Genomic DNA, 45,225 nt, shown 5'->3' with positions numbered 1-45,225 from the left:
AGTGGCTACGGCGTGACAGGTCCGCCTTCGCCAGGATGAAAAGAGCGGTTCGTATATCGTGATAGGGTTTGGTAAAGAAGGCACCAAATAGAGGTAATAACATTTGAGAGTGGCTACGGCGTGACAGGTCCGCCTTCGCCAGGATGAAAAGAGCGGTTCGTATATCGTGATAGGGTTTGGTAAAGAGGAAGGGAAATAGTAGTAAAGCGTGAACAACAAAACAAAAGCATTGCGATAAAACAAGTCCGGAGCATTGCGCGCCGGACTTTGTATTTCCCCATCACTGATTACCAGAGCTTACCGCTCTGGTCGTATTATCTCCTGTGTGCTGCGTTCTGCGTGCTGCGTTCTAGAGCTTTAGCTCCGGCTTGCCGTCCTGATCCCATCCCCGCTTCTCATAATACATCCCCAGGATCTTCTCATAATCATCCCGGTCGATGACCTTACCCGCTGTGGGGCCTGAGGGTACCGGATCTTCGAAGGATCGCTGGGCAGGATAGTCATCTTTGCGGCTGATGCCCAGGCTTACATTGATGGCCCGAGTAAGATCGTAAATGTGTCTGGATCTTTCAAACAGTTCGTCCATAGACAGATCCTGGCCGGTAATGGCCTTGTAGAACCGCTGGTAATACTCCTCCGGGAACCCGAGTTCGATCCATGGAAGCCTGCACACTCCCAGCATGTCAAAGAGGGGCCTCACCGTCTGGTGGTAGATCAGGAAGTTGATCTTGTCCTCGAACTCCAGGTTGTTGCCCGTCTCCAGTTCGTTGAAGACAGTAAGGGCTCGGGTGTGATGAGCTCCAATATCTGAGGTTCCGTACCCCAGGGCCATGGAGATGGCTCCGCGGGCGTCATAGGCCGACTGCTCCAGGCCCTTGACGTGATTGATGACGCGGGCCATTTCAGGCCAGCGGCTGATTATGGCCCTGGCCCCGCCGGCAAGCGTATTTCCTACGCCATCCCTGAAGGCGATCTTGTTGATAAGTGCCAGGATGGAGTCCTCGTCCCCCCATTCGATCTCGATACCATCTATATCTTCAGAGGTGATAAAGCCTCTCTCCAGGCCTTCGATGACAGCACCGATGATGGAGCCGGTGGAAATAGTGTCCACTCCCAGTTCATCGCACAGGGCGTTGGCCTTGAGGATATAGGCAAAGTTGGAGGAACCAAGGTTGCTGCCGAGCATCGCCGCGGACTCGTACTCCGGGCCCTCGGTGACGGTACCCCGGTACTTGCCTTCCTTGACGAGACATACATTTCCGCAGGACATGGAACACCCGAAACAGGCCGAATCCCCGATTTTGTAACGGTCCTCCATCATGTAACCGTTCATCCGGTCGGCCTTGTCGTAGACCGTTTCCTGGAAATTCCTGGTGGGCAGGATCCCCATCTTGTTGGCGTAATCCACCACCGACATGAGACCCTGGTCCTGCCAGAACTTGAAGAATTCGTGACTCTTAAGCAGAGCGTACCCCTCGGCGGAGGCTTCCATCAACCCTGGAAGGTCGAAAATGGGAAGATCTCTGGAACCTCTGACAGCAACAGCTTTGAGGTTCTTGGACCCCATGACCGCGCCGATCCCGATCCGGCCCGCGTTACGGCTCCAGTCTGTGTTGACACAGGCGTAGACGACAGCGTTCTCTCCGGCCGGCCCAATGCAGGCGATCTTCATGTCCTCATCGCCGGTGGCTTCCCGGACCATGTGCTCGCCTTCCAGGGCGGTAGCCCCTGCGGCATGAGGTATGGGGATCACCTTGACCGTATCGTCCTGGATGCTCAGGGCAGACAGCACCGGGGCCTTGCCCTTGATCACCACAGCGTCATAACCGGCCTGGCGAAGTTCCACACCGAAGACCCCGCCGATGCTGGAATCACCGTAGATACCCGTCGCCGGCGAGATAGTAATGAATGAGTTCTTGCCCGAAGCCGGGAGGTAAGCGCCGGTGAGGGGACCGGGGGCGATGATAAGGATGTTGTCCGGCCCCAGGGGATCGATCCTCTTTTTCCTTCCCTTGAGGTGGTCGGCAAGGATCCTGGCGCCGAAACCGCGTCCGCCGATGTATTGGAGGGCAAAGTCCTCGTCGAAAGGGCGCACCTCGCTCGTCCCTGACGTGAGGTCCACTTCCAGGATCTTAAAAAAATAACCCCCCTTAACGGTCATCGCTGCCGCCCTTCGTGATCTTCGCGTATTTGAGGGTCTTCTTCTGGCCGTCGTCCATGTACTCCACCTTGCTCATTTTGGCGTAGCTGTGTGCCGCCGAAAGGCGATGGGCCTGACCCAGTATGTGCTTGGGGTGAAACTTGAGCGCTTCCTTGGGACAGGCCTGGACACATAGAGGTTCGCCGCCGTCACACAGGTCGCATTTGAAAGGATGCTCAATGTCCTCGTGAAGGAACATGGCGCCAAAGGGGCAACTGGTCAGGCACTGGTTGCAGGAGATGCACTTCTCCTGGTCAAGGTGCACGACCCCGTTTTCCTTGTAAATGGCGTTGGTGGGACATCCTTCCCCGCACTTGGGCACGCCGCACTGCTTGCAGACGATGGGCATGCGGATCACAGGGTGCGGATACAGCACCATGACCCGCATACGGCTCTTTTTGGGGTTGTTGGCCCCCTCACGTCCAACGCTGCAGGCAAGCTCGCAGATCTTGCACCCGGAGCATCTCTCCGGGATGACTGTTAGATGCATCGATTACCTCCATTGATTTGGAAAGGTTCATATAATTAGCAGAAAGAGCACTGGAATGCCAGAGAACCGTGGAGCGTAGAGCGTAGAGAAATATTTTTGCACTCCACTTGTCAAGCATCTATTTGTAGTGTTTATGGCTTTTTGAAATTATCCGCATAATTGCCTATAATGGAAAAACGAAATCTGGGGTTTTCAGGATTTCAACCATGACAGGGTCGCAAAAAGTCCGTGATCGGCTTTTTGCGAAGCCATCAACCTTTCACAGTTCACTATTCACGGAGGTTTTATGAGCAAAGTCATCATTTATGGAAAACTCAGCTGACCCTACACCGTGAAGGCCCGTGAGGCCTTTGAGGGAGAGGGACGAACGGTCGACTACAGGGATGTCCTTGCAGATCCAGGTTCACTGGACGAGATGCTAAAGGTCACTGGGGGCAAGCGGCAGGTCCCGGTCATCGTCGACGGCGAAAAGATCAAGGTCGGCTATGGCGGGACGTGAGGGGTGTAATTTTCCCCCGCGTTGCGGGGAAAAATCAATCTCACATCTCAGATTTCAGATCTCAGATCAGACATAACCACTACCTGGTGGTTGATGTTTAACTCAATTTGAGATCTGAGATTTGAGATCATCCATCCAGCCTATCCTACCTTGCCGGATGGCTGGATCAACTTTTCAATTGATTCATCACCCATTTCCCTGACAAGGGAAAACTTCTTAATCATGTTCCTGTTTACAGCGAAGAAGGACTGGCTCAGGTTGGCCTCGTCCAGTTCCTTCTGGATGCGGGGATCTATCATGTTGTCCAGCTTTTCCGTCGTATTCCAGTCTGTCAGTACACCGATGAACCGACCTGGGTCACATGGCGCCAGAGCCCTTTCCATACAGGCTTCCACAGTGCTCGCTATCTTCTGCACTGATATGATCCCGGAAACTTCCTCCATGGTGGACAGGTCCATGGAAACGTAGAGGTTTATCTGGTTCCTCCTCTCATATTTGGCCTGGCTGGAACGCCTGTTAGCAGGGATATCGTAGTCTCGGACCCCCACAATGAAAGACTTGTTGACGTAGTGCCCATTGACGGTCTTCATTATCGGAGAGTGGTTATTAAGCATCCTGACGATAGAAGAAACGGTCACCTGGTCATTGATGACCTTCTGGCGATACCTTTTGAGTTCCTCCATTTTGAGGATACTGACGGGATATTGCGGGAATATGCTTATGTATCTCATAGCGCTTCGCCTAGTGCAGAGTGTAATGTGTAGAGTGTAGAGTTAAGGGCATTCAATAATATCCCGATAATCAAGAGCAGTTCCTCTGCACTCTACACTCTCCTATACCCACGACAGAATCGCTGTACCCGTGACTACCAGGATCAGCCCCCAAAGTCTCAGGCCGCTGTTTGACATCGAACTCCATGTTCGGAGGAGTGGCTGAACTTTTTCCTTCTCACCGAGGAACAAGAATATGCCAATTCCCGTGAACATCAACCCGAGGAGGAAGAGGAACCAGACCACACCGCTCCAGAATGACGCAACACAGAGCAGGACTCCAAAAGTTGCACCCGCGATGCCCCAGATCCTGTGGCTGCCTTTTTCAATCAACATTCCGGTTATTTCTAAAGCCCTCTCCGTGTGCAGAACAAGAAAGCTGCCTTTGGCGATAAATAATATAGCTACCACATACAGGAACCAGACCATTGCTATCCTCCTCCCGGTACTTCAGTATTTCTCGATGTCATCCACATCGATCCAGGGCGCCCCCCCCAGGGTATCGAATACAACACCATAGACAAGGATATGATCACCCTTCCCGGACTTTTGGACCACCTTCACAACGTATTCATCCTCTCTGTTGGCAAAAAGTCTCCAGAGGACAATGTCGTTCTGCGTTACCTGGAAATTGAGATACTCGGAGGAGTTCCTGGGACTTTTAAATTGGGCCGTTTTTCTTCCAATTCCCGGACCTTCGACATAGATCGGCAGGGCACTGTGCAGGGTGCCGGGAAACTTGACCTTTTTCCCCTGGTGGCTACGAGGGTATCTTGCGACCTCTTCCAGTTTGGTGTCCTCGTATGTTGAAAGGATCGCCCCAATCTTTGCTCTGGCTTCTTCAGCGTTGCGGTTGTCGGGATACGTGGAAATGAACCACCGGTATTGGCTTATCTTGTTGGCCTCCTTTACCGGTATGTAGCGGAGATCATCTCTCCTTTTCATGGCACTTCCCGCATAGTAGTTGTCAGGGTGTTTTTTAAGAAAATCCTCAAGGGCCTGGTGCGTGCCTTTCACCTTGAAAGGACGATACACAAGGCCGTCATAGATACGCTGAGCCTCTTCACGGAATTCGCTGTCAGGGTTCCGGGTGATAAAGTCACCGAAAGATTCCAGGGTACCGTTACGAAAGGCAATAATGAAGTCACCGTACTCCCTGAGGTTGCTGAATATCAGGATGGTCCTGGTTTCCCGGATCTGCCGGGCAACAGCATCGGGCAAAGGTTCACTGTGGATCACATCGGAAAAAACATCCTTTACGAAGATCTGGGATACAGGCTCGCCGGAATCCGTGAAGACATAAAGGATCTCCCCCGGCACCAGCGAGTCAAGACCGTTACCCTCACGGCTGATCTTGACCACCGAGGACACGGAACTCAAGGTTGCTCCGCCCCGCACCAACTCTCCGTAAGCAGCTGGCGTTACGCAAATTATCAATAGCAGGCATACGCTAAAGATCTCGGCTGATCTTGTCATTAAAGTGCCACCTTTAAGGTAACTATAGTTGCTCCCCAACCACCAGCTGTTTCCTCTGCTCCCTTGAAGGAAGAGACAAAATCCAACCGGTTAAGCAGGGAGTGCACTATCTTCCGCTGAATCCCTTTTCCCTTACCGTGAATGATCCGCACCTGGCTGATCTTTTTTCCCAGGCAGACACGCAGGTATTCCTCCACCACATCCGCTGTCTCATTGGGACGAAAGGTGTGAAGATCCAGGACACCATCTACCGGTATCCAAACCTGTTCATCCGACACGATACTCTTCCACATCCATGAGGCTCATGGGCTGAACCTCCATAACAGCTTCATCTACTTCAGATCTTATCACCAGAATAGACACCTTGTCTCCGGAAGTACCGGCTTTCGTGTAGCGCGCCGTCAGGGCAGCGGCTGCCAGAATATCCTGTTCGGAGGCATTGGGATCAAGGATGGTGAGTGGGCCTGGAGCGTCGCTTTGCTTCAGCTGAATGTCCCCTGCACGGATCAACGGTTTAAGGTCCTCATTGTCCTTGTGATGCCTGCCCACCACAGCCTTACTACCTCCTGGAAGGCGAAAATGGCGTCCCAGTTTCAGCTTCTCCACATCAATTGGGTCTGCTGAAGGGTTTGTATCGAACAGTTCATCAAGGCGCACCGAGAACCCGGGGTCGGTGAGAAGGCAGCCTCCCCCCGGAGCAGGGTACTCTGAAAGTCCCCAGTCCTGAGCCATTTGCATCTGTCTTTTCCGCGAGCGGCCCTGAATATCCAGCATCTGCTTTCTGTCCACCAGCCCATCCCTTTCGGGGTCGGTTTCAAGCAGGAGCTTTGCTGATAACGGACGCAGAATAAGGCCCTGGTAGCCTGAAGCCTCTTCCACCAGCTTCAGAGCCTTGAGGTTCTGGGACATTGGCCGCTGCCCCAGAACCTCACCCGAGAAAAGAAAGTGAGCCCCAAGCTCCTCCATGAGCTCTCCCGCTTTTGCAAACATCATGGCGTGGCAATCGATACACGGGTTCATATTCTTGCCGTAACCGTAATGCGGAGACTTGACCATGACCAGATGGTCCACCGTTATATCCTCGATCCTGTAGGGGATATCGAGCTGGGTGGCCGCGGCAACCCCTTTGGTGCTCCCGAAGAAGGGGGTCTGGAAAATGATCGCCGTGACCTTGATCCCCTGCCTGCGAAGCAGCTCTGCCGCCAGCATGCTGTCGAGACCGCCAGAGAGGAGACCAAGGGCGTGGGTGCCAGTAGAAGTAGAAGTAGAAGTAGAAGTCATACTTATAGGATTAGACTAACTTCATCATTTCGTCCAGTACGCACGCAAAATTACTAATAAAAAGCCCGGGCGGTTCCCCGCCCGGGCTTTTTGACGATCAAACGCTCGCAGGATCTATTTCACAAAACCCTTGACGAACTGGGTCGTCACTGACTTGGGCCTCTCAATGGGTGCACCCAGAGCCCTGTTGTAGATCAGCTGGGCCCCGACGCCGAGGGCGCGGGAAACGCTGAACAGGACCGTATAGAAGGGGAACTCCTTGATACCGAAATGATAGACCAGGGAACCGGAGGCCGCATCGACGTTGGGCCAGGGGTTCTTTGCTTTTCCCTGTTCCTTGAGGATCCCGGGCACCAGGTCGAACATTTTGGCCACCGTTTTGAACACTGGATCCTCCGGTATTCTCTCCTTGCCCCACGCAACCTGAGCAGTGAAACGGGGATCGGTTACCCTGAGAACGGCATGCCCGTAACCGGGGATGACCTTGCCGCTGTTAAGGGTGTCCCAGCAGTACTCGGTGAGCTGTTCGTCGGTGGGGGCTCCACCGTACTTCTCGATCATCTCGAGAACAAAGGACAGACACTCCTGGTTAGCCAGACCGTGGAGCGGTCCGGCCAATCCGTTCAGGCCGCCGGAAAGAGAATAGTAAAAATCAGAAAGTGCGGAACCGATGGTGTGACACGCATGGGCGCTGACGTTGCCGCTCTCGTGGTCAGAGTGCAGAGTCAGGTAGAGCCTCATGAGATCAGCCAGCTTGCCTTCCGGATCGGGCAGGCCAAGCATTTTGGCCATGTTGCCTCCCCAGTCATCCTTGGGGTCGTGGGGGATCAATTTGCCATCGTGGAACCTGATCCTGTAGATACCGGCCGCCAGCTCCGGGAGTTTGGCGATCAGGTTAAGGACATCCTCCATGGTGGATTCCCAGTACTCCGTCTTTTTAACCCCCGCCGCGTAAGCCTTGGCATACTCGGACAGGTTCTGCATCGCCAGGATACCCACACTGATCATGGCCATGGGGTGGGCATCCTTGGGCATGGCCCTCATCACATCCCAGACATACGCGGGAACACCCGCTCTCGCGGTAAGGTCTGCCTGCAGGCCCTTGAGTTCATCTGCATTGGGCAGTTCTCCTGTCACCAGAAGCCAGAATATCTCCTCGGGAAGCTTGTCGGTTATCTCAAGGAGGGGGATGCCGCGGATAATGAGACCCTTATCGGGACTGACTTCCGAGGTATCGCATATCATACTCTTGATACCCCTCATCCCACCGTAGGCCTGAGCGACCGTAGCTTCGGAAAGAACAACGTCACCGTGGCTCTTCACAAGGTTTCGGATGTCATCCCTGATAGCTGGGAGACTTCCCCCGAATTTTTCCTTTAAGCTAGCCATAACACAACTCCTTCCCTGATTTTAGAAAGCTTCGCTTCCCAGTTTGAGATTTGACTGAAATAATGGTATCCCCATAAAAGACAACCCGAATCGGATAAGTTTTAAGCTGAAGACAGGGTCCCAGAAACGATAATCAGAAGCATGGGAACATTGCTAAGACAGGCACCCTGAAAATTGTATACAAAATACAGTATAAACTATGCTGTATGCAAGCAGTTTTTCACTTTCACCTCGGATTACCTTGGCGCACAGGGCGACCTGTGGTTTGTTTCACACTTTGGATCTGGTCTAAAATCATGCCAGACTCAAAGTTATCTATTGCAGAGAGCGGGCTGAAATGAATCGTCTGGAACCAGGAGCAACAGGACAATTCACTGTTACTGTGGGGGAAAAACACCTTGCAAGCTCCATGGGGAACACCGGTGTCGATGTGCTGGCTACACCCATGGTGGCAATGATGTTCGAAGCCGCAGCCACCGATGCACTGAAAACAGTCATGAGACCCGATGAGATCTCCGTAGGCACCTGGATCTCCGTCTACCATCTGAAACCCACACCACCAGGCATGTCTATTACAGCCAGGGTTACCTTGATAGAATCCAGGGGTGTAAAATATCTGTTCGATGTCGAGGTACACGACGAAGTGGAAAAGGTGGCGGAGGGGAAGATAGAGCGGGCGATAATTGATAAAGACAGATTTTATCGCTCGCTCAGGGAAAAGGAAAGAGGTACAAGGAATAAGTAGGAAAAACATTGAGAATTGAGCATTCCTGATTGAGAACTGGAGGATCATACGCCGGATGGTTGTTTTAATCCTCAATCCTCAATTCGGAATTCGGAATTAAATACTTTATGGACCACTTATTAATCTCCTCCGAGATCCAGTTCCTCACCCTGCTTACCGTAGCGGCCGCCATCGCTGTGGCCGTCAAGTACATTCGGCTCCCCTACACCATCGCCCTGGTGTTCGGCGGCCTCCTCGTCAGCCTGGCAGCAGTAAAGCCCTATCGCCTCACCGAGGAGCTTATCCTCTTCATTTTTCTTCCACCCCTCCTTTTTGAAGGGGCGATCCACTTTGAACTGACTGACCTGAAACGCAACATGAAGACCATCGGGGCTCTTGCCTTCCCCGGACTCATGGTCTCCGGGTTCCTGGCGGGCTACCTTATTCAGCGCATGACAGGGCTTCCCATGACGGTGGCCCTACTGGTGGGGGTTATGATCACCCCGACCGACCCCATATCGGTCCTGGCCCTTTTTAAAAAGCTGGGTGTTTCCAAGCGCCTGTCCATGATCGTGGAAGGTGAGTCGGTTTTCAACGACGGCACCGGCATTGTCCTTTACAGCGTTATCATCGGCATTGTCACCTCCGGATCTCTAAACGTCACCGCATCCGTCTTTCTCTTCCTGAAGGTTGTGGTAGGTGGACTCCTTACCGGAGTGGTTTTCGGTTACCTGGCGTTTCTCCTCCTCAAACGCCTCGACGATCATGTCCTGGAGGTGCTCATCACACTGCTCCTGGCCTTTGGAGCGTTTATCGTAGCGGAACACACTCTCCACGTTTCCGGTGTCATGGCAGTGGTCGCGGCCGGAGTCCTCATAGGCAACCAGGGGGCAAGGCTTGCCATGAGCCCCACCACGCGACTCGCGATCAAGAATTTCTGGGAGATCGCGGCTTTCATCATCAACTCCCTCATATTCCTGATGATAGGTACCCAGATCCACGTATTCGAGCTCTGGTCGATCTGGCCTTTCATTTTGGGTGGTTTTGCCATTGTCACAATTGCCAGAGCCGCAGCCTGCTATCCTACCCTTCTCCTTCTCAACCTTTCGGGAGAACGGCTGCCAATGAGGTGGCTGCACGTGATCAATTGGGGCGGCATCCACGGATCGATCCCTGTTGCCCTGGCTCTCGGCCTGCCGGAAATGCCTGAAAGAACCTTCATAATCAATCTGGTTTTCGGCATCGTGTTCCTGTCCCTGACTGTCCAGGGCCTTACGGTATCACCCCTGGTCAGAGCGTTGGGACTTGGAGGACGGATGGTGGAAGAAGAACAGTATGAGCGTGCTGTAGCACGGTCGGTAGCGATCAGGCGAGCACTGGATGAAATGAAGAACAAGCTCACCTCCGGGAGAGTGACTAAAATGATCTTCGACCGTGTGGCCGGTGAACTGGAGGAGGAGTTGAGGATTATCCAGTTTCGGATCGAGGAGTTGGGGGCACACCCGGATGTACAGCGCTCCTGGGAAAACAGGACGCGACAGGCGACCCTCACCCTTCAAAAGAGCACCCTCTACGAAATGATGATCCAGGGCGACCTCTCTCACGAAGCGGCTGATGAACTTATGAGGGGGATTGACGACCGCCTTGAAAAGCTGGAGAGCGAGGAAGAAATAGGATAAGCGATCTCAGATCTCAGATCTCAGATCTCAGACTGAGGCTTTATATCTTAATATATTTTATGAATATTAACAGCAAACCATATTTTGAGATTTGAGATATGAGATTTGAGATTGGTATTTAACCATGATCCCCAACCTCTCCATACCTTCCATAAAGATCTTCGGCCCGTTGCAGATCCATCCCTTCGGGGCTATCGTGGCCCTGGCACTGATAGTTGGCTATCATCTCACCCTGCGGCGGGCCCAAAAAACCGGGCTAGGTACCGAGATCATGGGCACCGCGGGCATCTGGGCGGCTGTTATCGGGTTCGCCATATCACACTTTTTCTGGGCATTTTTTTACAACTACCATCTTGTCAAAGAAAACCCCCTCATGCTGCTCATGATCTGGAGAGGTATCTCCTCGTACGGCGGTTTTTTCGGAGGTGCGCTGGGTGCATGGATCTGCCTCAGGAGAAAAAAAACTGCTCCATACCCCTATCTCGAAGCCCTCCTTTACGGCCTGGTCCCTGCCTGGGCCATCGCCAGGCTCGGCTGCACTATCGCCTTTGACCACCCCGGCCGCGTTACAAACTTTGTCCTGGGCATGGCGGACATGAAGGGGGTCGTACGGCACAACCTTGGTTTTTATGAAATGCTATGGACGGTCATTCTAACAATAATATTATACGGCCTGAGGAACTATAAACCTTTTCGGGGGTTCCCCATCGCGCTGATTTTCCTCCTCTACTCATCAGTAAGGTTCTACCTTGACAGTCTTCGGGTAGAGGACCGCCTGTATTGGGGACTTACGCCAGGACAGTACTTTTCGATGATCGTGTTCGGGATCGGGGTGTGGATCGCATGGAAAGGGATGAGGGGAAGATCCAGGACGCAGCACGCAGAACGCAGTGAAAAATAGAATGCAGAATGTGGAATGTAGAACGTAGAAGAAGATCAAAAACAGGGATCGCCTTGATCAGATTATGGCATACGATGACCCGTCTTTGTTCTTCGAACTTCCGTCGTCGCCTTCGGCTCTGCCGTGACAAGTCGCCGTGGCAGGCAAGTGCAACTGGATTCCGGTCATCGCTTTCGCTCTGCCCGGAATGACAGAGCCCGAGGATTTTTCGTGTCCCCGCGTCCCCGGGTCTCTGCGTCTTTACGTCAAACGGTCCTTTTTTACCGTTTCTTCCTCAACTTGCCTCCGTCCAGAGCGATAGTGCCATCGATATCGGTAAGGCTCACCTGGTGTAAGTCGGGATGATCCGTCGACTCCTCCCTGAATACCAGCGTGTGTTTCCCGATGGTTATCCTGTCGCCGTCCTTGATGCCGCTTTTCCAGTTAATAAGCACATCGTTGACATGAACCCCGTTGGTGCTTTTTTTGTCCTCCACAAAGAAGGGGAAGCCCTGTCGGTAGATCTCTGCGTGGAACCGGGATACAGCCGGGTTTTCCAGATGGATGTGATTCGATGAATCCCGTCCGATCTTGATGGTCTCGTTGCCCACATGAACTTCCCGCAGGGTCTGATCCTTGAACATGACGATAAGTTTGGCCATTTATTAGTCCTCTGTCCTCTAGTAGTTAACCCTTCGACAAAGCTCAGGGTCCCGATCCTGTCGAGGGGTGGTCAGCAGTCAGATGGAACGATAGCAAAACATTGAATTAAAAGGAATCCAGAATTCATGAGCAGAGAGTTGGGAACCAAAACCGGGATGCGGAGAGTATAAGAACCAATGGCGATGCAGGATTCCCTTCGTCACACCTGCGGTGTTCCTCAGGACAAACTCACTCTTGACCTGCGGTCATCAGGTTCTCATCCTGCATCGATAGAATCAGAGAAATAAAAAACAGCCCGCCGATTGGCGGGCTGTTTTTATATCTGGTACGCGATGCAGGATTCGAACCTGCGGCCTCTGCCTCCGGAGGGCAGCGCTCTATCCAACTGAGCTAATCGCGCTGGTTTTTAGTCCAATTTTCTGATTCTTCCTACCCCTTGAGGGTAGAGGATAAGAGGAGAGGATAAAAAACAGTCCCCTCAAAAACTCAAGGCCCACCAGGGCCTGAAATGGAAATCCGGGTATCACCGGGGTTGGTCCAGGTAAAGGATTGAAGAAGCAGATCTATTCCACCTTCCTCCTCCCCTATTCACCATTCTTCAGTCGTTTCTCCACCGATGCCACTTTCCCCGCAGCAGTCGCATCTTTATCTCTCCGCTCATCAATGACCAAGCGGGTTGACACCCGTCCAACCCCCTGGTTAAACGGCAGCCGGTGCAGCATGCGTACTGCCTCGAGGACCTCCTCCAGCGTTCCCTCCAAAACAGTACCCATGGGGGTAAGAGTGTAACGGATGCCTGTATCCTTGAGAGCCTTGACGGCATCTGCCACAAAACGACTGAGGCTGGGAGTGCCCGTACCCAAAGGGACGACTGTAATTTCAGCGATTACCATGACCGGATTTTACCTCATTGATTGTGATGTTAAAAGGTAAAATCCGGAAGGATGAATGGGAATGGGGAATAATCGATGTCCTGGTCCTGGTCCTGGTAAAACGGCCAGTCCGTATCTAAACCCAGGTCAAGGTCAAGGTCCAGGTCCAGACGTTATTTCCCCTTCTCCATAAGAAGCTTCATTCGCTCCATGGGGGTCAGTTTCTTTGCTTCAGGTGTGGCAGCCTGTGCAGACACCTGACCCGATTGGGCAGTTGCTTCAGGTGCGGACATCTGCTCAACTTCCATCCCCTCCGGTTCCTCCTGGATGCTCCCGATAACAGCTTCGAGTCCACTGTCTGTGAGAAGGGTTTTTAAACGATCCTCGGCCTCCGGCGTTCTGCCTTTATCAAAAAAGAGTCTCTCCAGCGAGCGCAGCGGATCAGCATATTCCGAATCTTTTTGAAGCGCTTCGATGTACTTGTCCCTGGCCTTCTCTGGATAGCCTTTTTCGTGGTACCGCTTCCCCAGACCGAAGAACAGGAGCGCATTGTTTTTAGGCTGATAGGTCAGCTTGCCGCGGGTGGTCTCTTCCTCGGCAGTAGGTTCGTCGGCAATGCCAAGCTTCGCTTCCAGGTCTTCCTTGAGATCCAACTCCGCGCTTGATGGAAAGCTGGCATATTTATAATCCAGGGTCCCGTCTGGTTTGAAAAACAGCACTGTGGGAAGAACAATGACCCCTATCTCGTTGAAAAACTCCAACTGCGAATCCACAACCACCGGAAGATCGATCTCCCTCTGGGCGATATATTCCCTAACTTTCTGAACATCCTCGGGCTGCATGTCCTGGTGATCTGCGTTGATAGTGAACACGTTAACCCCGTAGTCCCTGTATTCGTCCCCGTACTTTTTCCACAACTGCAGCGCAGGCTCCGATCGAGGGCTCCAGGTGGACCAGAACAACAGAACAGTCAACCCTTCCTCAACCGGCAGGATTATTTTCTCCCGTTCGATAGTCCTGAACTGCCTGGGTTTTATTTTCTGACCAACCTCGATCCCTCTTTCCGGCTGGCCTACGGCGGGGACAGCCAGGGTGGCAACGAGGATCACTACCGCAAGTATTGCTGTTTTGTTTTGAAAGTTCATTGACATACCTCTTGAGTAAGACAGTCTCAAATGACCACATAACGCTTAATATTATCAGTCGAGTACAAAAAGAGGAACGGGGAAGTTACGATTGTGTAACCTTTCACTAATGCACGATTTGCGTAAACAAGCCATGAGTGTGCTTAATTTCCATTAACCCTTGTGAACACAAGAGCTCAATTACCCAAAATGTAATATTCGGTAATTTGACTGTTTTGGACTCAAAACTACCGGGAAGAGCCTGGAGAGGGAGCATTTTTTTCCATGAGCTGACGCATTCGCTCCGTGGCATCGATCTTTTTAGGCACCTCGATCAATAGGGGCTTCCCCTCCCCGATCCGGTCCACCTGGCCATCAAGGCCGTTCTCCATCAGGAAGGTCTTAAGCCTGGCCTCATCTTCTGGTGTCCTGCCGTCGCCGAAAAAAATCCCTTCCATGGCGCGCAGGGGATCCTGGTATTCAGGATCCCTTTGAAGAGCAATGATGATCCGTTGAAGCGCTTTTTCCCTGAACCCTTTTTTGTAAAGCCGGACACCCAGATTGTAGTACAGGAGCGCGTTGTTTTTCGGCTGATACTCCAGCTTGCCTCTTGAGGCCTCTTCCTCTTGCGTCTGCCTTTTCCTGAGGCCGAGGGTGACCTCAAGCTCCTCCTGAAGGTCAAGGGCCGCGCTGGCTGGGAAACTGGGGTACCGGTAGAGTACTTTCCCCGAGCTTTCCAGGAAAAAAGCTGTCGGCAATGCAATGACAGCATAGGTATTGAAAAGGTTCAATCCTCCATCCAGGACGACAGGAAGGTTTGGGATATTTTCCACGATGTATTGGTCGATGCTCTGAAGTTCCTGGCTGGAAAGTTCATCCCGCTCAGCGTTGACCGTTATAATGGTCAGGGATTGATCAGCATAGTCATCCTTGAACTTATTCCAGAGCTCAAGGGCCTGCTTCGACCTCGAACTCCAGGTCGCCCAGAACAGAACCACTGTGATCCCTTCATTCGCCGGGATCATGATCGCATTGCCCTGGATAGTTTTTTCAGGCATCCAGGGGACAATATCCCCTTCAACGATCTCTCTGTTGCTCTGCTCGTGGATGGCCAGGGCGGAAACAGGCCATCCCAGGCTGAACAAAATAACCAGGGAACCCAGGCGCATTAAGATATTATAAACCGGATTTATTCTGGATGATCCCGGGATCATATCTTTATCCTTTGTGAAGAAAAGGGCTCGGCAGAGTAAATCTCCGCCAGGCCCTGAAAAATTATGGTTCGGGATGCTTTACGCGTCAGTGTCAGTATCTGTGTACTCAGCGTCAACGACATCATCGTCGTCTCCGCCAGGGCCACCATCCGGAGCCGGATCACCTTCGGCGGCACCAGAGTCACTCTGCGCGGCCTGGTAGAGAACCTCGGCAAGTTTGTGAGAGGCTTTGCTGATCTCCTCAATTGCGCTCTCCATCTCGCCCTTGTCAGAGCCCTTGATGGCCTCACGCCCCTTTTCGAGTGCATCCTCTATATTTTTTGCATTCTCCTCATCGATCTTGTCGCGATTCTCCTTGAGGTTCTTGTCAACCTCGTAGACCAGGTTATCGAGTCTGTTGCGAACCTCGACAGTCTCCTTCTTGAGGCGATCATCCTCACCATGGGACTCGGCATCGGACACCATGCGTTGGACCTCATCGTCAGACAGGCCGGTGGACGCCTCGATCTTGATAGACTGCTCCTTGCCGGTGGCGGTGTCTTTAGCGGACACGTTCACGATACCGTCAGCGTCGATGTTGAAGGTCACCTCGACCTTCGGCATTCCACGAGGCGCGGGAGGAAGTCCTATGAGGTGAAACTTTCCGAGGGTCCGGTTATCAACAGCCATCTGCCTTTCACCCTGGAGCACATGTATCTCCACCTGGGTCTGGTTATCATCCGCAGTGGTAAAGGTCTCCGACTTGCGATGGGGTATGGTGGTGTTTCTCTCGATGAGGACGGTCATGACACCGCCCAGGGTCTCGATACCCATGGAGAGAGGAGTCACGTCGAGCAGAAGAACATCCTTGACCTCTCCTGACAGCACGCCCGCCTGGACCGCCGCGCCCAGGGCAACGACTTCGTCCGGGTTGACCCCCCTGTGGGGTTCCTTCCCAAACAGGTCCTGAACAGCCTTCTGAACCATGGGGATTCTTGTGGAACCACCAACCAGGATCACCTCATCAATATCGGCCGGTTTGAGTCCGGCATCTTTTAAGGCCTGTTTGCACGGACCGATGGTCCTCTTAACAAGGTCACCTATCATCTGCTCGAACTTGGCCAGGGTCAGCTTGATGTTGAGATGTTTTGGGCCACTCTGATCGGCTGTGACGAAGGGCAGGTTGATGTCGGTTTCCTGGGTAGTGGAAAGCTCAATTTTGGCTTTTTCCGCAGCCTCCTTGAGCCTCTGCATGGCCATGGGATCACCCGACAAGTCTATCCCCTGGTCCTTCTTGAACTCCACTACCAGATAGTCGATGATGACCTGGTCGATATTGTCGCCGCCCAGATGGGTATCGCCGTTGGTGCTCTTTACCTCGACCACGTTGTCACCGACTTCAAGGATGGAGATGTCGAAGGTGCCTCCGCCGAAGTCGTAGACTGCGATCTTCTCATCAGCCTTCTTGTCCAGACCGTAGGCCAGCGCCGCAGCTGTGGGTTCGTTAACGATACGAAGCACCTCAAGACCGGCTATCTTGCCAGCGTCCTTGGTGGCCTGTCTCTGACTGTCGTTGAAATAAGCCGGAACAGTGATGACAGCCTGTGTAACCTTTTCGCCCAGATAATCCTCAGCCGCCTTCTTCAGCTTCTGAAGGATCATGGCGGAAATCTCAGGGGGAGTGTAGGTTTTGTCGTCGATCTTGACCACCACGCCACCGGAACTGTCCTTATCCACCTTGTAAGGTACAATCTTGATCTCCTCGGGAACCTCTTTTAGACGCCTTCCCATGAACCGCTTGATGGAGTAGATCGTTCTCTCCGGATTGGTTACGGCCTGCCGCTTGGCTACCTGGCCAACAAGACGACCGTTGTCCTTGGTGAAAGCCGCAACAGAAGGTGTGGTTCGTCCGCCCTCTTCGTTGGGAATGATCTTGGGGCTCCCTCCCTCCATAACAGCAACGGCCGAGTAGGTCGTTCCAAGGTCGATCCCTATTACTTTTGCCATGGTTCTGTACCTCCTTAAATGCTCTTTATATTAAAAGAAACGGTTAATTGACCTTCTAATGAGTGTAAAAATAACCACGCTATGACCCATGTCAATGAAGAACGAATGTGGAATGTGTTCATCATCTCAATAAGGCTGTCAAGATCATTTCGCCTGTTTTTCCTGTGTTCTACATTCTACATTCAACATTCTGAGGTATTTCGGTTCTACATTCTTAACTTTATCAAACAGGCAGGCACCGTAAGCTCTCATTAATGCCAACTTGCTTGACAAAATTGACATATGGGCCTAATTAAAGGGGTAATGCACAGCAGATCCGATAATTCGACCCTACATCCAGAACCTGTCATCGTTCCTCGCTCGGAACATACACTTTCCCGTTCCAGTATCGACCCCGACGCCCTTAAGGTGCTCTACCGGCTCAATCGTCACGGGCATATCGCCTATTTGGTCGGTGGGGGTGTCAGGGATCTGCTGTTGGGAAAAAAACCCAAAGACTTTGACATCAGCACCTCAGCACACCCTCATGAGATCAAAAAGATCTTCGGCAACTGCCGCCTTATCGGCCGCCGATTCCGTCTCGCTCACCTCTATTTCAGGGGTGGAAAGATCATTGAAGTCTCAACCTTTCGGACCATTTCCGAGATCAACGCGGAGGGCGGACCGGTCACCTCAGACAACACTTTCGGCACACCGTGGGAGGATGCATTTCGAAGGGATTTCACCGTAAACGCCCTCTTTTACAACATTTCCGATTTTTCGGTGATCGACTATGTCAACGGCTTGAAGGACCTGGAAAACCGGCTGATCCGCTGCATTGGTGACCCTGAAGTCCGTTTCCGCGAGGACCCTATCCGCATGCTGCGCGGAGTCAGGTTCGCCGCATTGCTCGATTGTGATCTTGACTCTGAGAGTGAGCGGCTCATCCGGGAATCAAAAGATGACATATGGGAAGGCGCCACACCCAGGATTCTGGAGGAGATCATCCGCATGATGGGTCGGGGCACGGCGGCCAGCGCATTTGGCCGTCTTCAGGAACTCGGGCTGCTCTCGACCCTTTTCCCCGAGATAGACCAGCACATCAGGATAGAAGGTGGCAATTTTTACCACGACCTTTTTTCAAAACTGGACAAACGGTTGCGCTCCGGCGAAACCCCGCATCCATGGCTTATCTTCGCCTGCCTTTTCTACCCCTATTATGATTTCCTCTATCGAGGGAGTTCCGGTGACGATCTTTTAAAGCTGGCTCGAGACGCCATTTTACCGATCTGTCGGCGTATGCAGGTACCCAAGCGGATGCAGGATATCATCAGGCAGATCCTGGCGGCACAAGTCCGTCTTTTCGAACTTCGCGGAAGCAGATTCAAACCTCGTACGGTCCTGCGGAAATCCTATTTCAGGGACGCCTTTACCCTATTTGAGATCGTGGCCTCTACCACCCCGGAAGGCAGGGAACTCATCAGTGAGTGGCAGAAACTTGAGGGTCCTTCACCTTCTCAAAAACCCGATCCAAAGCGGACCCGTCGAAGGAGAAAACGTGGCCCCAAGCCCCCTTCCGTCGCGCCCGCAGGATAACATCACGGTCATCCTCCACCGACCTGCCATTCCCGAGAACATAGGATCAGTCGCCCGGGCCATGGGGAACACCGGATTTTCCAGGCTTATCATCTCCTGCCCTGAAACTGAGGACTGGCCTACCGCCGGTAAACTGGCCGTTTCGGCCGCCCACATTCTTGACAGGGCTCCCCGATGCGGTTCCCTGGAAGAAGCCATCGCCCTTTCTGAAGCCAGGTACCTCGTGGGAACCACCGGCAGGAGCAGAAAATATTGGCAGTCCACCGAGATCGGGACTGCAGCCCCCCAGATCCTCAGCCGTTCAATTTCAGGGGGAACCGCCCTACTTTTTGGTCCCGAAAGTACCGGATTAAACAATGAGGAGCTGACACTCTGCCATACGACAGTGACCCTACCCTTCGATGGGGAACTGGCCAGCTACAACCTGGCCCAGGCGGTCCTGCTCGTTCTATTCACTCTCATGACCCATGCCAAGCCTGAATCTCCACCGGCTTCTCCTGACTCTGCCTCCTTCGAGGAGGTTGAAGGGATGTATACCCACATTCAGGAACTTCTCACGGAGGTGGGGTTCCTGTGGGAGGACAACCCGGATCACATGATGAAAGCGGTGAGGGAGTTTGTGAACCGCGCGGGGCCGGGGGAGAGTGAAGTGAAGATGATCAGAGGTGTTTGCCGTAAGTTGCTGTATCATCTAAGGAACAAGTAATGGCAAACACGCCCGATCATCTGAAGGAGGAACAGGGAAGCCCTTCGACAAGCTCAGGGTCCCGAGCCTGGTCGAGGGAGAGGGAGGAGGAATTTTATGAATTCCTTCATCCTTCACCCTTCTTTCTTCCCCCTTCCGAGAAACACCTAAATCAAAATCTGAATTATTTCCCCCTACTCAAAACCTCAAACCTCAAACTTCAAACCTTCATTTTGGTCTGACCAATTCCCTTCCATGCTTGTGAAAGTTCGCATTAGTGCTATGTTTGAGCCATAAAATTGGCCCTTGTGCTTTTTTTCTCAAAAAAATGCTTGACATGCCAAGCGGAGCTTGTTATAAATTACACAAGCTCAGAAAACGAAACCACACAACTTGAGGTTGGGGAGGAAAACAAAATGACAGAATTCATGATGACAATGGCTGTAATCGCTCTGGTTTTTATAACCGCGACTATCCTGGTAGTTCTGCTGTCCGGTGGGCTTCTTCGGATGAAAAAGGGAATATTCAATCGCGAAGCGAAAGATGTAAATTCTAAATAACCCTTTAATTTAAGTAGATAAACGTATCCCAAGGAGGAAAATAAAATGTTAGAGTTCATCACAATGTTGTCCGTAGTCGCCATGGTATTTTGCGCCGCAACCGTGTTCATAGCTCTCTTCGCTGGTGGTGTTCTGAAAGCCAGCCGGGCCCTGCGGTCACGCGCAACCCAGGAAATCAGCTAAAATATCAGCAACATCTCGAATGAAAGGAGCCATACGGCTCCTTTTTTCGTTTCAGCAAAAAGCGGTAAGAGCTGTTTAACCTGGCGCACCAGAGGACGCAGAGAGAAGATCTCGTACGTGCGTGGAGGGTGCGTGCGTGTGTGCGTGTGTGTGAAAAACACGGTATCGGCGTATCGTCGTGTCGGGGAAAAGCACAAAAAGTTGGACAATGCTACGATGGGTAGTTGTTAGATTTTACGCATTGGAATATTTCTTTCTCTGCACGCTGCACTCTGCACTTTGCACTTTGCACTTTGCACTGATTATCCCCATCCCTTTCAACCCTTCATCCCTGAAAAATATTGCCGTTTTTTGAGGGTCTGAGTTTTGAGCTTTGTCACCAAACACTGATTTTCCCCTGTACTCCCGCCCGTTTCGTGCTTTAATAGACTCATGCGCATTGAACACATTGCCGTCTGGACACAGAATCTGCAGGCCATGGTGGAGTTTTACTGCCAATGGTTCCAGGCTGAGGCGGGGCCCAAGTACGCCAACGATTTAAAGGGGTTTGAATCGTACTTCATTACCTTCCCGTCGGGGGCGCGCCTGGAGGTGATGAGGTCTGCCGCGGCACCCGAACCGTCCCCGGAGCATGCAGAATCTTCCTCCGGATATGCCCACATCGCTTTCTCGGTGGGATCGGAATTTAAGGTCGACATCCTTACGCAGCAGCTTCGGGAAGCGGGACACACTGTACTGGACGGACCGCGGCGCACAGGGGACGGATACTACGAGAGCGTTGTCCTGGACCCGGATGGTAATAAGGTGGAGATCACGGTTTGAGCGTTGCGAATTGCGGATTGAGAATTGAGGATTTTTCATTTGCGATCCTGAATCCGGAATCCGGAATCCGGAATTCATAATGAAAATTCTATTCATCGGCGGCACAGGCATCATCTCCTCCTCCTGCTCACGGGAAGCTGTCAGGCAGGGGCATGAACTGTTTCATCTCAATCGGGGAAGCCACCCGGACCTGGCACCCCCCGGCGTCACTACTTTAAAAGCGGATATTCGGAATTCGCAGCAAGTGGGAAAAGCCTTAGCCGGTCACCGTTTTGACTGCATCGTCAACTGGGTTGCCTTCGAACCTGAACATGTGCGCCAGGATATCAAGCTCCTAGGACCGTTGACGCAACACTACATCTTCATCAGTTCCGCCTCTGTCTATCTCAAACCTCCGCCCCACTGGTTTATCACCGAAGAAACCCCCGTCGGAAACCCTTACTGGCCTTACGCTCAAGGCAAGATCGCCTGCGAAGAATTGCTCCTTGATAACCACAGGAAGAACGGTTTCCCTGTGACGATCGTGAGGCCGTCACACACCTATACTGACGGCTGGGTCCCCACTCCCATTGGGTCAAGGGATTTTACCATTGCCCGGAGGCTGCTGGACGGCAAAAAGGTCATCTCTCCGGGCAACGGCCAATCTCTCTGGACCATTACCCACAGCGACGATTTTGCCAGAGGTTTTACGGGCCTCCTCGTTACCCCTGAAGCTGTCGGAGAGATCTTTCACATCACCTCTGACGAAGCCCGGACGTGGGACGCCTTTTACAGAATCATCGGAAAGACTCTGGGCCTGGATGTGAACATCGTCCACATCCCATCTGATGTAGTCAACGAGATCAGTTCGACCCTGGGCCAGGGCTTGATGGGAGACAAGGGCTACAGCATGGTCTTCGACAACTCCAAGATAAAACGGTTTGTCCCGGGTTTTTCCGCACTGATCCCATTCCAGGAGGGGATCCACAGGTCCCTGAATTGGTTTGAGGAAGACCCGGTCCGGAAGGTCGTGGACCCGGCAAGGGACGCCGAGATCGACAGGGTTTTGAAGGTATGGGCTCAACAGAATGCAGAACGCAGGACGCAGAACGCAGAATAAGATCAACTGCTGACTAAACGCGGAGTTCGCGGAGGAACGCGGAGGGGAACCTTAACTCTTGGGGGAGCCACCGATACTATAAAGGCGATGCTTTTCACCAATCACGATTCACGAATCACGGCCTTTCCCTCTACACCCTACACTCTACACCCTGCACTCTGCACTGATTTATATTCTCTCCCCCGTTTCCGGATCAAAGAAAAAGACCTTGTTCATGTCGGTGACCAATTTCATGGTCTCACCCGGCTTCCCGGCACTGTCCGGGTGAACGCGGCAGGTGACCTTCACGCCGTTGATCTTGACGAAAATGATGGTATCGGCGCCTGTCGGCTCCACCACCGTCACCCGGCACTCCAGCTCATGGACCTGGGGCTCTTCATCCTGGTCGGGTAGGGAATCGGACAGGTACTCGGGTCTGAGACCCAGAAGGACCTCCCGGCCCACCCACTTGGCCAGCGCACCGTTCCCTGGGGAGGCAGGAAGGGTATAGCTTTGGCCTCCATCCACATCCAGAACGACCCCTTGCCCGTCCCCGACCTGAACCACCTGGCTGGGCAGGAAATTCATGGCCGGCGATCCGATGAACCCGCCCACGAAAAGATTTGCGGGGTTTTTGTAGACGTTCCTGGGTGTATCGAGCTGCTGGATAGTCCCATCCTTTATAATGGCGATGCGGTCAGCCAGTGTCATGGCCTCGATCTGATCGTGGGTGACGTATACGGTAGTCACGCCAAGACGATGGTGGAGCAGCTTAATCTCCGTGCGCATCTCCACCCTGAGCTTGGCGTCCAGGTTGCTGAGGGGTTCGTCGAAAAGGAATATGGACGGGTTGCGCGCCAGGGCCCTGCCCATGGCAACCCGCTGCCGCTGTCCCCCGGAAAGCTGTGCCGGTTTCCTGTTCAGCAGTTCCTCGATCTGCAGGATGCCCGACACCTTCTTCACTATTTTTTTGATCTCATCTTTGGGGACCTTCCTCATCTCCAGCCCGAAGGAGATGTTCTTTCGCACGCTCATGCTGGGATACAGGGCATAGGTCTGGAACACCATGGCGATATCCCGATCCTTGGGGCTGACACCGTTTACCATCTGGTCACTGATAAAGATCTCCCCCCGGGTGACAATTTCCAGGCCGGCGATGAGGTTGAGCAGTGTGGATTTTCCGCACCCTGAGGGCCCCACCAGGACCAAAAACTCTCCTGACTGGATGTCCAGAGAAATATCCTTCAGGACCTCCACGTGCCCGAAGGATTTGTACACACCTTTGATCGTCAATGATGACACATAGCCTCCCCGTTCTATCTACTGGAAAGTAAACTAGCCCTTGATCGACCCTGCTGTCAGCCCTCGCAGAAAGTATTTCCCCGCAAGGATATACACGAGGAGTGTCGGCGAGGCGGCGATGATGGCCGCTGCCATATCCACATTGTATTTTTTCACGCCGGTGGATGTGTTCACCAGGTTGTTCAGTGCCACCGTAACGGGCTGGGAATCGCCACCGCTGAAAACAACTCCAAAGAGGAAATCGTTCCATATCTGTGTGGTCTGCCAGATCACGGTGACCACTATAATGGGCGCCGACACCGGCAGGATGATCCTCCAGAAGATACGGAAAAAACCGGCACCGTCGATGCGAGCCGCCCTGACTAGATCGTCGGGTATGGAAACGTAGAAATTTCTAAAAAAGAGGGTGGTGAAGGCAAGGCCGTAAACGACGTGGACCAGGATAAGCCCGTTAATGCTCTGCGCGATCCCTAAAGCGCCCAGGGTCAGGGCCATGGGAAGCAGGATCACCTGGAAGGGTATAAAACAGCCGATGAGGAGCAAAGAGAAGATCAATTCACTCCCTTTAAAGCGCCACTTGGAAAAAACATAGCCGTTAATGGCCCCGAAGGCAGTAGAAATTAAAACGGCCGGGATAACCATCTTGACGGAGTTGAAAAAATAGCCCCTGATACCCTGGCAGTTGACCCCGATGCACGCCGAACTCCAGGCTTCACCCCAGGCATCGAAGTTGATCTCCCGGGGCAGTGAGATCAGGGTACCCATCCTGATGTCCTCCATCGTTTTGACAGAGGTCATGACCATAACGAGGAAAGGCAGCAGAAAATAAACGGCGGCAATGCCAAGCAGGGTGTAGATAAATATCCTGCCTGCGACAACGCCAGGGGTCCTGGTGACCACTGCAAGAGATTTTTCAGCCATTGCGCTTCATCCTCAGCTCCGAATAAAGGTAAGGCACAATGATGGACATGACCGCCATGAACATGATGATAGCGCTGGCGGCCCCGAACGCCAGACGGTTGCGGGTAAAAGCAAAGGTATACATGAAAGTTGCCGGCAGGTCCGAAGAGTAGCCGGGGCCGCCCCTGGTCAGCACCATAACGAGGTCGAAACTCTTGATGGCGATGTGAGACATAATGATCACCGCAGAAAAGAAAACGGGGCGCATGCTGGGGATAATAATACGCCAGTAGACCTTCGGCAGGGAGGCACCATCCACCTGAGCCGCCTTTATGATGGAATCATCGATCCCCCGGAGCCCGGCCAGGAACAGGGCCATGACAAACCCCGTGGACTGCCAAACCCCGGCTATCACAATGGTGTATATGGACATCTTGGAATTGACCAGCCAATCGAAGGTAAAAGAGGTAAACCCCATCTCCCTGACAAGGCGCTCCAAACCGAGACCCGGGTTGAGCATCCACCGCCAGGCGGTGCCAGTGACAATGAAGGAAAGGGCCATGGGATAAAGGTAAATGGTCCGCAAAGCCCCCTCGACACGGATCCGCTGATCCAGCAGGATCGCCAGGATGAGGCCGAATACGACACAGAAAAAGATGAAAAGGGTTCCAAAGATCGCCAGGTTCCTGCTCGCCACCCACCACCGATCGTTTTGAAAAAGCTTCACATACTGAAGGAACCCGGCCAATTTATAACGAGGAAGCAGCCCGGACTCCGTCAGGGAGATCCACGCCGTCCACATTATGAAACCGTAGATGAAAACTACGGCGGCGAGGATGGTGGGGGAAAGGACAATTCCGGGCAAATAGCGCTGGAGACTCCCCGCGAACCCCCTGCCGGTTTGTCGACCCTCATTGGACATCGTCACTCCCTGGTCAGACGCCTGCCTCCCCGGCTGCTATCGGAGAAAGCCCCGCCTCTCCCCCGGGCAAGGTAAGTCCATACCCGGCCCTGGTGAGGGCCGGGTATGGATGATGGGATGTGAGCTGAATTGCAACCTGTTTTACTTGGCTGCCGCAACCTCAGAGGCAAGCCGCTTTGCCGCATCAGCAGCGGACATGTCCGAGTTGTAGAAGTTGGTGACAACGTCGAAGATGGCTCCCCTGACCTCCGGGTAGACCGCCATCTCGTGGGCCATACTCGGAACCAGCCCCCCGGATGCCGCCGTGGCAACAAAATCGTCCATGGACATCTGTGCAGGTGCGTCAAAGTTTTTCTTCGGCATCCCGAGCCTGACCGGGATGGAGCCCTTGTTGATATTGAAAACCTCCTGAAATTTGGGCTGGAGGATCAACCGGGCCATGGCTTCGGCAGCCTGACCTGCAGGAACGGACCTCTGTTTGAAGAAGATGAAGCTGTCGACGTTAAAAAGAAAATATTTATCGGTATCCGGCATGGGCAAGGCCAGATAGTCAACTCCCGGCTTCTTACCCGCGGCGGTAAACTCGCCCTTGGCCCAGTCGCCCATGAACTGCATGCCGGCCTCGCCCTTGATAACCATGGCGGTGGCCAGGTTCCAGTCGCGGCCGGGAGCGTTCTTGTCAGTATACTGCTTGAGGCTCTTGAAACGTTCGAAAGCCTTGACCATAGTTGGGCTGTTCAGAGCGGCAGGGTCAGCCTTCATCAGCGCTTTGCGGTAAAAATCAGCGCCGCCCAGCCCTATAACGATGGACTCGAAAACTGTTGCTTCCTGCCAGTCCTGTCCTCCAAAGGCTATGGGTACCATGCCGGCAGCCTGGATCTTCTTGGCAGCCTCTTCAAGCTCAGCCCAGGTCTTGGGGATGGTCGCCCCGGCTTTCTTGAAAACCGCGGGGTTGACCCACATCCAGTTTATACGGTGAACGTTCACCGGTACGGCAACGTATTGGCCCTTGTATTTCATGACCTGGGCCACAACGCCGGGAATGATATCGTCCCATTTTTCCGCCCTGGCCACCCTGCCGAGGTCTGCCAGTACCCCCTCGTCGCCCCACTGCTGGATCTGGGGCCCTTTGACCTGGGCGGCTGTGGGTGGGTTCCCCGCAACAGCACGGGACCTTAAAACGGTCATGGCAGTATCACCCCCGCCTCCTGCAACCGCGAAGTCCTTCCATGTGTGGCCTTCCTTTTCAAGGAGATCCTTGAGCACCGCCACCGACTTGGCTTCCCCTCCGGAGGTCCACCAGTGAAGGACCTCCACCTCTCCGGCCATTGCACCGGGAACTGACATAAAGACCACCATCGCCAATGCCATAACCCACACAAATACGCAACGTTTCATCTCCCACTCCTTTCAAAACGGGCAAATACATACCGAACCGCCCGGGGACTTGCACATTAAGGGTGAGTGACAGGCCACTTCCCACCACCACATCCTCGTATGGCCCCTGGGATATTTCAAGAGCGATCATTACAAGGATCACATCAATCAGAAAAAACCCTCTCTGCAAGGTTATCTCCATATATGCCCGTTTGCAAGTAAGGCAAGTAACTGATGACTTTTTATTCGTGATTCCGTTGTTCCGTCAGTCCGTAATTTGGTGGTTCCATGGTGGATTGATCGCGTGTGTGGGTAAATGAGTTTGTGCGTTAAGGCGAAGTTTGATGTCTAAAAATCTTTCGCATTAACTCCTTCGTGCACTTAGTGACACACTCTCTTCGCCCAGCCTTTCCTTTGGGCTTTGAGCGCTCTGCGCTGATTTACCCCTTCGGGCTTCCCGGGTATTATTTTACAGACCCCACACCCTTTCGCCAAGTCGAATTTCTCCCCGTGTCGAAAGCCTGTCACGCCAGTGGCGTGACGTCACCGCGTCCAATACTCCGCCCTGTTTTTCTCCCGGCTCCTGGGTACTGGGTACTCAGCCTTAGGTCTTCCCCTTCGCGCCCTCTCCGGTTATAAAGTATAAGCATGAAAGTAGCGGTTCTTGCGGACATACACGCCAACCTCCCTGCCCTGGAAGCTGTCCAGAGAGATTTCAGTGCAGAAGGAATACAGACCATCTGGAGCCTTGGCGACACAGTCGGTTATGGTGCCGAACCTTTTGCATGCCTGCAGATGCTGGCTGATCTCCATGCTATCCTCATAACCGGGAACCATGAGCAGGCAGCCTGCGACCTGGCTGAGGCAAGCGGGTTCAACTCAACCGCTGCCCAGGCTATTCGATGGACAAGAGACACACTGACTCCCGACATCAGGAAAAACCTGTATGAACTGCCCGTCAACCTCTCTCCCCAACCCGGGGTGTTTCTCTTTCACGGGTTACCCGGCAATGCCACCGGTTACCTTCGAACAGATGAGACCGCCCAGATGGTTTTTGACTACCTTACCGACAGGGACCCGAGGATCCGTATCGCCTTTTTCGGGCACACCCACCGTCCCATGATCTTTACCCACCTCCCAGGCAGGCCCGTTCACAAGTTTGAACCCGGAGAGGAACTTGTTCTGGCGCCCGGGCGGCGATACCTGATCAACCCGGGAAGTGTCGGTCAGCCCCGCAACGGTGATCCAAAAGCCCAGTACACCATCTTCGACACCGAACAAGGAATCATCTTTTTTAAAAGAGTCCCTTACAATATCAGCGCTGCCCAGGAGCGCATCCTTCAGGCCGGGCTTTCCCCATCTCTTGCCGCCCGCCTGAGCCAGGGGATCTGATGGATCCCGGACGCCGCTCCAGAGTTGTTTTTTTTGAACCAGGAAATGGAACGGGGAAAGCCCTGGCCGAGCAGCTGCGCAGGGGCGGGCTGGATGTCGTCATTGCGCCAAACCTGAAAACCGCCCACAAGGCAGCTGCGAATGCTGATGTCATCGTCGCCAACATCACCCACACTTCTGACGGTCCAGCTCTGTGCCGAGCTCTTCGAACTGAGAGCGGCACAGGCAGTCTGCCTTTGCTGGCCCTTTCTGAGGTCGAACTGAGCGACAATCGCCTCGGGGAACTCCTTTCCGCCGGAGCTATGGATGTTTTTTCACCACCTATCAGCCCCCCCCTCCTTTTAGCCAGGGTCGGGAACCTGGTGCGCATACACCATGAAGAGGCATATCTGCAGGAGACTGAGCGCCGATATCGAAAAATATTTTCCTCATCACATCAGGGCTACTTCCTGTCCACAAGGGAGGGTCGCTTCCTGGAGGTCAACGACGCGCTTCTGAATATCCTGGGCTACACCAGCAAACAGGAGATGCTTAAGCTGAGGCTCCCCGACGACCTTTATGTTAACCCCAGGGACAGGGATGTGCTGCAGCTCCTCATCGAAAAGAAGGGGTTTATCAAGGACTTCAAGGTCGACTTCAAACGCAAGGATGGTTCAAGGATCACCATCCTGCTCACCGCCAACACCTACAAAAACATGGAAGGTGAGACTCTCGGTTACGAGGGGTTCAATATCCCTTTGATGGATACGGCCATCCCGATCCGGCACAGGATGTTGAACCTGATGTTAAGACCTTTCCGCCGGGTGATGGCCCACAGAAAAAACTTCATATCGGTGGCGCGGATAAGTGAGATGGTGGCCGACCAGTACGAGAAGGTCGAGGAATTGTCTGAGGGTTTTTACACATCCGTGTGGAAAGGCAGAGACGTTCTGGGGTTTGAACAAGGGACTCTGGTCATCAAGATCTCCAAATCCGAGGCGATCAACTCCCGCCTCATCCTGGAGGCCAAGGCCATGAGAGACCTGGCAGGACATCCAGGGATACCGGAACTGGTGGACGTGGCCAGTCACAGGGGGCGGACGGTCATCATTACCCGATATGTGGAGGGGCACCCTCTTACCGACATCCTGCCTCTGGAAGATGACCGTGCCCGGGACCGGATCGCCTATCAGCTCATGGATGTAGTTTCTCACCTTCACGATAATGATATCGTTCACAGGGATATCAAACCGGACAACATTATCGTCCGACCCGATGGGACAATCGTCCTGCTGGACTACGGTATTGTACGACGCATGAAGGAAATGGAAACATCCGCCACAGTTATCGGAACGCGGCCATACATGAGCCCGGAACAGATCAACGGCAGAAGTGAGCGGCGAAGTGATATCTGGGCCCTGGGTGTCGTCATGTACCAGTTATACACAGGCAGTCTCCCGTTTTCAGGAAACACCGAGATAGAGCTTATGCAAAACATCCTGAACGTGGAACCAGCCAGCCCGAGGTCCTTCAACCCCGGGCTTTCGGCCCAGATGGAAAGTGCTCTGATCAGAGCCCTCAGGAAAAGACCCCAGGGCCGGTTTAACAACGGCAGGGAAATGAGGGATCACATCCTCACGACTGTTCCCGGTTTCCAGCGCAGCGTCCAGGAACTGATAAGGGAACCGGAAATGCCCCCGACGTTGGTGCCGTAGGGTAAATGATCGTATGTGCGTACTTGCGTAGTGCGTTAATGCGAAAGATCTGGCCCACCTACGCACCCACACTCCACGCACACACGGGAGATGGTCATGTCCTCCGATTTTCACGAGAAGAGCTACGAAAGCCACAGCAGGCTTTATGAAGAGCACGCACGGGGCAGCGACAAGCACGGGAAGGCTCAAAAGTGGCTTCTCCAAAACACGGTCGACGCATGGCGGCACAACCGAAAACTCGCGCTTTTAAAGCCCCTGCTCGAAGCCTGGCAGGATCACCGCTGGATCACGGTGGGAGACGGCCGGTACGGCCAGGAGGCCCACTATATCCAACAGAACGGCGGCAGGGCTGTCGCTACCGACATCTCTGACACCCTGCTTGAGGAAAGCGCCGGAGCCGGCTATATATCCGAATACAGCCGGCAGAACGCGGAGTCCCTGAGTTACCCGGACAACGAGTTCGACCTTGCGGTGTGCAAGGAATCCCTGCACCACTTCCCGCGGCCTATGGTCGCCCTCTACGAGATGATCAGAGTGTCGAAAAAGGCGGTGGTTCTCATCGAACCCACGGACCTTAAGATCGGCGCCACATTGCGATGGAAGCTGTTCCGGGCCCTGGTCGACACAGCCAGGAAGATCACAGGTCGGTCCGGCGGACACCAGATCTTCGAAGAAGCGGGGAACTATGTCTACGCCATCTCCAGGCTCGAAATGGAGAAGGTAGCCCTGGGCATGAACATGCCGGCGATAGCCGTCAAGGGAATCAACGATTACTACGTGAAGGGACTCGAGGAGGTGAAGGCGGACAGATCATCCAGGGCATTCAAAAAGGTCCGCCGCCGTATCGTCATGAATGATCTTTTCTGCCGACTCGGGTTCAAACCGCATTCCACCACCTGCGTGATCCTGCTTCACCAACCAATCGAATCGGACATTCAGGACCGGCTGTCGGAGGCCGGCTTCGAGATCGTGGATCTGCCGGAGAATCCGTATATAGATAAGGGCCGTGATTCGTGATTCGTGACTGGTGATTCGGCAGGCGCAGGGTGTCCTCTTTGGGATTATATACAAATAACGAATTATAAATTACGAGTTACGGGTTTTAAAGTAGTCCCCTAATATTTTCCGATGGTCAAAAACAATTCTCTCAGGCAGCGACTTTTCCGTGAACACACCTGCGTCGGCGGCGTCGTCATCAGCGACAGGATTTCCCTGGGCCACCGCAATAAAAACGGTGGAGATCGTATGGCTTCTGGGGTCCCGGGATGGGTCGGAGTAGACGCCGAGGAGTCCTGTAAGGTGGGCCACAAGACCAGTCTCCTCCTTCGCCTCCCGCACTGCGGCCGCCTCCACCGTTTCACCGTAATCCACGAACCCGCCCGGAATGGCCCAGCCGTGGGGCGGGTTCTTCCGTTCGATGAGAACAATGCCGCCCTCGACCTCGATGATGATGTCCACGGTTGGAAAAGGATTTTTGTGTTCACTCATAATTCGATCATCCGATGCAAAGACATAAGATCAAAAGCCTTAACGCAGGGTTACACAGGGGTGCCAGCTATGGCACCATCGCAGGGGACGCAGGGGAAAAGCAGTCCAATGTCCAAAGTCCAAAATAAGCACTCCAACAATCTGAGGGTTTATAGCAAAAAAACTCCTGATATTAAACTCAGCCTGGTATCGAAAGAAGTTAAGGGAAGTAGAACGGATTTCCTCATGTTCTTCAGCCGATCGGCCGCGAAACCTACCATAGATAAAGCTCCGAAAATTCCCCCCAACAAAAACCATATGTTTGTCTGCATTCCCGTTTTCCCTGCCCTCTGCGTAAATATTCTGGTCTTTTCAACCCGAGGTTGCCACGTCCCCTTCGATCTGGCTCAGGGTCCTCGCAATGACATAACGGTTTTTCCCCGAGTCTCCGTGTCCCCGTGTCTCCGCGTCAAGTTGGCGTTATCGAAGTTTGTCCGGCAATAGCCACTGATGCACCGCCGCAGCGCCCAGGAAAATGACGAAGCTCACGACGAGTATCGTGATAAAAGAGACTCCTTTTTTAAACAGGTACAGGGCTGTAATGAAGAAAAATATGGTGGGAACGATGGCGAAAAGGACCGATCGTGTGAAATCGTATGCCAACTGGTAATCGCCTGTCTCGGCGTACAACCAGATAAGCACCAGCAGCGTTGTGAGGGGCATGGCAGCGATAAGCCCGCCCAGGGACGGCATCCTTTTGGCGAGTTCACTCACCCCCGCTATGATAAAAGCTGAAACGGCGACCTTTATAAAAAAGAAGGCTGCGGAAGACAATTTTTCGGATCCTGTTACTTTGTAAGGCGGTCAATTGCATCCGAGATCAGTTTCAGTGGCTCCGGCTCAAGGCTCTGGATCGCCACGACCACAGTCCCGTCCCTGTCCACCAGAACAGCGAACGGTATGATTTCCACACCATAGCTGTCAAACACCTCCAACTCCGGATCAAGGATGACATCGTAGTGCATCTTGGCCGCATATTTCTTTACCTGGGACAGCATCCGATCCGTCGGCGGGTCCCCCGCGATCCCCACAATCTCAAAGTCTCTTTGGGAAAAAAGATCGTTCATCTTGTTAAGCGCTTCTATCCGACTGATACAGTCGCGGCAGAATACAGACCAGAAGTTGAGGAGCACGACTTTTTTCCCGAGATGCTCCTTGAGGACAAATTTATCCCCATCCAGGGTCTGGGCCTCAAAGAGAGGCGCCCTGTCCCCTGGCTCTACGGTCACCGCATAACACGATGTCACAGGTACGGACTGGATGAACAGTAACAGGGCCACAGCGAACCAAAAAGCAGCAAAACGGCGAATCTTCATTGTCATTCTCCCGGACCTATATTATCGGCGCCTTCATCTCGTTCAAGCGCCCAGACTATCCTCCTGAAGATGCCCCTGACGATCCTGGCATCCTGGGAGGTGGAAACACCGTTGGTAAATATCTCCTTCAGGTGAAGGAGAACCCTCTCCCTGGGGTTGCGGATAAAAAACCCGCTTTTTTCAAGAACTGCCGATACCTGTTCCATCATCTGTCCAAACTCTGATCCGGATGCATCACCAAAAGACCGCACCGATGGAAGCCCGTCTACTCCCATCCTCATTTCATAAGCAATGACCATGATGGCCTGGGCCAGGTTCAGGGACGGCTGTTTTTCATCCGCGGGTATGGATATAACCCCATGACACCGTTTCAGTTCCTCCGATGTAAGCCCATTGTCTTCCGGCCCGAAGAGGATCGCAGCCCTACCTTCTCCCAGGTTCGTGACGATGTGCCCCGCAGACTCCCGGGGAGTCATTATGCGGATTCGATGGCTTTTTATCCTTCGAGAGGCACCCAGGACTACTTCACAATTGTTTACCGCCTCCTCAATGGTATCAAATGTTGAAGCCGCTTCCAACACATCAGACGCATTGGAGGCCAACATTCTTGCTTCGTCTTTATGGTACTGCTCCGGTGCAACCAGAACCAGTCCTCCTAACCCCATATTTTTCACGGCACGGGCTGCCGCCCCTATATTTCCGCCATACCTGGGGCGGCACAGGACAACTGAAATGCGATTCAAAATCCCTGTTGTTGGCATTATTGGTTCCGATCAACGTTATAAAGGATCAAAGCGGCTTTTTACGAGGCTGTATATATATATAGAAATTTGGTTCGAATCAACCAGCGGAAAAATGAGCACAAAAAGGCTGCCCTTTTAACCCGTCACAGTCGGTGGCCGCTTGGTAAGGAGGGGAACTGTGCCGGGCCGGAAAACCGGATCTCGATTCAACGCTCCTACATGCCAAGCGTTTCCGGATCTCCCAGGCAGCCTATAACAAGTATACCTCTACCTCGCCATATCGCAACAACCCATCATTCTAAGAATGGGTCATTTTTCAGGCTTTATGGACTTTTTACGAGCCTATCAAACTCATATTTGTGGTCGTGGATACTGGGCCGCCCCAGATTATCCTTTAGAGGAGCGTGACAGGAGCGGCAATCCACATCACCTCCGGACCTGAGCTTATGTTCCGGGTCTTCATGGAGTTCCTGGTGGCAGGTCAAACAGTACTGTGCCAGGGTCAGGTCCACCTTCCCGGAGACCTCATCTTCAGCATAGAGTATGTGAAGGCTCTTGCACTGTTTGCACAGGATCCTGGAAGGCCGGAAAAGCTGTTCGAGCCAGAAAGCAAAGGATCGGAGCCTGTCCTCCAGGGTTCCGTCACCTTTGAAGGTATCCTCTCCCTGGCCAACATGGGGCAACAGGCCGCGATAATACAGATCGAGATCCTGTCCGGGAAGATAACCCACCGGGTAACGGAACTGTCCTGTAGGGTCATGGCCGTTGGTGTGGCAGGAGGCGCAGATGGAGCTGGCAAGACGCCAATCGATACGGGCCGGGTTGACAATATCTCCCACTTTTCCGGAGCGGGCATGCTTACCACCCGGACCATGGCACATCTCACAACCCACGCCTTTCTCGACATAGGAGTCCCTGTATGGGTCATAGCCTGTCAGGTGGCAGCCGGCACAGTACTCTTCCCAGGATTGTTCCCGCCAGGAGGACCTGGTCCAGATCGATTCACCAAGGGACCAGACTCCCTGGGCAACCTTAAGTTCGCCGCCCCGGTCGACCACATACCTTTGTACCCAGTGAACACCGACCACGATCTCCACATCCTCGGGCTTGAAGCTCTCACTCCCCGAAAATACGGCCGCAATAGATTGCGGGTTCTCTCTGGGGTCCTGGAGGGTCCTTGCGTGGGAAGTCTTGCTCCACTCCCTGAAAAAAACTTCATGGCATCTTTCGCAGGCCCTGGAGCCGGTGTAATCCCCTTCTAATATGGTGGGAACATCAAGGTGATCCTGATCGACCTCTTCTCCTTTATGACACGAGAGACACAACTGGCCTTCCGTATTGGGCATGCGGAGAAAGTAGGTGGGATAACCCTCCGATGAGAACATCCCCTTCAGACGCTCCACGATCCCCCGGCTTACATAGGGTGTAGCGGAGGATGAGGCCGAGTGCGGGTCGTGACAGGTTGCACAGGTGATCGTTCCCTCGTGATCCAGAGGAAGATCAGGATGGACACCCTCCTGCGGGCGGATATCCACCGGGTGGGACATACGATGGGCCATGGAATGGCAGTCCCTGCAGAGACTCACGATGTCCTTGATGAATAAACCGCCGGGACCGACAGGTTTGGTGTCGTGGCATTGAAGACACCGCGACGGACCTTCCATGAAAGCGTGGGGGTTTTGAGCTCCTTCAGTTATTTCAGGTGCCAGGATGATCAGGAGGACAAGGCCGCCTATGCAGACCCGCTCAATTCCTCTTGAAAAACCCCAGGGCTTCCTCAAAGTCATTAGCGCACTTCCTGATCCTGCTGATTTGTTCTGTAGAAAGAGTCTCCGATTCCCTGAGGCCTGTGATCTCCTTCTTAAGGCTGTCAACTGCGGCCCTGAGACGACCATCCAGCCTCGCCAGGTTCTCGGAAAGGGTATTTATGTCATCGTCAAGGCCTTTGAGGAGGTCATCCTTCCTGAGCATTCCCACAAAGCTTATCCTGCCCTGGGCCAGATCACTCACCGCGCCCGTAAGCCGAACCACGGGACCAACGATCCTGTGGCTCTCCCGCAGGGCAATAAGGGAACTGATGGCAGACACGAGCAGAAAGGTCACCAGGCTCGTACCGGTAATAACCGGAAGCAGAAGTTCCTTAAGATCCCATGTGTCCCTGTGCGCCAGATAGAAAGCAGTGCTGACTTCCTTGTTGGCAAGGAGGAAGGTAGCCACAGCCGACACGCTGGTGGCCACAACGACAAGTACCACGATCTGGAGGATCAGCCGCATCTGGTATTTACGATCAACAAGGTATCTCTTGCGAAGGTATCTATCGGACATTTTATCTCCCCCGGTTTAAACCATATTATTCAGGCGAAGCGGCGCCGAGCAGCGCCTGCCAGAAGGTCCTTTTACCGGGAAGGTTAACCTCGATCCTGACCTTCCGGTGGTCAGTTACGGGCCTCGAACTGGTGTCGATCCCGAACTGGTTCATGGACTCGATCATGAAATCAGATGCCCCCAGCAGGTTCTGGAGCGGAACCCGTCGAAGTTCTGAGGTAAATTTGACGGTTTCCATGGATGGCCCCTTGCTCTCAAAAGTCTCCAGGAGGGTGCCCTCCCTGAAAAGAGCATAGCTGTATTCCCCTGCGCCGGGCCGGTAGATACTGGACAAGACCTCACTGACCGGTTCATGCCGTACAACACTCTTCACAACCAGCGCCGCTAACTCCTCGGGGCCGGTTATTTCTATGAGACACCATTCATCCGACCATTGGCAAAGTTCCAGAAAAAAAACTGTTTCTAAACCAGTAGCTTCCGGTGACTTTTCTACTGTAAGTCGGGATGGACCACAAGCGATCAGCCTGCCAGGCAAGCTGGAACTCAGGTCGTCCAGATCAGTTCTGACGAGTATACCCGTTGGCAGCATGAACGAGTTAGCAACCCCTATTGGAGGAGGCCGACTCCAACAGGGACGCTCCAGCCCGGCACCATGAGCAGCACCGAATCGAAGCCGCCGATATCCAATGCCGGGATATCGAAGAACATATCACCTCGTTTGTCCGCGGCAACATCACCCACCTTGAAAGCCCTGGATGGATCGAATGATCGGGTCACGAAGATCTCAAGAGGCTTATCGTAAACGGTTTTCAAACCGATAAGCGCCACCGAGTCACCCGCGGAGTTTACGCTGACCATGCCCGTCAGGTAATCTGCCTTCTCATAACCCACAAGGTTGGCAAGCTTGCCCTGGGCGCAAACAGACAAAGGCTGCAGCACAAACATGGAGATGGCAACCAGCACCAGAAGTATAGTGGCTCTATTCATGACCTTCCCCTTTCCAAACGGGAACACATCCCTACCTGCTGGATTAAACTGTCAAACCGATACGACAAAGGTAATTTAACATATTTATGCTTCACTGAAAAAGCTGAATCGAATGTTTGGGCTGATCTGTGATAGTCGTTCCACATTCCGGGTTTTACTGATCACGGTTTACAGTTCACAGCACTTCCACAATGCGTATTCTTAACAGGGATGAAGGGGATTAAGGGGATTAAGGGGATAATTACAAATTGAGAATCATTGTTAAGGTACAGTTGCTTCGAGAGTAGAACACAGAACGCAGAACGCAGAATAAAATCCCAACCCCTAAATCCGTCATTCCGGGCAGATCGTTTATTTCACCCTCCGCTCAGTCCCTTCCCGTCAAGGGATGGGAAGATTGCGGAAGCGGGTTCCTGAGAGGAGGATTGAGGTGGGGGTGTTTGGAAATTACCAGTGTGAAGCGATCCCGATCTTTGAGATTGCTTCGGCTCGAACCACTGCCTCGCAATGACAGAGTGGGGTGATTGTCTCCCGCTGATCCTTATTTCCCTGCGTCCCTGCGAGAGACAGCCTTTGCCGCTTTTAGCCGGATGGCGCTTTTCTTCTACGCTCTACATTCTCGATTCTACATTCAATTAATTACTGCGTTCTGTGTTCTGTGTTCTCTTTTTCTTCCTTCCCCCTTCCCCCTTCCTCCTGGCACCTGGCTCCTGGCTCCTGGCTCCCACATCTTCCCCCATGTAACCTTCTCTTCTGTATGATAAAATAAACGGTGGATAAGTTGCCTGGAGGTTTTGGGATGGTCCTGGCCGGAGACATAGGAGGCACAAAAACAGCTCTGGGGCTTTTCAGTCAGGAGTTGGGGCCCGTCCGCCCTGTGACGGAAAAGGTCTTCTCCAGTGCGTCCCACGGCAGCCTTGAGGAAATAGTGACCGAATTCCTCAACCAGGCGCGTCAAGGTCCTATCCAGGCTGCCTGTTTCGCTGTCGCGGGACCCATCCTGTCCGGCAGAACGATAGTCACAAACCTTCCCTGGACCGTGGACAGCACAACACTCTCCACTACCATGGATATCGGCAAGGTCAAGCTCATCAACGACGTTCAAGCGGTGGCGTGCTCTATTCCCTTACTCGAAAAAAACAACATACGGACCTTAAACCATGGCTTACCAGCGGCAACTGGAACGGCGGCGGTCATCGCTGTGGGAACAGGTCTGGGCGAAGCCTTCCTCACCTGGGACGGTTCCAAATACCTGGGCCACGCCACCGAAGGCGGCCATACCGACTTCGCACCCGGCGATGAGCAGCAGGCAGGCCTCCTGGCTTACCTCAGGAACAAGCGGAACCATGTGAGCTGGGAAATTGTCTGTTCGGGAATCGGGATTCCCAATGTCTACGACTACCTGGCAAGCACCGACAATTACGACAGATACAAAGACACAGGACTCCTGATGGAAATACCTGTATCTCCCGGGGACCGCACCCCCGCTATCATCAGCGCGGCCCTCGACAAGGACCCACCCTGCCCCCTGTGCGCTGACACCGTGAAGACATTCGTTTCCATCCTGGGAGCAGAGTCGGGGAATCTTGTTCTCAAAACCATGGCAACCGGTGGTCTTTACCTGGGTGGAGGCATTGCCCCAAGGATCCTGAAGGCCCTTGAGGGCAACTCCTTTATGGAGGCGTTCACTTCCAAAGGACGGCTGGCTCCCATGATGGAGGAAATACCGGTCCACGTAATCCTGAACCCCAAGGCGGCGCTAATGGGCGCCGCCCTGGAAGCGATCAAAATGAAACAGGAACCCCAGGATCTCGATTGAATTTTATTTTTGATCCTGGGGATTAAAAACCTTGATGCCAACTGGCCTCTCCGGATACAGGTTGCCATTGCCATCAGTTCCGGACGGTTAGCGGATTACACCGAACGACTAACTTAAGGAAGATCCGGCCCCAGAGGAAAAACGATCTGCGGACACCCCGGCCAGGGGCTGAACGAAACCCATTTCGTATTTTGGCCGAAGTCCCGGGGTGGTTATCCACGCCCATTTATGTTACAGGAAAAAGACATATATTGAATATGACGATACCGCTGGAACGGTACACCGCCGACACAACAGGAAGGATCCCTCAATGCCCAAGGCAGTTTTTAACAACACCATCATTGCGGACTATGATGACACCATCCTCCTGGAAGGGACCCACTATTTTCCTCCAGAGTCGGTCGACATGAAGTACCTGCAGTTCAGTGACACTTCAACATTGTGTACCTGGAAGGGAACAGCGATCTACTACAATATCGTTGTGGGCGACCTTGTAGGCCATGACGCTGCCTGGTCCTATCGTGAGCCTTCAAGGGCGGGCAAAGACATCAAGGATCATGTAGCCTTTGGGGAGGATGTTGAGATCGTCCCGTGAATAGACGGGAAAGCCTATATAACGCGGAGGCGCGGCGAGGGAGGGACACGGCGTGGTCATTCCCCGTGTCTTCAAGTCTCCGTGTCCAGTCCATAGCGAGGAGTTCGCCATGAACGTCTACGACGCAATAATTATAGGCTCCGGGCAGGCAGGCAACCCCCTGGCGGTCAAGTTTGCAGTGGCAGGGAAAAAGGTGGCGCTGGTTGAAAAGGAACATATCGGCGGCTCTTGTGTCAACGTAGGGTGTTCACCCACCAAGACCATGGAGGCAAGCGGCCGTGTCGCTCATCTGGTGAACCGGGCAGCCGACTACGGTGTAACTTTCAAGGGACCGGTTTCCGTGAAAATGGAGACCGTTCGTCGCAGAAAACGTGACATCGTGTCCAGCTTCAGTTCCGGCGACGAGGCTAAACTCCTGCGCAGGGGCGTTGAGATCCTGTGGGGCGAAGCCCGGTTTACTTCCCGGCAAGAGATCGAGGTCGCTCTTAACGACGGTGGTACACGCCTTCTGAAAGCAGACAAAATATTCATTGATGCCGGTACACGCCCTGCAGTCCCGGATATAGACGGCCTGCCTGAATGCAGCATACTCAACAACGGGACGATCATGGAACTGGATCGGGTCCCAGAACACCTCATGATCATCGGAGGCGGATACGTGGGCATGGAATTCGCCCGCATGTTCAAAAGATTCGGATCCCAGGTCACCGTCATCCACCGGGGCGCCCATGTACTGAGCCAGGAGGACGAGGACCTGGCACAGGCTATACAGGAGATCTTTACCCGCGACGGCATCAGGATCATTCTCCAGGCCGACACCCACAGCGCCACGCAAGACCCTGACGGTACCATCCATCTCAAATTGACCTGCCTTGAAGGAGAGGAGACGATCTCTGGCACCCACCTCCTTTTGGCCGCGGGCCGTACACCCAACACAGACATGCTCAACCTTGCGGCCGCCGGCGTGGAGGTGGATGACAGGGGTTACATACGCACCGACGACCATCTCAGAACCTCGGCACCGGGCATTTATGCTCTGGGTGACGTCAAGGGAGGTCCGGCCTTTACGCATATCGCCTACGATGATTACCGGGTAGTCAGGTCCAACCTGTTTGAAAAGGGCGATGTCAGCATTGAAAACAGAGCTGTTCCCTATGTCGTCTTTATCGATCCCCAACTGGGCAGGATCGGGTTGTCAGAGAAGGACGCGGCGGAGCGGGGATTACCCTACAAAATGGTACAGATGCCCATGACTCACGTGGCAAGAGCCCTTGAAGTGGACGAAACGGATGGCTTCATGAAAGCTCTGGTTGATACAGATTCAGGTCAAATTCTGGGTTTCGCCTGCCTGGGCATGGAAGGGGGCGAGCTCATGGCCGTTGTCCAGGTTGCCATGGCTGGCGGTCTTACCTGGCGGGACCTGAAAAACATGACATTTGCCCACCCGACATTGGCGGAATCGCTGAACAATCTATTTTCTCTGGTGGAAAGAGATTGAAGTTAATTCCAGATTTAAAAAGAATAATTCACCACAGGGTTCACAGGGTGACACAGGGTGACACAGGGTAAAACAAAATCTAGACTTAGACAAAGTCCTGGATTGTTCTCCTCCGTGTAACCCTGTGATGCGGCCTTCAGCCGGCCGCGCTGTGGTAAATTAGCTTTTGATCTTTGGGATTGCCGCGGCCCTTCGGGCCTCGCAATGACAAACTATTTTTCATATCACGCACATCGCACTGATCTTTCCTCTGGATTCTGGATTCGCGGATTCTTAAAGGAATTTCATGCTTTGCGACCCTGAAAACATAGAAAACAAATTCATCCGTGACATCCTCAACCCCTCCGCCGGGAATGTACTTGAAGTGGGCTGCGGTGATGGCCGCTTAACAGAAACGCTTCAAAGTGTCTCTGTGAGGATCCTGGGTCTGGATCCTGGGTCTGGATCCGGACCTCGCCTCCATCGACAAAGCCCGGCATCTTCTGGAAAACGGGGTCAAGCTGGTTGTCGGCTCTGGTGAAAGCATCCCTCTGCCGGACAACAGCGTCGATACGGTTGTCTTTTCCTTGTCCCTTCACCATCATCCGAACCCCGAAAAAGCCCTTATCCAGGCGCGGCGCGTTCTGAAGGAAGGGGGGCGCATCCTGGTCCTCGAACCGGGGCTAGAGTCTACTATCAACAGGTGTTTCAGGGTTATCCACGATGAAGATGACGCCTGCGAAAGGGCTTCCGAGGCGTTGAAAAGTTGTGGTGCCCGGCTGGAGGGACACGGTTCGTTTATCTCCACCTGGCAGTTCGATTTTCACTCAAGCTGCTTTATTAAAACTCCAGCGGTCAAGAGCTCCCTATTTTGTATATAGTAGAGGGTGACAAGTCGGCGGACAAACGGTCCACTGATAACTGCAAGCTGTTTATGAGCAATTTTCTCTGACATACCGAAAATTAAATAATCGGAACAGGAGGGTCAGTATGCACATTCTAGGGGTATCGGGAAGTCCGCGACGCGGCGGAAATTCAGACCTTATTTTAGACAGGATACTGAAGGGTACGGGGGCAGAAACGCACCTCCTCCACCTTTCGGACATTGAGTTTTCGTCCTGTGTCGGCTGTGAACGGTGCCGGAAGGACAAGATCTGCACCAGGTTCGAGGACGATTTCACACCCTTCTACCAGGTGATCAAGGAATCCAGGGGGCTGGTTCTGGTATCACCAGTACACAACTACAACATCACGTCGTGGATGAAGGGGTTCATCGACAGGCTTTACTGCTTTTACGATTTTGACGACAAGCGGCCCCGTGGATGGTCGAGCCGGCTGGCAGGGCAGGGGCGGTTCGCAGCCCTCGCCATCGTGGCCGAACAGACGAAAGAGGAGGACCTTGGCGTCACAATGGAGGCCCTGCGTATGCCCATTAAAGCCCTGGGTTATCAGATAGCCGGCGAACTGCAGGTACGGGGCAAGTTCGAGGCAGGTATCGTGGCTAAAGATCCCACCATTCTCGAGCAGGCCGGTGAACTGGGGGAAAAACTCGCGGGAGCACCTGGATCAAAATGAGAAGGAGGAATAGGGAAGCCCTTCGACAAGCTCAGGGTCCCGAGCCTAGTCGAGGGAGAGGGAGGAGGAAGGACGCAGAGGAATGCGTAATTCCGGGTAAAAAACGTTAAATGATCACCAATCACCAATATTACCTGAGATATGAGACCGGCGTTCTTCACCATTCACGTTTCACAATTCACGGTTCACCGATCACAGATCACCGATCACCGCCTTTCTTCACCACCACAACGCACTGGTTCTTCGCCTGATTTCCCATTGAGATAGCCAACGACGCAAAAAGTAGGTTAAAATCCCATCAGACGCCTGACCTGACCGAAAAGGGACCGAAATGCCCAGAAATATAAATTCCAAGGACGCTTCATCGGAGATAGCACAACTTATCAAGCCTGTGGGACGGCGGCTCGCAGACAACAAGTTCATCAGGAGAAAACTGCCTGTCTACGGGCGTCTCCACATCGACCGGCAGCTTCCGTTCATTTGCATATACCGCAGGACATCATTATCCAAAGAAAGCGGTACCGAGAAGTTTGCGCAGGCTTTCTCTTCCCCCCTGCTGTGCTCCGCCAAGCGATCCCTTTATGGGGAACTTTCCAGCCTCACCCACGTCGTCGTACAGAACCTTGTAAAGCAGTTCGGCACCTGCCTGGTCCTGGAGATATGGGATGCCATCTCCTGGGCATCGAGATCTCGCCCTTCTACCTGAACCCCGAAACAGGCGAGCTATATCCTTACGTCCTCAGAAGGATAACCCGGCAGTTTAGCCTCGCCGCCAACCGGGCCCTTTTCAGCTACACGAGGAATCACACCAGCCACAGGCCGCCCCATTATCATTCGCTGGGAAGGCGCTCCATCGTCCAGTTCGTCTGGGAAGCAGACCGGGTACTGGCCGGGATCTCCGACAGCATGGATATCCTTCTCAACGTCACACCCGTGAACGCCGAATCAAGCTTCAGGGGATTTTAGAAGACCCGCTTCGAGATAAAACCCCAGCTGCACTACCGTCCGCTTACGGTGGACCCCATTAGCCTCAAAATAAACCTGTACAAGGCGCCGGTAACCCGCATCGAGGACCCCGCCCTGGCCCAGATGTTCCGGGAACAGCTCGAGGACATGGACCGGCAGTTCGACATGCTGCGGGACCGGAACATGCCGCGTTTCCTCTACTCCTCGATACAGGTTTACGGGGAGGTGGACGCGGACCTGCTGGAACTTGCGGAAGGGATCCTCCGGCACCTGCCGTCCAGGGGCAGGAACAACACCGTAGCATCCGTAGACGCCCAGGCCTTCGCGGCGCTGGCCAGGTCGGAGATCGAAGGGTACCGGAAGCTCCACCCGGGACTCAAGTCCACTGTGCAGGTACGCGACGATTTCGTCGGACTCCTCGTCTCCCGGGGGAACCTCCTGGTAAGCAGCTCGACGAAGCTCTCTCCGGGCAGGGTGAAGGCCCTGCTCAACCACGAGATCGGGACGCACGTCCTGACCTACGCCAACGGCCGGGCCCAGCCCTTCCAGCAGCTGTACTCAGGCCTGGCGGGCTACGAAGCCCTCCAGGAGGGGGTGGCCGTCCTGAGCGAATACCTGGTGGGGGAACTGCGCGCCTCCAGGATGAGGATTCTGGCCGCGAGGGTGGTCGCGGTTCGCAACATGCTCGACGGCATGGATTTCGTCGGAAACTTCCATGAGTTGACCAACAGGTACCATTTCACCCAGCGCACCGCCTACGGCATCATCCTGAGAACGTACCACGGGGGAGGCCTTACAAAGGACGCCGTGTACCTCCGGGGACTTCGGGATGTTTTTGAATACCTGCACAAGGGCGGTCCCCTGGAGTCCCTTTATATAGGGAAAGTGAGCCTCTCCCACCTCCCGGTCATCCGTGAACTGCAGTGGAGAAAGGTCCTCAAGCCGCCCCCCCTCCTGCCCCGTTTCCTTGGCGAGAACGAACCTCAGGAAAGGCTTGCCAACATCAGGAGCGGTCTGCCACTATTGGATATAGTAAGAAAAATGCGAAGGAGGTAGCGGTATGAAGATCGGATTTATCGTCAATGATATCAAGACGGAAGAAGCAACCTACACGACCACAAGGCTGTCCATGGAAGCCATCAACCAGGGGCACGAGGCGTGGACGATGGGGGTCGGGGACCTTGCCTACGACCAGGACGAGAACATCCGGGCCCGGGCAGTTACAGCGCCCAAAAAGCGCTATAAGTCCCATGAACTGTACGTGGCGGACCGCGAGGAGATAAAAGCCTTCGCCAGGGAAGAAGGCGCCATCGTGTTAAAACCGGTCAGTGGGTCTGGCGGCGCCAGCGTCTTTCTCGTCCGCAAGGAGGATTTCCCCAACCTCAACCAGATGATCGACGCCGTGAGCCGTGACGGTTACGTCGTAGCCCAGGAGTACCTTCCCGCGGCCACGGAAGGGGACACCCGGCTGTTCGTGATGAACGGCCGCCCCTGCAGGTCAAGGGCAGGTACTGCGCATTCAGGAGGGTGCGCACCGGAGAGGACATGCGCTCGAACATTCACGCCGGCGGCAAGCTCCGCGCGGCCGAGGTAACCGACGAAATGCTGCGTATCGCCGAGATCGTCCGCTCCAAGCTGGTCCAGGACGGGACGTTCCTCGTGGGCCTTGACATCGTGGGTCAGTAGTGTCCGGTTAATAGTTGAACAAATTCAATTGGTTATACAACGCCCCTGGTTCAGCCGTGCAATGCAAGTCTGTAAGTCTTTGTAAAATAGACGTTTTCTCGAAAGTGGTGATGCTCAAAACCTGTAAAATAGTGTAGAGACTGGCTTCTAGTTTGAGCCGTTTTTTGATGATGGCCACCAACACATAAACGGAAACAGCGATCCATATTTGAGTTTTGACCGCATTTTCGGAAGTTCCGTAGAAGGATTTTATTCGGAGATGTTGCTTGATCCATTTGAAGAAGAGTTCTATCTGCCAACGGCATCGGTATAGTTCGGCGATTGTAAATGCGGGTAGCGTAAAGTTGTTGGTGAGGAAGGTCAGTGTTTTTCCGGTTTTGACGTCGAAGTATTTGACCCGCCGGAGTTTCTCTGGATAGTACTTGGCGGAACGAGGCCCAGTAAGCCGGATGATCTGATCGCATTTGATTCC

49 protein-coding genes and 1 tRNA gene are annotated in these 45,225 nt (G+C 53.5%); 23 read left to right on the top strand and 27 right to left on the bottom strand.

Going from position 1 to position 45,225, the window contains the following annotated elements; translation table 11 throughout:
- Positions 1-349 precede the first annotated feature (349 nt).
- Positions 350-2,161, bottom strand: coding sequence for an aldehyde ferredoxin oxidoreductase family protein (locus P1S59_06075; protein ID MDF1525816.1), 1,812 nt, complete (start codon positions 2,159-2,161; stop codon positions 350-352).
- The gene (locus tag P1S59_06070; GenBank protein MDF1525815.1) at positions 2,151-2,690 is read right to left on the bottom strand and encodes a 4Fe-4S dicluster domain-containing protein; all 540 of its coding nucleotides are present in this window, start codon (positions 2,688-2,690) and stop codon (positions 2,151-2,153) included. The genes P1S59_06075 and P1S59_06070 overlap by 11 nt, the downstream gene beginning before the upstream one ends.
- Positions 2,691-2,976: 286 nt before the next feature.
- Between P1S59_06070 and P1S59_06065 the strand changes: the two genes are divergently transcribed.
- Complete coding sequence (locus P1S59_06065) at positions 2,977-3,189, top strand: UXX-star (seleno)protein family 1 (GenBank protein MDF1525814.1); 213 nt, start codon at positions 2,977-2,979, stop codon at positions 3,187-3,189.
- Between the two features lie 140 nt (positions 3,190-3,329).
- Here the strand turns inward: P1S59_06065 and P1S59_06060 are convergent, their stop codons facing one another.
- The 6 genes from P1S59_06060 to P1S59_06035 all read right to left on the bottom strand — a co-directional run bounded on the left by P1S59_06060 (position 3,330) and on the right by P1S59_06035 (position 8,105).
- Positions 3,330-3,920, bottom strand: coding sequence for a hypothetical protein (locus P1S59_06060; GenBank protein MDF1525813.1), 591 nt, complete (start codon positions 3,918-3,920; stop codon positions 3,330-3,332).
- A gap of 102 nt (positions 3,921-4,022) precedes the next feature.
- Complete coding sequence (locus tag P1S59_06055) at positions 4,023-4,388, bottom strand: hypothetical protein (GenBank protein MDF1525812.1); 366 nt, start codon at positions 4,386-4,388, stop codon at positions 4,023-4,025.
- 21 nt (positions 4,389-4,409) lie between these two features.
- The gene (locus P1S59_06050; GenBank protein ID MDF1525811.1) at positions 4,410-5,435 is read right to left on the bottom strand and encodes a hypothetical protein; all 1,026 of its coding nucleotides are present in this window, start codon (positions 5,433-5,435) and stop codon (positions 4,410-4,412) included.
- The gene (locus P1S59_06045; protein MDF1525810.1) at positions 5,435-5,728 is read right to left on the bottom strand and encodes a Smr/MutS family protein; all 294 of its coding nucleotides are present in this window, start codon (positions 5,726-5,728) and stop codon (positions 5,435-5,437) included. Before P1S59_06045 ends, P1S59_06050 begins: the two co-directional genes overlap by 1 nt.
- A complete protein-coding gene (locus tag P1S59_06040) occupies positions 5,703-6,716 on the bottom strand; it encodes a thiamine biosynthesis protein (GenBank protein MDF1525809.1) in 1,014 nt (337 codons plus the stop codon). Before P1S59_06040 ends, P1S59_06045 begins: the two co-directional genes overlap by 26 nt.
- A 114-nt stretch (positions 6,717-6,830) precedes the next feature.
- On the bottom strand, positions 6,831-8,105 hold the full coding sequence (locus P1S59_06035; GenBank protein ID MDF1525808.1) for a citrate (Si)-synthase: 1,275 nt from the start codon (positions 8,103-8,105) through the stop codon (positions 6,831-6,833).
- A 337-nt stretch (positions 8,106-8,442) separates the two neighbouring features.
- Here P1S59_06035 and P1S59_06030 point away from each other — a divergent pair, with 337 nt between their 5' ends.
- From P1S59_06030 to P1S59_06020, 3 genes are all read left to right on the top strand, one after another.
- Entirely contained in the window at positions 8,443-8,850 is a 408-nt protein-coding gene (locus tag P1S59_06030; protein ID MDF1525807.1) for a hotdog domain-containing protein, read from the top strand.
- 107 nt (positions 8,851-8,957) lie between these two features.
- A complete protein-coding gene (locus P1S59_06025) occupies positions 8,958-10,508 on the top strand; it encodes a Na+/H+ antiporter (protein MDF1525806.1) in 1,551 nt (516 codons plus the stop codon).
- 124 nt (positions 10,509-10,632) lie between these two features.
- On the top strand, positions 10,633-11,409 hold the full coding sequence (locus P1S59_06020) for a prolipoprotein diacylglyceryl transferase (GenBank protein ID MDF1525805.1): 777 nt from the start codon (positions 10,633-10,635) through the stop codon (positions 11,407-11,409).
- A 260-nt stretch (positions 11,410-11,669) separates the two neighbouring features.
- Here the strand turns inward: P1S59_06020 and P1S59_06015 are convergent, their stop codons facing one another.
- The 6 genes from P1S59_06015 to dnaK form a co-directional block, all read right to left on the bottom strand.
- Positions 11,670-12,050 (bottom strand): FHA domain-containing protein, encoded by a 381-nt coding sequence (locus P1S59_06015; protein MDF1525804.1) that lies wholly within the window; start codon positions 12,048-12,050, stop codon positions 11,670-11,672.
- 324 nt (positions 12,051-12,374) lie between these two features.
- Positions 12,375-12,451 (bottom strand) — tRNA-Arg (locus P1S59_06010).
- A gap of 184 nt (positions 12,452-12,635) precedes the next feature.
- On the bottom strand, positions 12,636-12,944 hold the full coding sequence (locus P1S59_06005) for an MTH1187 family thiamine-binding protein (protein ID MDF1525803.1): 309 nt from the start codon (positions 12,942-12,944) through the stop codon (positions 12,636-12,638).
- A 152-nt stretch (positions 12,945-13,096) separates the two neighbouring features.
- Entirely contained in the window at positions 13,097-14,068 is a 972-nt protein-coding gene (locus tag P1S59_06000) for a redoxin domain-containing protein (protein MDF1525802.1), read from the bottom strand.
- A 227-nt stretch (positions 14,069-14,295) separates the two neighbouring features.
- Complete coding sequence (locus P1S59_05995) at positions 14,296-15,261, bottom strand: TlpA disulfide reductase family protein (GenBank protein ID MDF1525801.1); 966 nt, start codon at positions 15,259-15,261, stop codon at positions 14,296-14,298.
- A 78-nt stretch (positions 15,262-15,339) separates the two neighbouring features.
- Positions 15,340-17,247, bottom strand: coding sequence for a molecular chaperone DnaK (dnaK, locus tag P1S59_05990; GenBank protein ID MDF1525800.1), 1,908 nt, complete (start codon positions 17,245-17,247; stop codon positions 15,340-15,342).
- Between the two features lie 303 nt (positions 17,248-17,550).
- Between dnaK and pcnB the strand changes: the two genes are divergently transcribed.
- The 6 genes from pcnB (at position 17,551) to P1S59_05960 (ending at position 22,171) form a co-directional block, all read left to right on the top strand.
- A complete protein-coding gene (gene pcnB, locus P1S59_05985) occupies positions 17,551-18,822 on the top strand; it encodes a polynucleotide adenylyltransferase PcnB (protein MDF1525799.1) in 1,272 nt (423 codons plus the stop codon).
- A complete protein-coding gene (locus P1S59_05980; GenBank protein MDF1525798.1) occupies positions 18,785-19,528 on the top strand; it encodes a TrmH family RNA methyltransferase in 744 nt (247 codons plus the stop codon). Before pcnB ends, P1S59_05980 begins: the two co-directional genes overlap by 38 nt.
- 395 nt (positions 19,529-19,923) lie before the next feature.
- Entirely contained in the window at positions 19,924-20,067 is a 144-nt protein-coding gene (locus P1S59_05975) for a hypothetical protein (GenBank protein ID MDF1525797.1), read from the top strand.
- A gap of 45 nt (positions 20,068-20,112) precedes the next feature.
- Positions 20,113-20,250 carry a hypothetical protein gene (locus P1S59_05970; GenBank protein ID MDF1525796.1) on the top strand — a complete coding sequence of 46 codons (138 nt, stop codon included), beginning with the start codon at positions 20,113-20,115 and terminating at the stop codon, positions 20,248-20,250.
- 432 nt (positions 20,251-20,682) lie between these two features.
- On the top strand, positions 20,683-21,072 hold the full coding sequence (locus tag P1S59_05965; GenBank protein ID MDF1525795.1) for a VOC family protein: 390 nt from the start codon (positions 20,683-20,685) through the stop codon (positions 21,070-21,072).
- Between the two features lie 79 nt (positions 21,073-21,151).
- Entirely contained in the window at positions 21,152-22,171 is a 1,020-nt protein-coding gene (locus P1S59_05960) for an SDR family oxidoreductase (protein ID MDF1525794.1), read from the top strand.
- A 168-nt stretch (positions 22,172-22,339) separates the two neighbouring features.
- Here the strand turns inward: P1S59_05960 and ugpC are convergent, their stop codons facing one another.
- From ugpC to P1S59_05940, 4 genes are all read right to left on the bottom strand, one after another.
- Positions 22,340-23,452, bottom strand: a complete 1,113-nt coding sequence (gene ugpC / locus P1S59_05955) for a sn-glycerol-3-phosphate ABC transporter ATP-binding protein UgpC (protein MDF1525793.1) — start codon at positions 23,450-23,452, stop codon at positions 22,340-22,342.
- 33 nt (positions 23,453-23,485) lie between these two features.
- Positions 23,486-24,373, bottom strand: coding sequence for a carbohydrate ABC transporter permease (locus P1S59_05950; GenBank protein ID MDF1525792.1), 888 nt, complete (start codon positions 24,371-24,373; stop codon positions 23,486-23,488).
- Positions 24,366-25,274 (bottom strand): sugar ABC transporter permease, encoded by a 909-nt coding sequence (locus P1S59_05945; protein ID MDF1525791.1) that lies wholly within the window; start codon positions 25,272-25,274, stop codon positions 24,366-24,368. The genes P1S59_05950 and P1S59_05945 overlap by 8 nt, the downstream gene beginning before the upstream one ends.
- Before the next feature lie 141 nt (positions 25,275-25,415).
- Positions 25,416-26,645: an ABC transporter substrate-binding protein gene (locus P1S59_05940; protein ID MDF1525790.1), complete on the bottom strand. Its 1,230-nt coding sequence runs from the start codon at positions 26,643-26,645 to the stop codon at positions 25,416-25,418.
- A gap of 654 nt (positions 26,646-27,299) precedes the next feature.
- On the opposite strand from P1S59_05940, the gene P1S59_05935 reads away from it, so the two are divergent.
- The 3 genes from P1S59_05935 (at position 27,300) to P1S59_05925 (ending at position 30,754) form a co-directional block, all read left to right on the top strand.
- Entirely contained in the window at positions 27,300-28,043 is a 744-nt protein-coding gene (locus P1S59_05935; protein MDF1525789.1) for a metallophosphoesterase family protein, read from the top strand.
- Positions 28,043-29,737, top strand: a complete 1,695-nt coding sequence (locus P1S59_05930; protein ID MDF1525788.1) for a protein kinase — start codon at positions 28,043-28,045, stop codon at positions 29,735-29,737. The genes P1S59_05935 and P1S59_05930 overlap by 1 nt, the downstream gene beginning before the upstream one ends.
- 96 nt (positions 29,738-29,833) lie before the next feature.
- Entirely contained in the window at positions 29,834-30,754 is a 921-nt protein-coding gene (locus P1S59_05925; GenBank protein ID MDF1525787.1) for a class I SAM-dependent methyltransferase, read from the top strand.
- A gap of 69 nt (positions 30,755-30,823) precedes the next feature.
- On the opposite strand, the gene P1S59_05920 is transcribed toward P1S59_05925, so the two are convergent.
- The 8 genes from P1S59_05920 to P1S59_05885 all read right to left on the bottom strand — a co-directional run bounded on the left by P1S59_05920 (position 30,824) and on the right by P1S59_05885 (position 36,635).
- On the bottom strand, positions 30,824-31,225 hold the full coding sequence (locus tag P1S59_05920) for an NUDIX hydrolase (GenBank protein ID MDF1525786.1): 402 nt from the start codon (positions 31,223-31,225) through the stop codon (positions 30,824-30,826).
- A gap of 459 nt (positions 31,226-31,684) precedes the next feature.
- The gene (locus P1S59_05915; GenBank protein MDF1525785.1) at positions 31,685-32,038 is read right to left on the bottom strand and encodes a DUF3147 family protein; all 354 of its coding nucleotides are present in this window, start codon (positions 32,036-32,038) and stop codon (positions 31,685-31,687) included.
- Between the two features lie 14 nt (positions 32,039-32,052).
- Positions 32,053-32,580: a TlpA disulfide reductase family protein gene (locus P1S59_05910; GenBank protein MDF1525784.1), complete on the bottom strand. Its 528-nt coding sequence runs from the start codon at positions 32,578-32,580 to the stop codon at positions 32,053-32,055.
- A gap of 2 nt (positions 32,581-32,582) precedes the next feature.
- Complete coding sequence (locus P1S59_05905; protein MDF1525783.1) at positions 32,583-33,341, bottom strand: RNA methyltransferase; 759 nt, start codon at positions 33,339-33,341, stop codon at positions 32,583-32,585.
- A 305-nt stretch (positions 33,342-33,646) separates the two neighbouring features.
- Positions 33,647-35,110: a multiheme c-type cytochrome gene (locus tag P1S59_05900; GenBank protein MDF1525782.1), complete on the bottom strand. Its 1,464-nt coding sequence runs from the start codon at positions 35,108-35,110 to the stop codon at positions 33,647-33,649.
- The gene (locus tag P1S59_05895; GenBank protein ID MDF1525781.1) at positions 35,070-35,648 is read right to left on the bottom strand and encodes a hypothetical protein; all 579 of its coding nucleotides are present in this window, start codon (positions 35,646-35,648) and stop codon (positions 35,070-35,072) included. Before P1S59_05895 ends, P1S59_05900 begins: the two co-directional genes overlap by 41 nt.
- A gap of 25 nt (positions 35,649-35,673) precedes the next feature.
- Positions 35,674-36,237 carry a hypothetical protein gene (locus P1S59_05890; protein ID MDF1525780.1) on the bottom strand — a complete coding sequence of 188 codons (564 nt, stop codon included), beginning with the start codon at positions 36,235-36,237 and terminating at the stop codon, positions 35,674-35,676.
- 17 nt (positions 36,238-36,254) lie between these two features.
- Entirely contained in the window at positions 36,255-36,635 is a 381-nt protein-coding gene (locus P1S59_05885) for a hypothetical protein (GenBank protein ID MDF1525779.1), read from the bottom strand.
- 799 nt (positions 36,636-37,434) lie between these two features.
- Here P1S59_05885 and glk point away from each other — a divergent pair.
- The 10 genes from glk to P1S59_05835 all read left to right on the top strand — a co-directional run bounded on the left by glk (position 37,435) and on the right by P1S59_05835 (position 44,753).
- On the top strand, positions 37,435-38,454 hold the full coding sequence (gene glk / locus P1S59_05880; protein MDF1525778.1) for a glucokinase: 1,020 nt from the start codon (positions 37,435-37,437) through the stop codon (positions 38,452-38,454).
- Positions 38,455-38,764: 310 nt separating this feature from the next.
- A complete protein-coding gene (locus P1S59_05875; GenBank protein ID MDF1525777.1) occupies positions 38,765-39,049 on the top strand; it encodes a DUF427 domain-containing protein in 285 nt (94 codons plus the stop codon).
- Positions 39,050-39,158: 109 nt separating this feature from the next.
- Complete coding sequence (locus P1S59_05870; GenBank protein MDF1525776.1) at positions 39,159-40,547, top strand: mercuric reductase; 1,389 nt, start codon at positions 39,159-39,161, stop codon at positions 40,545-40,547.
- A gap of 440 nt (positions 40,548-40,987) precedes the next feature.
- Entirely contained in the window at positions 40,988-41,407 is a 420-nt protein-coding gene (locus P1S59_05865; GenBank protein ID MDF1525775.1) for a class I SAM-dependent methyltransferase, read from the top strand.
- A gap of 109 nt (positions 41,408-41,516) precedes the next feature.
- Positions 41,517-42,101 (top strand): flavodoxin family protein, encoded by a 585-nt coding sequence (locus P1S59_05860; protein ID MDF1525774.1) that lies wholly within the window; start codon positions 41,517-41,519, stop codon positions 42,099-42,101.
- A gap of 331 nt (positions 42,102-42,432) precedes the next feature.
- Positions 42,433-42,807, top strand: coding sequence for a hypothetical protein (locus P1S59_05855; GenBank protein MDF1525773.1), 375 nt, complete (start codon positions 42,433-42,435; stop codon positions 42,805-42,807).
- Positions 42,762-43,067 (top strand): hypothetical protein, encoded by a 306-nt coding sequence (locus P1S59_05850; protein ID MDF1525772.1) that lies wholly within the window; start codon positions 42,762-42,764, stop codon positions 43,065-43,067. The genes P1S59_05855 and P1S59_05850 overlap by 46 nt, the downstream gene beginning before the upstream one ends.
- 15 nt (positions 43,068-43,082) lie before the next feature.
- Positions 43,083-44,123, top strand: coding sequence for a DUF1704 domain-containing protein (locus tag P1S59_05845; protein ID MDF1525771.1), 1,041 nt, complete (start codon positions 43,083-43,085; stop codon positions 44,121-44,123).
- Between the two features lie 4 nt (positions 44,124-44,127).
- On the top strand, positions 44,128-44,661 hold the full coding sequence (locus P1S59_05840) for a hypothetical protein (GenBank protein MDF1525770.1): 534 nt from the start codon (positions 44,128-44,130) through the stop codon (positions 44,659-44,661).
- Complete coding sequence (locus P1S59_05835) at positions 44,613-44,753, top strand: hypothetical protein (protein MDF1525769.1); 141 nt, start codon at positions 44,613-44,615, stop codon at positions 44,751-44,753. Before P1S59_05840 ends, P1S59_05835 begins: the two co-directional genes overlap by 49 nt.
- Positions 44,754-44,760: 7 nt before the next feature.
- Here P1S59_05835 and P1S59_05830 read toward each other — a convergent pair.
- Positions 44,761-45,225, bottom strand: a 465-nt coding sequence (locus tag P1S59_05830; protein ID MDF1525768.1) for a transposase, incomplete at its 5' end; no start/stop codon positions are given.

It is taken from the genome of bacterium, assembly GCA_029210965.1.
Lineage (GTDB): Bacteria > BMS3Abin14 > BMS3Abin14 > BMS3Abin14 > BMS3Abin14 > JALHUC01.
This window is presented reverse-complemented; position numbering and strand designations above follow the sequence as displayed.

Bases quoted from the DNA above. Each gene is read 5' to 3' on its own strand.
- P1S59_06015 (MDF1525804.1), bottom strand. From the start codon at position 12,050: ATGGCCAAACTTATCGTCATGTTCAAGGATCAGACCCTGCGGGAAGTT.
- P1S59_05975 (MDF1525797.1), top strand. From the start codon at position 19,924: ATGACAGAATTCATGATGACAATGGCTGTAATCGCTCTGGTTTTTATA.
- P1S59_06035 (MDF1525808.1), bottom strand. From the start codon at position 8,105: ATGGCTAGCTTAAAGGAAAAATTCGGGGGAAGTCTCCCAGCTATCAGG.
- P1S59_05970 (MDF1525796.1), top strand. From the start codon at position 20,113: ATGTTAGAGTTCATCACAATGTTGTCCGTAGTCGCCATGGTATTTTGC.
- glk (MDF1525778.1), top strand. From the start codon at position 37,435: ATGGTCCTGGCCGGAGACATAGGAGGCACAAAAACAGCTCTGGGGCTT.
- P1S59_05920 (MDF1525786.1), bottom strand. From the start codon at position 31,225: ATGAGTGAACACAAAAATCCTTTTCCAACCGTGGACATCATCATCGAG.
- P1S59_05925 (MDF1525787.1), top strand. From the start codon at position 29,834: ATGTCCTCCGATTTTCACGAGAAGAGCTACGAAAGCCACAGCAGGCTT.
- P1S59_05905 (MDF1525783.1), bottom strand. From the start codon at position 33,341: ATGCCAACAACAGGGATTTTGAATCGCATTTCAGTTGTCCTGTGCCGC.
- P1S59_06000 (MDF1525802.1), bottom strand. From the start codon at position 14,068: ATGAACTTTCAAAACAAAACAGCAATACTTGCGGTAGTGATCCTCGTT.
- P1S59_05930 (MDF1525788.1), top strand. From the start codon at position 28,043: ATGGATCCCGGACGCCGCTCCAGAGTTGTTTTTTTTGAACCAGGAAAT.
- P1S59_05855 (MDF1525773.1), top strand. From the start codon at position 42,433: ATGCCCAGAAATATAAATTCCAAGGACGCTTCATCGGAGATAGCACAA.
- P1S59_06070 (MDF1525815.1), bottom strand. From the start codon at position 2,690: ATGCATCTAACAGTCATCCCGGAGAGATGCTCCGGGTGCAAGATCTGC.
- P1S59_05945 (MDF1525791.1), bottom strand. From the start codon at position 25,274: ATGTCCAATGAGGGTCGACAAACCGGCAGGGGGTTCGCGGGGAGTCTC.
- P1S59_05890 (MDF1525780.1), bottom strand. From the start codon at position 36,237: ATGCTGCCAACGGGTATACTCGTCAGAACTGATCTGGACGACCTGAGT.
- P1S59_06025 (MDF1525806.1), top strand. From the start codon at position 8,958: ATGGACCACTTATTAATCTCCTCCGAGATCCAGTTCCTCACCCTGCTT.
- dnaK (MDF1525800.1), bottom strand. From the start codon at position 17,247: ATGGCAAAAGTAATAGGGATCGACCTTGGAACGACCTACTCGGCCGTT.
- P1S59_06050 (MDF1525811.1), bottom strand. From the start codon at position 5,435: ATGACAAGATCAGCCGAGATCTTTAGCGTATGCCTGCTATTGATAATT.
- P1S59_05840 (MDF1525770.1), top strand. From the start codon at position 44,128: ATGAAGATCGGATTTATCGTCAATGATATCAAGACGGAAGAAGCAACC.
- P1S59_06060 (MDF1525813.1), bottom strand. From the start codon at position 3,920: ATGAGATACATAAGCATATTCCCGCAATATCCCGTCAGTATCCTCAAA.
- P1S59_06020 (MDF1525805.1), top strand. From the start codon at position 10,633: ATGATCCCCAACCTCTCCATACCTTCCATAAAGATCTTCGGCCCGTTG.
- P1S59_06030 (MDF1525807.1), top strand. From the start codon at position 8,443: ATGAATCGTCTGGAACCAGGAGCAACAGGACAATTCACTGTTACTGTG.
- P1S59_05895 (MDF1525781.1), bottom strand. From the start codon at position 35,648: ATGTCCGATAGATACCTTCGCAAGAGATACCTTGTTGATCGTAAATAC.
- P1S59_05960 (MDF1525794.1), top strand. From the start codon at position 21,152: ATGAAAATTCTATTCATCGGCGGCACAGGCATCATCTCCTCCTCCTGC.
- P1S59_05950 (MDF1525792.1), bottom strand. From the start codon at position 24,373: ATGGCTGAAAAATCTCTTGCAGTGGTCACCAGGACCCCTGGCGTTGTC.
- P1S59_05870 (MDF1525776.1), top strand. From the start codon at position 39,159: ATGAACGTCTACGACGCAATAATTATAGGCTCCGGGCAGGCAGGCAAC.
- pcnB (MDF1525799.1), top strand. From the start codon at position 17,551: ATGCACAGCAGATCCGATAATTCGACCCTACATCCAGAACCTGTCATC.
- P1S59_06055 (MDF1525812.1), bottom strand. From the start codon at position 4,388: ATGGTCTGGTTCCTGTATGTGGTAGCTATATTATTTATCGCCAAAGGC.
- P1S59_05875 (MDF1525777.1), top strand. From the start codon at position 38,765: ATGCCCAAGGCAGTTTTTAACAACACCATCATTGCGGACTATGATGAC.
- P1S59_05940 (MDF1525790.1), bottom strand. From the start codon at position 26,645: ATGGCATTGGCGATGGTGGTCTTTATGTCAGTTCCCGGTGCAATGGCC.
- P1S59_05900 (MDF1525782.1), bottom strand. From the start codon at position 35,110: ATGACTTTGAGGAAGCCCTGGGGTTTTTCAAGAGGAATTGAGCGGGTC.
- P1S59_06040 (MDF1525809.1), bottom strand. From the start codon at position 6,716: ATGACTTCTACTTCTACTTCTACTTCTACTGGCACCCACGCCCTTGGT.
- P1S59_06005 (MDF1525803.1), bottom strand. From the start codon at position 12,944: ATGGTAATCGCTGAAATTACAGTCGTCCCTTTGGGTACGGGCACTCCC.
- P1S59_05860 (MDF1525774.1), top strand. From the start codon at position 41,517: ATGCACATTCTAGGGGTATCGGGAAGTCCGCGACGCGGCGGAAATTCA.
- P1S59_06045 (MDF1525810.1), bottom strand. From the start codon at position 5,728: ATGTGGAAGAGTATCGTGTCGGATGAACAGGTTTGGATACCGGTAGAT.
- P1S59_05885 (MDF1525779.1), bottom strand. From the start codon at position 36,635: ATGAATAGAGCCACTATACTTCTGGTGCTGGTTGCCATCTCCATGTTT.
- P1S59_05835 (MDF1525769.1), top strand. From the start codon at position 44,613: ATGCGCTCGAACATTCACGCCGGCGGCAAGCTCCGCGCGGCCGAGGTA.
- P1S59_05850 (MDF1525772.1), top strand. From the start codon at position 42,762: ATGGGATGCCATCTCCTGGGCATCGAGATCTCGCCCTTCTACCTGAAC.
- P1S59_05910 (MDF1525784.1), bottom strand. From the start codon at position 32,580: ATGAAGATTCGCCGTTTTGCTGCTTTTTGGTTCGCTGTGGCCCTGTTA.
- P1S59_05965 (MDF1525795.1), top strand. From the start codon at position 20,683: ATGCGCATTGAACACATTGCCGTCTGGACACAGAATCTGCAGGCCATG.
- P1S59_05935 (MDF1525789.1), top strand. From the start codon at position 27,300: ATGAAAGTAGCGGTTCTTGCGGACATACACGCCAACCTCCCTGCCCTG.
- P1S59_05995 (MDF1525801.1), bottom strand. From the start codon at position 15,261: ATGATCCCGGGATCATCCAGAATAAATCCGGTTTATAATATCTTAATG.
- P1S59_06075 (MDF1525816.1), bottom strand. From the start codon at position 2,161: ATGACCGTTAAGGGGGGTTATTTTTTTAAGATCCTGGAAGTGGACCTC.